This window comes from Aeromonas sp. FDAARGOS 1417, from assembly GCF_019046985.1.
Lineage (GTDB): Bacteria > Pseudomonadota > Gammaproteobacteria > Enterobacterales > Aeromonadaceae > Aeromonas > Aeromonas veronii.
On record NZ_CP077221.1, the window covers coordinates 4,601,736 to 4,659,406 of the forward strand.

Below are 57,671 nucleotides of genomic sequence, written 5' to 3' on the forward strand. Positions count from 1 at the left end.
GGGTGACCCGCAGCAGGCCATCATGCTTGATGCCGGCCCGGTTCATCGCCCAGCGGATGTTGTCCCAGCCCCAGGCTTCCACGTCGTGAATGGCGAAACGCAGCCCCTGCGGCTCCTTGTTCGGGGTGATACAGCCCTTGAGCTCGTAGAAGTTGCCCTTGGCCATGTCCACTTCCAGTGCGCAGAACTGGCGCGCCATGTCGCCATAGCTCATCACTTCCACGTTGTCGGCACCGATGCCGATGGGGACTCCGGTAGCTACATTGCCCACCGCCGGTTTGCCAATCTGGGTGGCAGTGATGGTGCCGTAGGCGCAGTTCTTGTCGATGATGACCGAGGAGACGGGCGCTGCGAAGCAGAGGGTCTGATCTCCCCATGACCAGCCGTTGCCGCGCTCGTAGCCGTTGTAGGCGCCGGTGTTGACGTAGACATTGCCCTTGATGCTGGTGACGCCGAGCTGCTTGAACAGGGCCAGCAGATCCATGCGGGAGAGGGTGGGGTCGCCGACGAAGTTAATCCAGATATCGCCGTTGATGGTGTCACCCTGTTTGGCACCGGGTTGGGCCTGAATGTCGGTGGCGAAGCGGAAATCGGCACCCAGCTCGAGGCGGGCCGCCAGCGCGGTGAGCACCTTCATGGTGGAAGCGGGGGCGATCATCTGATCGGCGTGGCGGGCGAACTCGACGCCGTTATTGCCCTGCACCATGATGGCGTACTGGCCACCCTGAGGGGGTGTCAGCGGGGCGGCATGAGCCGCCAGAGAAGAAAAGAGAGCACAAAAACCAATCAACAGCCGCTGCATAACATCCTCTAACGTGACGAAGGGCCCGGCAGTGGTGCCGACCCTGATAATTCAACCCGCCGATGCGGGATCGACGGGGGTAATGCAATTCATGCCATGTATGCTGGTCGCCATCATGCCATCGAGTTGGCGGTACGATAGCGACCCTCATAATCAAAAATTTTCTCTTTTATCTGCCAGAAGCGACCCGATTTGCGGGCGATGACAAAATCGGGATGACGGAACCGGCTTTGCGCGGCCAGCACGCTCGCCAAGGTGGCAAATTCGGGCTCCAGCCCCGGTGCGGGCCAATGATGACGCACAAAGTGCTGTTGAAACAAGCGCCGTGCGCCCGGGGAGTGAAATCCGAAGTATTCACTGAGGGTCAATCCATCCTCATCGTGGTAGGTCACCTCCAGCCGCTCCCCCTGTTTGCCGCGCCCTGCGGTGAAGGTGAGCCCGGCGCAGCGGATCACCATGCAATCCTTGAGGTTGAGCGCCTCTTTGAGCTTGTCGTCAGGGTCTACCAGCAGCTGATCGCAGCTCTGGCAGCGGCGGGCGGCGATGTCGTTCTCCGCACCGCAGCCGGGGCAGATCTTGGCGCGAAAGCGGAAATCACACTCCTCGCGGTTGCCCTCGTCATCTTCAAACAGCCCCTGACAGCGGCGGCCGTAGTGCTCGATCACCTTGCCATCCTCGTCGGTCTTGCCCCAGAAGGTGTTGGCAAAACCGCAGGCGGGGCAGGGTACCTGCACCGGCTCGGTACCGGCGTGGGGGCGGGGCTCCCCCACTTCGGGGGCGAACAGATTGAAGTTGTTGCCCGCATAGTCGAGTACCAGACAATCTGTCTTGCCCGGCGAGAGGCGCAGGCCCCGCCCCACAATCTGCTGATAGAGTGAGACCGACTCGGTGGGCCTGAGCATCACGATAAGATCGACATGGGGGGCATCGAAGCCGGTGGTGAGCACCGCCACGTTGACCAGAAACTTGAGTTCGCGCGCCTTGAAGGCGTTGATGAGGGCATCGCGCTCCGGCCCCGGGGTCTCGCCAGTGATAAGGGCCGCCTGCTCCCCTCTGGCGCCCAGCAGGCCGTGAATTTCGCGGGCATGTTCGACAGTGGCGGCGAAGATCATTACCCCCTGCCGGTCGGCAGCATACTCCAGCACCTGACTCAGGATATGGGGGGTGACCCGCTGCTGGCGCTTGAGCTCACCGTTGAGATCCGCCTCGCTAAAGAGGCCGTTCTCCCGAGCCACCAGCTTGCTGAAGTCGTAGTGGACGATGGGAGCATCCACCATGCGCGGTGGCGTCAGGTAGCCGTTTTTCACCATAAAACGCAAGGGCAGCTCGAACACGCAGTCGCCAAACAGCCGCTCGCCGTGGCTCTTGACCATGCCGTGGTAGTGGCGCCGGTAGATCCAGCCCAGCCCGAGCCGATAGGGGGTGGCGGTGAGGCCGAGGATCTTGAGGGCGGGATTGGCGGCCTTGAGGTGGTCGATCACCTGATGGTACTGGCTATCGTCATCGAGCGAGACCCGATGGCACTCATCGATGATGAGCAGCGAAAAGGCCCCGTCGAAGGCCGCCAGATTGCGGGCGACCGACTGCACCGAGCCGAACACCACCTGGGCGTTTGCCTCCTTGCGATCCAGGCCGGCAGCAAATATGTCGGCCTTGAGCCCCCACGCCTCGTACTTGGCGTGGTTCTGCTCCACCAGCTCCTTGACGTGGGCCAGCACCAGCACCCGACCGCGTGCCTTGCGGGCCAGTTCGGCGATCACCAGACTCTTGCCGGCACCGGTGGGCAGCACTACCACGGCGGGATCCGGGTGTTTGCGAAAGTGGCTGATCACGGCGTTGACGGCATCGGTCTGATAGGGTCTGAGAACGAACATACAGGCTTGGGTGTGTCGATGTGGGGTGGTGCAGGATGGCGCCATTATAGGGTGCTTGCCGTCACAAAAACAGCGGGCCGGCATGATGCCGGCCCGCAGGGTGCTTGGGTGCTGATCAATGGAACGGGAAGATGTAGTTCATCCAGCTTGCCATGCGCAGCAGTACTTTGCGCATCACAGATACATGGTGGAAGTAGTGGGTATAGATGGCAGCCTGCCCGCTGGAGCCTGCTATTACCTGATACTTGGCCCACTCGGGGTCGGTGATGGAGATAACCACCGGCAGACGACCCGGGCGCACCGCAGTGGTTTGATCCAGCAGACCGGCGTTGGCCTGCACGTTACCGGCGGCAATGGCCGGAACCACGGCGGTTACCTTGCCTTTGAAGATCTTGCCGGGTACGCCATCGATCACCACTTCGGCCTCATCGCCCACCGCCAGTCGCTGCATGCTGTTCTGCCAGAACCAGCCGACGTAGGCGGTGTCATCCTTGTGGATGAAGGTCATCACCGGACGATACATGAAGGGGGTGGCGATCATGCCGGGGCGCAGGGCCAACTGCACTACATGACCATCGCTCGGGGCATAGACCACGGTTTGGGACTGCTGGTACTTGGCTTCCATAAGCTGGGCTTGCAGATCGTTCAGGGTGGCTTTCTGCTGGTCAATCTGGGCCACGATGTCATCCACGTTGGCCTGGGTGACGTCGAGGTCGCGCTGCTTGCCCACGCCACGGCGCATCAGGTCGCTGGCGCGATCTCGATCCAGTCTGGCTGAGCGCAGTCTTGCCTCGATGGACTTGAGGTGCTCGCGGTTGGATTCGACCCGTGCGGTGAGGCTATCCACTTTCAGACGGAACGGCTCATCATCAAGGCGAAACAGCACGTCGCCTTTTTTCACCGGCTGGTTGGCTTGTACCGGCACCTCAACGACCCGGCCCTTGACCAGCGGCACTATGGGGGTGGAGACGTAGTAGTTGCGCGCCATCTCGGAGTAGGGATGGTTGTAGTTCATCAGCATGATGAGGGTGCCGATGAGCAGCACGCCACCCAGTGCTGCGGTGGGGACGGTCCACTTGTTGAGCGGGATGCGGAAGATTTTGAAGATGGCGACACACAGCGCCGTGTAGGTCAGGATCAGTAGCAGGTCCATGGTTTATCCCTGTTGCTCACTCTGTTCGATAGTGTTGATACGGCTCTTCAGATCCGCCAACTCCTGCTTGAGGGCCGCCAGCTCCTCTTCATCTTTTTGCAGCCGCTGGCTAAAGCCCCAGCCCCGATCGGGGCGATAGATGGTTGCCCAGATCCAGAGGAAGGGCCACAGCACATGCAAGGTAAACAGGCTGACCCAACCTGCCACGTGAATGGCATCCTGATGAGGGTGATTCCGATGTTTGGCAATCTCGTAAGGAATATCGTGGATAACGATGACTCCATAAAAAATGACCAGCCCGACAAAGACGAGCAGACCAAGTGCAAAATAATCAAGGGCCATTTATAACCTCCACTGGCATGACGCACAGCTTAATCATTGGTTCCAACAAGCACTAAAGCAATTAAGAATCACACATTTATCGTCAGTTCGCCCGGAATCTTAAAGCTATTCGCTGTATTGAAGCTGAAGCCGTTCAACAGTTGCATTATTAGTCTTTTTGTCATTAAAAAAGGCGCCATCAGGCGCCTTTTTTGTGCTGCTTTCGCTGCATTTTTTGCTGTTTTTACCCTTCGCTGGTACTGCTGACCAGCGGCTGGCGGAACTTCATCAGGAAGGCCACGGTAATGGCCGCCGTTGCAGTCAGGCCGATGATGGTGGAGGTCCCCATCTCCAGCCCGAACCCGATGGGGGCGTTGGCCAGATAGGTGATCACCACAGCAGTCATGAACATGGCGGGAATGGTGCAGATCCAGTGCAGCTTGCCCTCTTTAATGAGGTAGGCAGCCGCAGCCCACAGCATGATGACGGCGGTGGTCTGGTTGGCCCAGCCGAAGTAGCGCCAGATCACCCCGAATTCAGCTTTGGAGATGATGAAGCCAAGGATAAACATGGGGATGGCGATCAACAGACGCTTGGCCAGCGGCTTCTGGGTCATCTTCAGGAAGTCCGCCACGATCAGGCGAGCACTGCGAAACGCGGTGTCACCGGAGGTGATGGGCAGGATCACCACGCCGAGGATGGCCAGAATGCCGCCGACTGTGCCGAGCAGGCTGGTGGAGACTTCGTGTACCACGGCTGCCGGGCCGCCGTTGGCCATGGTAGCGTTGAGCGCTTCGGTGCTGTCGTAGAAGGAGAGACCCAGGGTGCACCAGATAAGGGCGATGATCCCTTCACCGATCATTGCACCGTAGAAGATGAAGCGGCCGGATTTTTCGTTCTGCATGCAGCGCGCCATCAGCGGTGACTGGGTGGCGTGGAAGCCGGATACCGCGCCACAGGCGATGGTGATGAAGAGAAGCGGCCACAGTGGTAGCTCGGTCGGGTGCAGGTTGGAGAAGTCCATCCCGGTGTTGTAGAAGCCTTTGCCGGAGGCGATCAGGCCAACGATGAGGCCGACCGACATGAAGACCAGCAGGGCGCCGAAGATGGGGTAGAAGCGGCCGATGATCTTGTCGATGGGGACTATGGTCGCGAGGATGTAGTAGGCAAAGATTGCCACAATCCAGTAGACCAGATCGGTGGAGGTGAGGTTGGCCAAGAGGCCCGCCGGGCTCAGCACAAATACCACGCCCACCAGCATCAGCAGCACCACAGCAAACAGGTTCATGAAGTGCTTGGCGGCGGTGCCCAGATGCTCACCGACCACGGTTGGCACCGAGGCCCCCTTGGCGCGTACCGACAGCATGCCGGAGAAGTAGTCATGTACCGCACCGGCGAAGATGCAGCCAAAGACGATCCACAGCATGGCGACCGGGCCATAGAGGGCACCCAGAATGGGGCCGAAGATGGGGCCGACGCCGGCGATGTTGAGCAGTTGAACCAGGTAGACTTTCTTGTCCGACATCGGGACATAGTCCACCCCGTCAGCCATGGTGATGGCGGGGGTTTTCAGCTCGGGTTTCGGGCTGAATATCCGTTCGATGAATTTGCCGTATATGAAGTAGCCGGCCACAAGTAAGCCGACACAGAGGAAGAACCAGATCATTGCTACGCTCCTGCATTGTTATTTTTTAGTGTGTAGAGCGAGTCTAAAACGGTTGCGCCTGACTGGCAGGTGAAACTCCCCGAGCGGCGCTTTGACGCGCCGAGCGGTCGGCGGCTGTGATCAGGCGCACACTCCGCGGCTCAGTCCAGCCCCAGCTGATCTTTGAGCTCCTTGAGATAGCGACGACTGACCGGCACCCGGGCGCCGCTCGGGGTGACAATCTCTGCCAGCTGGTTATCCAGCAGCCGGATCTCGAAGATGGCGTTGGGGGAGACCAGATACTGGCGGTGGCAGCGCAGCAGCGGGCTCTTCTCCTCCAGGGATTTGAGGGTGAGCTGGGTGTGGAACAGCTCGCCCTGGCAGGCCACATGGACCCCGCCCAGATCGGAGAAGGCATATTCCACCTGCGCGATGGGCAGCAACCTGACCCGATTGTGCAGATAGCCCGGAATATGTTCGATAGTCGGGGCCAGTCGCTCGATGGGCTGCGGGGAGATATCCTGCTTTAGGCGAGCGAGGGTCTTGGCGAGCCGGGCGGGCTCCACCGGTTTGAGCAGGTAGTCGAAGGCGTTCTCTTCAAAGGCCTGAATGGCATATTCGTCAAAGGCGGTGACAAAGACGATGCGGGGCAGGGGGTCGAGCATGGCGACCAGCTCCATGCCGCTCAGCTTGGGCATCTGGATATCGAGGAACACCACGTCGGGCTTGAGGCGCTGAATAAGCGGCAGCGCCTCGATGGCGTTGGTCGCTTCCCCCACGATCTCGATGGCAGGATCGCAGGCCAGCTGCTGCCTCAGCTCTTCGCGGGCGTAGTGTTCGTCATCGACAATCAGGGTGCGGATCATGGTTGCTCCTTGGGGATGGTGATCGAGACCCGGGTCCACTGCTCAGGCTCGCAGGCAATAGTCACGCCATAGCGCTCGCCAAAGGCGCTTTTCAGTCGCCGATCGACAATGGTCATGCCCAGACCGTCGCCAGCGGGGTGTGCTTGCCAAGTGCCTGCATTATCTTCCACATGGATGGTGACGCTGGTGGGATGCTCATCGGTATAGAGGCGAATGCGCCCTTGCTCCAGCAGGGTCGAGACGCCGTGCTTGATGGCATTCTCGATCAGCGGTTGCAGGGTGAAGCTGGGCAGTCGCAGTGTGGCCAGATGGGGCGGGATCTCGTTTATCACCGTCAGCCGATCGCCAAAGCGGGCCAGCTCGATCTCCAGATAGGATTGGCAGTGCTCCTGCTCCTCCTGCAGGGTCGCAAGGCCGCTCTGTCGCTTGAGGTTCTTGCGAAAGAACAGCGACAGGTGCAGCAGCAGATCCCGCGCCTTGTCCGGATCGCGCCGGGTGATGGCACTGATGGTGTTGAGGGTGTTGAACAGAAAGTGGGGGTTGATCTGGGCCTGGATAAGTTTCAACTCGGACTGCACCAGCAGCCGCTGATGTTGCTCCAGCCGACCGGCCAGCAACTGCTGTGACAGCAGGTTGGCAATCCCTTCCCCCAAGGTGTGGTTGATCTTGAGAAACAGCCGCTTCTTCGGTTCGTAGAGCTTGATGGTGCCGATCACTCCTTTGTCCCCCTGCAGCGGGATCACCAGCACCGAACCCAGCTGGCATGCGGGGGAGAGGCTGCAGCGATAGGGTTGGCTGTTGCCATCGGCAAACAGCACCTTGTTTTGGGCGATGGCCTGCATGGTGATGGCAGATGCAATGGGGGTGCCCGGCAGATGGTGGTCTTCCCCGGTGCCGATAAAGGCGAGGATCTGCTCGGTGTCCGTGATGGCGACAGCCCCCACGCCGGTCTCCTCCTGAATGATGCGGGCAATCTTGTTGCTCGCCTCCGGGGTAAAGCCCTGACTCATGATCCCCACTGTGCGGTTGGCGATATTGAGCGCCTTGGCGGAGAAGACCCGGGAGAACTTCTCATACATCCGCTGCTGGTCGCGGATCATGCTGATAAAGAGCGCCGCGCCGCAGGAGTTGGCCAGAATCATCGGGGTGGCGATGGTGCGTACCAGCAGCAGGGATTTGTCGAACGGGGTCGCCACCAGCAGGATGATGACCATCTGCATGATCTCTGCGTAGAGGGTGGTAAAGAAGGCGATACGCGGTTCAAACAGGGCATCCGTTCGTCCCGAGCGCATCAGTCGCCAGTGCACTATGCCTCCGAGCAACCCCTCGCAGGTGGTGGAGATGGCGCAGGCGAGATCGGTAAATCCCCCCAGCGTATAGCGGTGCAGGCCGCCGGTCAGCCCCACCAGAAAGCCCACCAGCGGCCCCCCCAATAATCCCCCCAAGACGGCGCCGACCGCCCGGGTGTTGGCGATGGCATCGTCGATATCGAGGCCTACATAGGTACCGAGGATACAAAAGCTGGAAAAGATGATGTATATCAGTATCTTGTGAGGTAATCTCACTGAATAGTTGGCAAGCGGGCGCAGCAGCGGGCTTTTCGAGAAGAGATAGGCGATCACCAAGCTGACGCTCATCTGTTGCAGCAAGGAGAGGACCAACTGCATAAAAAACGCTCCTCATAAGCCAGCTGAAAAAATAGCCAGCCCGTGAATAAGTGTGATCAGGATCTTGTTCTGTTGGCCCAACGGGGCGCAACGGGCCGCCAGTTTGCCAGAACAAGTGGATAAAACCATATCAAATCAGCATGTTAAATTGATATTTGTGTAAGCGGCAGCGGGTTGATATTGATGGATGGAGCATGAATGTATCCGCTGGATACGCCACACGGAGGTGGCATGCTCCGCCCGGCCCCTTGGCTGGGCGTTTTTTATACATGGTCAGTTGGCAACCTTCTGATGGGGGTTTGAGCAATTATTCCGGTTTGTCCAATGAGTTATCCCCAGCTTCTGGGGATAACTCAGAATGCAAAGTAGTAGCAGAAGCGGCGGGTCAGGTTGAAGAACTGCCGTTGTCCCTCATCGAGCTCTTCCTGTTTGATAAAAGCAGTGATGGTGCGTTCATCTTCCCGCAGATCGATCATGGCGACGGCTTCCGGCCGCTGGGCCTTGATATAGGGCAGGATCTTCGGTTTGAGGGGCATGGTGGGCTCGGTGGAGAGCACCAGCGCAATGCTCTCGTCGGAGAGTTTCACCAGTGAACCCGGCGGATAGACCCCCAGCACCTTGACCAGCAACTTGACCAGATTCTGGTCGAACTTCTTCTGGGATAACTTGTAGAGCTGGCTGATGGCCTGACTCGGCGCGGCCGGGTTGCCGCTGTTGCGGGGATGGAGCAGCTCGTCATAGAAGTCGACCAGCCCGATCAACCGCGCCAGCGGCGGGATCTCCCCGCCCTTGATCCCGAGCGGATACCCGCTGCCATCGAGCCGCTCGTGGTGCAGATGGGCGACCTGACGGATTTTCGGTTCAAAGGCGTTGAGCTGGGTCAGCATCTCCAGCCCGTACTGGGGATGCATATTGAGGAAGTTCTGCTCGGCCTTGTTGAGATCCCCCCGTTTTTGGGTGATCTGGCTCGGGATTTTCAGTTCGCCGATGTCGTGGATAAGTCCCGCAAGTCCCGTCTCCTCAATCTCGATGGGGTTCATGCCGAGTTCGCGTGCCATCAGCATGGCGATAAAGGCGACGTTGAGGCTGTGTTGCAGCAGGATATCGGTGTGGGGGCTGCGAATAAGGTGGAGCCCGAGAGGCCCTTCATGCTGACTGAGGGTGAAGGCGGCATTGCGGACGATCTGGGCGGTATTGGCCAGTCCCTCATCCGGTTTGAGGTTCAGCGCCCCGAGTGCATCGCGCAGCTCGCTCATGGATTGGCCAAAGGCTTTGTCGGCTGCGCGCATGGAGCGGCGAAAGGCCTTTTCGTCAAAGGGGGGCGGGCCCGAGGCAATCAGCTCTTCCAGCTCGTCAAGATCAGGCCCGGCATCCGGGATATCGCCGCGCAGCAGCGGCTCTATGGGCAGATCGCTCTTGTCGGGGTCGACCAACAGCAGGGTGAGATCAAGATGACGGAGAATGTCGAGTTGCTGCTGATCCTTGATCTTGAAGGTATTGAACATAAATGGGTGGTTAGTCCATCCCGTGGGGAGATGGATATAGTGGCCTACTCTCAACTGCTCTATCGAGGCTTGGATCAGTGCCATCGGTTAACCTGCATTTCATGAATGCCTACTCAACAAGCTAGCAAAATCCGATGGATAGACAACTAAAAATCCATTTCGGGGCCGTGGAGCGCCCCGTGCTGTGATGGGGCGCACGAGCGCCGTGCTTCTCCTCTTAATTCGCGCTTAAGTTTTACTTCCTACGCTGGCCCCGTCGTTTTTGTTGGCTTGGCCGGCCCGCTGCGCTGCAGGCCGATATGTAGGAGTTGTTTATGCGTGTAACCCTCGGTGTACTGCAGACCAATCTGTTGCTGGTGCTCTTTTTCGCCCTGGTACTGAACTGGCCAATCTTTTTGCATTTCTATACGGTGCTCAGCACCCTGACCCATGTCAAAGCCGGATTTGTCATCTCGATCCCGCTGGTGCTGATCGCGGCGCTCAATGCCGTGTTTATTCCCTTCACGTTCCGGTTTGTGCTCAAGCCCTTTTTTACCGTGCTCATTCTGACTGGCTCCATCGTCAGCTACGCCATGCTCAAATACGGCGTCATCTTTGATGCCGGCATGATCCAGAACATAGTGGAGACCAACAGTGGTGAGGCGGGGGCCTATTTGAATGGCTCGGTTGCGCTCTGGTTTCTGCTGACCGGGCTGCTGCCTGTTCTGGTGCTCTGGTCACTGCGGATTCGCTATCCTGCTCGCTGGTATCAGGGGGGGGCGTTGCGGGCTGGTGCACTGGCTATCTCTCTGCTGTTTATCGGGGGCGTCGCGTCACTTTATTATCAGGATTACGCCTCGGTCGGGCGCAACAACAAGTCGCTGGCCAAAGAGATTGTGCCTGCCAACTATGTGCACGGCCTCTACAAATATGGGCGGGATGTGCTGTTTGCCACGCCGATCCCTTACCAGCAGTTGGGGACAGATGCCAGGGTGGTGGCCCGGGGAAGCAAGCCGACTTTGATGTTCCTGGTGGTGGGGGAGACGGCGCGCAGCCAGAACTACTCCCTTAACGGGTATGGCAAGGCGACCAACAGCTTCACGGCCAAAGAGCAGGGGGTGGTGTCGTTCAAAGATGTGCGCTCCTGCGGTACTGCCACAGCGGTTTCGGTGCCCTGCATGTTCTCCAACCTCACGCGCCGTGGCTACGATGACCAGCTCGCCAGCTCCCGTGACGGCCTGCTCGATGTGCTGCAACATGCCGGAGTCTCGGTATTGTGGAAAGAGAACGATGGCGGTTGCAAAGGGGTGTGCCGCAATGTGCCGACCATCGAGATCCTTCCCAAATCCTATCCTGCGCTCTGTCAGGGGGAGTCTTGTTATGACGAGGTGTTGCTGGAGGGGCTGGATCAGCAGATTGCCGGCATGAAGGGCAACAAGCTGGTGGCCTTTCATCTGATGGGCAGCCATGGCCCGACCTATTTCCGTCGTTACCCTGCCAGCGAGCGCGCCTTTATGCCGGACTGCCCGCGTAGCGACATTGAAAACTGCAGCAACGAAGAGCTGGTCAACACCTATGACAACACCATCCGCTACACCGACAAGGTGGTGGGACTGCTGATAGACAAGCTCAAGTCGCTGGAGAGCCAGTATGATGTGGGACTGGTCTATCTCTCCGATCACGGCGAATCCCTCGGGGCCATGGGGCTCTATCTGCACGGCACGCCCTACAAGTTTGCGCCGGATGATCAGACCCGGGTGCCGCTGCTGACCTGGTTCTCGCCTCAGTTACAGGCCGATCGCCAGCTTGATATGGGTTGCCTGGCGGCGGAGGCGAGCAGCCAGCGTTTCTCCCACGACAACCTGTTTCACTCCATGCTGGGGATCATGGATGTGCAGACCAGTGTCTACGACAACAAGCTGGATCTGTTCAAGCCGTGTCGGGCGGGCTAAACCGCCAGCAATCACACAATAGAAAACGGCAGCCACTGGCTGCCGTTTTGTTATCTCGCAAGATCAGAGCCTTACTTCTGCTCCATGATGATCTGCAGCAGATCTCCCTCCAGCAGAGCGCGCTTGACCAGTGCAAAGCCGCCATAGGTCGGCTGGTTCTGGAAGCGGGCTTTCACGATGGGCAGGCCACGGTGGAAGCTCGGCAGGGATTGATGCTCGACACAGCGACGGATGGCCGGGAAGAGGATCTCTTCGGCGGCGGTGATTTCACCGGCGATCAGCACCTTCTGCGGGTTGAACAGGTTGACCGTGATGGCCACTGCCCGTCCCAGATGCTCACCCACGTTCTCGATCACGCTGCGGGCCAGTTCATCGCCCGCCAGCGCCGCCTTGCACACCTCCTGAATGGTGATGTGCTTCTCTTGCAGCGCGCTCTGGTGACCGCGGCTGATGAGCTCCTTCACCTTGTCGATGATCGCTTCGTTGGAGGCGATGGTTTCGAGGCAGCCGAAGTTGCCACAGTGGCAGCGCTTGCCGAGCGGCTCGACCTGAATATGGCCGATCTCGCCGACGTTGCGGTTCTGACCGAGGAACACCTGACCCTTGGTGATGATCCCCGAGCCCGTCCCCTGATGGACACTCACCAGAATGGAGTCCATGCAGTCGCGGGACTCGCCGAAGAAGTGTTCGGCCAGTGCCAGAGAGCGGGTGTCGTTGCCCACGTAGCAGGGGAGGTTGAAGTGGTTCTCAAGCAGCTTCGCCAACCCCAGATTGCGGATCTGGTACTTGGGGGTGTAGATGACCATACCGGATTCAGGGTTGACCAGACCCGGCATGGTCAGCGCGATGCTGATGAGGTTGCGACAACGTTCGCGGTTGGCATCTATAAAGGCGCCAATCTCTCGCAGCAGCATGTCGACCACGGGTTGCTGGTCGATCTCGGTCACCTGAATGACGTGCTGGTCGAGCTCCTTGCCATCGAGGTCATAGAGACTCAGTTGCAGGTAGCCGCGGCCCAGCTTGGCAGAGACAAACTGAAAGCGATGTTTGATGGTGGTCAGGGAGATGGCACGCCGCCCGCCGGTTGAGGCTTGCGGAGAGGTCTCCTTGATCAGGCCATGCTCGATCAGTTGCCGGGTTATTTTGGTCACGCTGGCCGGGGCCAGCTGACTCAACTCGGCAATCTTGACCCGGGAGATGGGGCCTTGCAGGTCGATGAGCCGATACACGGCTGCACTGTTGACCTGCTTGATAAGATCTACGTTTGCTATTTGTCCGCCAGTCATGATGTCACTGTTGTGTGTAGTGTCCGTTAACCACGGTCCCACGGACCGTGAAGTCCTGATCGAAGACAGTGAGGTTGGCAACTTTACCGACCTGGATACTACCGAGACGTGAGTCCCATCCAATGGCGCGAGCGGGGTAGAGGCTGGCCATTCTCAGTGCTTCATCGAGCGGTAATCCGACCTGCTTGACCAGATTTTCCACCCCCTCAATCATGGTGAGGGAGGAACCGCCGAGTGTACCATTCTCGTCGACACACTGACCATCGCGTAAAAAGACGGTGGTGCCACAAAAATCAAATTTCTCAAAGCCTTCCGGTGCACCGGCTGCCGCGGTGGCATCGGTGACCAGCACCAGTCGCTCCCCCAGTGCCTTGTGAGCCAGACGCACGTTGGCCCAGTGCACATGGTGCCCATCGACGATGATGCCCGCGTAGACATCCTTGCGATCATAGATGGCGCCCACGACGCCCGGCTCGCGACCGTTGAGGGTCGGGGTCATGGCGTTGTAGAGGTGGGTCGCAAAGCGAATACCGTTATCGAACCCGGCCATGGCCTGATCGTAACTGGCGGCAGTGTGACCGGCCGAGACCAGGATCCCAGCTTCCACCAGACGGCGGATATGGGCCGGCTCGTTGCGCTCCGGTGCCAGGGTGATTTTGGTGATGGCATCTGCGTTGGCGCAGAAGAAGTCGATCATCTCGTCCGCTGGCTGGCGAATTTGAGCGGCAGGGTGGATCCCCTTGCGCTTGAGGTTGGTGTAAGGCCCTTCCAGATGGACGCCCAGCACCTCGTTGGGGTTGGCAGCCATGTAGTCACGGGTCACCGCAACGGCCTGCTTCATATCCGCATCCGGACTGGTGATCAGGGTCGGCAGGAAGCTGGTGGTACCGGATTTGAGGTTGGCCGCCTGCATGGTTGCCAGGGTCTCGACCGTGATGTCTGTGTTGAACATCACCCCGCCACAGCCGTTGAGCTGCACATCGATAAAACCGGCGGTCAGGTTGGCGCCTTTGAGGTCAATCTGCTCGATGCCCGCAGGCAGTTCGGCCAGGTGAGAGATGGCGACAATCTTGTCGCCCTCGATAAGCACCCCGTAGCCGGTCAGCACGCAGCTGCCGGTGTAGAGGGTGCTGTTGGTCAATGCGTACATGGCGACTCCTTACAGACGGCCGATGTTGGCGGCTTCCAGTTGCTGGAAGTAGCGAACGGTCTTGACCTTGAGCTCCATGGTAGAGGGCTCGTCGCACACCATCATTCCCTTCGGATGCAGTTGCAGGGTGGAGATGGTCCACATGTGGTTGACGCTGCCTTCCACGGCGGCCTGCAGGGCCAGTGCCTTGCCGTGACCGGTGACCAGGATCATGATCTCTTCCGCATCCATCAGGGTGCCGACACCCACGGTCAGGGCCAGTTTGGGCACCTGCTCCATGTCGCCACCGAAGAAGCGGGAGTTGGCGATACGGGTGTCTTCGGTCAGGGTCTTGACCCGGGTGCGGGAGGAGAGGGAAGAAGCCGGCTCGTTGAATGCGATGTGGCCGTCGTTACCCACGCCACCCATGAACAGGTGGATCTTGCCGTAGGACTTGATTTTGTCTTCGTAGCGCTTGCACTCGGCCACCAGATCCTCGGCATTGCCGTTGAGGATGTTGATGTTCTCGGGACGAATGTCGATGTGGCTGAAGAAGTTGTTGTGCATGAAGCTGTGGTAGCTCTCCGGGTGATCTTCCGGCAAGCCGACGTACTCGTCCATGTTGAAGGTGACCACGTTCTGGAAGCTCACTTCACCGGCTTTGTGCAACTCGATCAGGCGCTTGTAGGTGTTGAGCGGGGTGCCACCGGTGGGCAGGCCCAGTACGAAAGGGCGATCGCTGGTCGGCTTGAACGCGTTGATGCGGTCAACGATGTAACGAGCAGACCACAGGCCTACTTGGCTGGCAGATTTCAACGGGATCAGGCGCATATGGGATACCTCTGTGTCGGGTTGCGACCGGTTTGGCGGTGGCAATTGGCTAAGACGGATTCAAGTTGTTTTATAGCGTAAATAAAGATTGCGAACTAAGCCACATCTATCCACCACCTTTATCTTGTTTGGGTGATAACGATCACGATTATCGGTTTATTAATTTGCGCAGCGAAATAAAAGCCCTAGACTGCCAATCAAGCCTTGATGGCTTATGCGTCAAACGTGATAAGCACTTAATTTCTAGAAAAACATTAACTAAGGAGAGGAACCGTGAACATTCTCGGTTATTTGCAAAAGATCGGCCGTGCCCTGATGGTGCCGGTAGCGGTATTGCCTGCCGCCGCGATCCTGATGGGGGTTGGCTACTGGATTGACCCGAATGGTTGGGGTGGTGACAGTGCGCTGGCTGCCTTCCTGATTAAAGCGGGCGCAGCCATTATCGATAACATGTCCGTACTGTTCGCAGTCGGTGTCGCTTACGGTATGTCCAAGGATAAAGACGGTTCTGCTGCGCTGGCAGGTCTGGTCGGCTTCCTGGTCGTTACCACCCTGCTGAGCCCGGGCGCTGTGGCCCAGATCAAGAGCATCCCGGTGGAGCAGGTTCCTGCCGCGTTTGCCAAGATCAGCAACCAGTTCGTGGGTATCCTGTGTGGTGTTATCGCCGCTGAGCTGTACAACCGCTTCAGCAGCGTCGAGCTGCACAAGGCACTCTCCTTCTTCTCCGGTCGCCGTCTGGTACCGATCGTAACCTCCGTGGTGATGATCGTCGTATCCTTCATCCTGATGGCCGTATGGCCGGCAATCTACGGTGGTCTGGTCTCCTTCGGTGAGTCCATCGTGAGCCTGGGCTCTACCGGCGCCGGTATCTACGCCTTCTTCAACCGTTTGCTGATCCCGATCGGTCTGCACCACGCCCTGAACTCCGTGTTCTGGTTCAACGTGGCCGGTATCAACGACATCCCGAACTTCCTGGGTGGTCAGGCTACCATCGATGCCGCTCTGGCCGCTGGCAAGAGCCTGGAGCAGGTGAAAGGCGTGGTTGGTATGTACCAGGCTGGCTTCTTCCCCATCATGATGTTCGGTCTGCCGGGTGCTGCGCTGGCCATCTACCACTCCGCCAAGAAAGAGAACAAAGAGAAAGTTGCCTCCATCATGATCGCAGCTGCCTTTGCCTCCTTCTTCACCGGTGTAACCGAGCCGCTCGAGTTCTCCTTCATGTTCGTGGCGCCGGTACTGTATGTCATCCACGCCGTACTGACCGGTATCTCCGTGTTCATCGCTGCCTCCATGCAGTGGATGGCCGGTTTCGGTTTCAGTGCCGGTCTGGTGGATATGGTGCTCTCCAGCCGTAACCCGCTGGCGACCAACTGGTACATGCTGATCCCTCAGGGTCTGGTCTTCTTCGGCCTCTACTACACCGTGTTCCGCGTAGTGATTGCCAAGCTGAACCTGAAAACCCCGGGTCGTGAAGATGACGAAGATACTGCTCCGGCTGCCGCTCAATCTACCAACCGTACCGAGCTGGCCAAGCAATACCTGGAAGTGCTGGGTGGTCAAGAGAACTTGGTCTCCATCGATGCCTGCATCACCCGTCTGCGTCTGACTCTGAAAGACCGCAGCATCGTCGATGAGCGCAAGCTGAAAGCCCTGGGTGCGGCCGGTGTGGTCAAACTCGGTGAGCAGAACCTGCAGGTGATTCTGGGCCCATTGGCCGAAATCATCGCCGGTGAGATGAAAGCCCTGCGTTAATCGAGCGACTCGCTCACCTCAAGTCTAAGTCCATTGTTGACATAACTAAGGGCCCCGCTCAGGGGCCCCATATAAAAAAGCCAAGAAAATCCAACCTTTACTTCAAATGAGAGCAGCAGTTATGAACTTGAAACATTCTCTGTTAGCCATTGCCATGTCTACCGTTTTTGTCAGCCAGGTCCAGGCAGCCGATGCCGCCAAGCAGGCCGTGGTCGACTCCCTCGCCAACAACCTGGTGGTCAAGTATGAAGTGGTCACCAACGACGGTGCCGGTGCCGGCCTCGATTGCCAGGCACTCGGTTCCGAGTGGGCGAGCTGTGGCGTTGCCAAGCTGCACCTGACCAATACCGGTGCGGACGTGACCTCCAAAGACTGGAGCATCTACGTCTCCTCCATCCGTCGTATCCAGCGTGTGGATAACGACCAGTTCACCATCACTCACCTGACCGGCGATCTCTATCGTTTGACGCCAACCGAGAAGTTCCAGGGCTTTGCCAAGGATGCCACGGTCGAAGTGCCGCTGGTGGTGGAATACTGGGTACTGTTCGAATCTGACATCATGCCGAACTGGTATGTTGCCAGCGAAGGTGCCGAGCCGAAAGTACTGGCCAGCATGAGCAACATCAATGATGCCAGCACCTACGAGAAGCCGATGCCGGCTGATGGCTGGAAGCGCACCAAGGATGACAAGAACATCCTGATGAACAGCGAGACCCGTTTCGCGGCCAACCAGACCAGCACCCTGCTGCCAGCTGGCAAGATTGACAACCAGATCCTGCCGACCCCGATGAAGCAGGTAGTCAAAGCTGGCCCGCAGGTTGACTTCTCTACCATCAAACTCAATGCCCTGGATCTGCCGAGCGATCGCGCCGAGGCCCTGAAGGCTCAACTGACCAAGCTGGGTGTTACCCTCTCCGACACCGGCTACCCGGTGACCATCAAGCTCGGCAGCAAGCTCAAGCAGGCTGAAGGCTATGACATGACCATCGGTCAGAAGGGCACCGTGATCCAGGGGCGCGACATCGACGGGGCATTCTGGGGTGCACAATCCCTGATCTCCCTGCTGGGTGTTGATGACAAGCTGGTGAGCCCGATGACCGTCGAGGATGCGCCGCGCTTTGAATACCGTGGCATGCAGACCGACGTGGCCCGCCACTTCCGCAGTCTGGATACCATGAAGAAGCTGGTTGACCAGATGTCTGCCATGAAGCTCAACGTGCTGCACCTTGGCCTGACCAACGATGAAGGCTGGCGTCTGGAGATCCCGGGTCTGCCGGAGCTGACCCAGGTCGGTAGCCAGCGTTGCCACGACGAGTCCGAAACCAAGTGCCTGATGCCGCAACTGGGTTCCGGCCCGACCAGCGACAACCAGGGTTCCGGTTTCTACAGCAAGTCTGACTACGTGGATCTGGTGCGTTATGCCAAGGCCCGCGGGGTGACCGTGATCCCCGAGATCAACATGCCGGCCCACGCTCGTGCTGCCGTGGTCTCCATGGAAGCGCGCTACAAGCGTCTGATGGCGGAAGGCAAAGAAGCGGAAGCCAACCAGTTCCGTCTGACTGATCCGGCTGACACCTCCAACGTCACCTCGGTCCAGTTCTACGACAAGATGTCCTTCATCAACCCTTGCCAGCCGGGTGCTGCCACCTTCGTGGCCAAGGTAATGGATGAAGTAGCCCAGATGCACCAGGCCGCCGGTCAGCCGCTGACCGCATGGCACTACGGTGGTGATGAGGCGAAGAACATCATGCAGGGCGGTGGCTATCAGGATCCGGCCGTCACCAAGAAAGAAGAGCTGGTCGCCTGGAAAGGCAACGTCGACTCCAGCAAGCAGGACAAGCCGTTTGGCAAGTCCCCGATGTGCCAGAAGATGATCGACGAAGGCAAGATCAAGGAAGTGGGCGAGCTGCCGGTTTACTTCGCCAAGGAAGTGGGCCAGATGGTCAAAGATCGCGGCTTCTCTACCCTGCAGGCGTGGGAAGATGGTCTGAAGTACGCCAGCGGTGCCAAGGACTTCGCCACCGACAACACCCGTGTCAACTTCTGGGAAACCCTCTACTGGGGTGGCTTCAACGAAGCGATGAAGTGGGCGCACAAGGGTTACCAAGTAGTGCTGTCCAACCCGGATTACCTCTACTTCGACTTCCCGAACGAAGTACACCCGGCCGAACGTGGCTACTACTGGGCAACCCGTTTCAACGACACACGCAAGGTGTTCGCCTTCGCCCCGGAAAACCTGCCGCAGAACGCCGAGACTTCGGTTGACCGCGACGGCAATGCCTTCGTGGCCAAGGGTGACCAAGATCCGGTCAAGTTCAAGGGGATCTCCGGTCAGCAGTGGAGTGAAACCGTGCGTACCGATGCTCAGTATGAGTACATGGTCTACCCGCGTATCTTCTCCGTGGCCGAGCGTGCCTGGCACAAAGGTGGCTTCGAGCTGAACTATGTGAAGGGTCGCGAGTTCTCCGGCGAGACCAAGTTCGTCAACAAGGCCACCCTCAACAAAGAGTGGAACCAGTTTGCCAACGTACTGGGTCAGCGCGTGCTGCCGAAACTGGATCAGGCCGGTGTTGAATACCGCCTCTCCGTACCGGGTGCCAAAGTGGTGAACGGTGTGCTGGAAGCGAACGTGGATCTGCCGGGTCTGCCCATCCAGTACAGCTTGGACGGTACCAACTGGAGTGCCTATGACGCCGCGGCCAAGCCGAGCGTGAATGGCAAGGTCTACCTGCGTACCACCAGCTTCGATGGCAAGCGCACCAGCCGCGTCACCGAACTGAACTGATAGCAGTCAACCGTTAACATGAGGTGGGTCGCAAGACCCACCTTTCCCAAGGACGATGCGCATCTGCTTTGGGAAAGGTTGACTGTGCGTGTGAGCCTTTGTTGTGTGTAATTGTCTGTTTTGTGTTTTTCATCACTTTCAGCCCCGCCTCGTGCGGGGCTTTTTTATGCATTTGGTGTGCAATGTGCCAAGCCACGCCGTTTTTAGCGGTGCAATGGCCGGGAAATGGCCCGGAAGTGCCAAATTCAGGTTGAGACAGCGCCCGTAATAAGGGATCATACCCGGCTTGACGGCGGGGGGATGAGGGTGCCAGCCGGCACAACTTCCGCCAGTGACGCTTTTTTGAGGTGAGCCATGAGTCAGGCGAACAGCCCAACTAACTTTATTCGTCAGATCATTGATGAAGATCTGGCCAGCGGTAAGCACAGCAGCGTGCATACCCGTTTTCCGCCCGAGCCGAACGGTTATCTCCATATCGGCCACGCCAAGTCCATCTGCCTGAACTTCGGCATCGCCCGCGACTATCAGGGCCAGTGCAACCTGCGTTTCGATGACACCAACCCGGTGAAGGAAGATATCGAGTACGTAGAGTCCATCAAGCAGGACGTACAGTGGCTCGGCTTCCAGTGGAACGGCGAGATCTGCTACTCCTCCGACTATTTCGACAAGCTGCACGGCTACGCCATCGAGCTGATTGAAAAGGGTCTGGCCTATGTGGACGAGCTGACGCCCGAGCAGATGCGCGAGTACCGTGGCACCCTGACTGAAGCTGGCAAGAACAGCCCGTTCCGCGATCGCAGTGTGGAAGAGAACCTGGCGCTGTTTGCCAAGATGAAGAATGGCGAGTTCGCCGAAGGCACCGCCTGCCTGCGCGCCAAGATCGACATGGCATCTCCCTTCATGGTGATGCGTGATCCGGTTATCTACCGCATCAAGTTTGCCCACCACCACCAGACCGGTGACAAGTGGTGCATCTACCCGATGTATGACTTCACCCACTGCATCTCGGACGCGCTGGAAGGGATCACCCACTCTATCTGTACCCTGGAGTTCCAGGACAACCGTCGTCTGTACGACTGGGTGCTGGATAACATCACCATCGACTGCCACCCCCGTCAGTACGAATTCTCTCGTCTGAACCTCGAATACACCGTCATGTCCAAGCGCAAGCTGAACCTGCTGGTGACCGAGAAGCATGTCGATGGTTGGGATGACCCGCGCATGCTGACCGTCTCCGGTCTGCGTCGTCGTGGTTACACCCCGGCCTCCATCCGCGAGTTCTGCAAGCGCATCGGCGTCACCAAGCAGGACAACATCGTCGAGATGAGCATGCTGGAAGCCTGCATCCGTGAAGACCTCAACGAGAATGCGCCGCGCGCCATGGCCGTGCTGCATCCGGTGAAAGTGGTCATCGAGAATCTGGCTGCCGACGAAGTGCTGACTGCCCCGGCCCACCCGAGCAATGCCGAGATGGGGACCCGCGAGCTGAACTTCACCCGCGAGATCTTCATCGACGAAGCGGACTTCAAAGAAGAGGCGAACAAGCAGTTCAAGCGTCTGGTGCTGGGCAAGGAAGTGCGTCTGCGCAATGCCTATGTGATCAAGGCCGAGCGCATCGAGAAAGATGCCGATGGCAAAGTCACCTGCATCTACTGCTCCTACGACCCCGAGACCCTGGGCAAGGATCCGGCCGATGGCCGCAAGGTGAAAGGGGTGATCCACTGGGTCAGTGCCACTCACTCCCTGCCAGCGGAAGTGCGTCTCTACGATCGTCTGTTCAAGGTACCGAACCCGGGCGCCGAGGATGACTTCGAAGCTGCGCTGAACCCGGAATCCCTGGTGATCATCGAGGGTGCCCGTGTCGAGGCTTCCCTGAAGAACGCCAAGCCGGAGCAGGCTTATCAGTTCGAGCGTGAAGGTTACTTCTGCGCCGACAACAAGCTCTCCAGCCCGGAGCATCTGGTGTTTAACCGCACCGTTGCCCTGCGTGACTCCTGGGGCAAGGTAGAAGGCTAACTCAGTAGGGCAGGGGAAACCCTGCCCTGTGTGCTGCCAGCGGCCTGCGCCGGACAATAAAAAAGCCAGCATCAGCTGGCTTTTTTATTGTCCGTTATCTGCAAGTCGCGGCCGACTTATTCGTCGTGCTTGCATTCACCGGTAGCACAGTGACCGTAGAGGTAGAGGCTGTGGTTGGTGAGACGGATATTGAATTTCTTGGCGATCTCGCGCTGACGCTGTTCGATCACTTCGTCGGAGAACTCGATCACCTTGCCGCAGTCGAGGCAAACCAGGTGGTCGTGGTGCTCCTGAGTGGCCAGCTCGAATACCGACTTGCCACCTTCGAAGTGGTGACGGGTAACGATACCGGCATCATCAAACTGGTTGAGAACGCGATAGACGGTAGCGAGACCAATCTCTTCACCCAGGTCGATCAGTCGTTTATAGAGATCTTCGGCGCTGGTGTGCTGGCAGTCCGGCTGTTGCAGGATTTCCAGGATTTTGACCCGGGGCAAGGTGATCTTGAGCCCGGCCTTTTTTAACGCTTGGTTGTTGTCTGCCATATTCTACTTATTCGCATTCTCGAAGGTGGGGTTATTCTGATGGACTGCCGCAGGAATGGCAACCTTGAACTCGCTTGGCCTGTCATTATAGGTCGTAGCCTCCCTAAAAATAAACCCAGCAATTCAAGGGGTTTAGCCATAAATGGCCGGTTGGATTGAAATAATCAATCGTGTCGTCCGACTTGCTGGCATGGCAGATGTTGATAAGATGTAACTTTCATATTCTGGTCGGATGAGATCCATGGATTGGCTTTTTGACAATGCGGCCTGGGTGCGCCGCGCACTCAACGCCTGGCCCCCTTTCTGGGGCGCCGGTATCAAGATAGAGACCCTGAGCGATGACTTTCGCTACTGCCGGGTTACCCTGAAATCCCGCTGGTGGAACAAGAATGCCAACCGCACCCAGTTTGGCGGCAGCATGTTTGCCATGACAGACCCCATCTATCCACTGATGCTGATGGGCTACTTCAAGAATCGCTACTACGTCTGGGACAAGGCGGGCAGCATCAACTACATCAAGCCGGGCAAGGGCAAGCTGGTGGCCGAGTTTAACCTGACCGAGGGCAAGCTGGCCGAAATCATGGCGGCGACTGAAGGTGGCAACAAACACTTCCCAGAATTCGAGGTCTCGGTGCAGGACAAGAGCGGCGAGCTGGTGGCGCAGGTCAAGCGCACCCTCTATGTGCGGGCCAAACCGGAGCACAGAGGTGAATAACAGGGGAGAATAAAGGCAGGCATCGCAACAAGCAGATACAACAAGGGCCCCGTCGGGGCCCTTGTTGTCAGAGAGAAGAGGGGAGGCGGATTACTCCAGCTCGCCCAGGCACATCTCTTCGTGCAGCTGCTTGCACCAGCCCTTGACGCGCTCGGCGGTCAGCTCCGGCTGGCGATCTTCATCGATACCCAGACCGACAAAGTGCTTGTCATCGACCAGTGCCTTGGAGGCTTCGAACTCGTAGCCGGCAGTCGGCCAGTGACCGATGATGATGGCGCCTTTGGTTTCGACGATGTCACGCAGGGTGCCCATGGCGTCGAGGAAGTACTCGGAATAGTCTTCCTGATCACCGCAACCGAAGATGGCGACCAGCTTGTTGGTGAAGTCGATTTCGCCCAGATCGGGGAAGAAGTCGTCCCAGTCGGCCTGGGCTTCGCCGTAGTACCAAGTCGGGATGCCGAACATCAGCAGATCAAAGCTCTCGATGTCGGCCTTGCTGCTCTTGGCGATGTCACGGACTTCAATCAGGTTTTTGCCCAGCTCTTTCTGGATCATCTTGGCGACAGCTTCGGTGTTACCGGTATCGCTGCCAAAAAACAGACCTACACTTGCCATAGTGTTTAGTTACCCGTATTTGGTGTTAATGCTCAACGCTCAGACTGCAATGTCCACCGCAAAGGCGGACTCAATCTGTTGTTTCAGGATAGATTGGATCAGCTCGGCTCGGCTGATGTTCTGTTGTAACGCAAGTTGGTTCAGGCGCTCCAGCAACTCGGCCTCCACCTTTAACTCTACCCGCTTCAGCCCATTTTCCCGATCGCGCTTAAGCTGGTTACGCTTGTTGATCTTGAGCTGGGTCTCGCGGGGGAGTGGATTGGTCTTTGGCCTGCCGGGGCGCTTCTCATTTGCGAACAGATCCAGTGTTGTTCGATCAGTTTGCTGTTTGGCCATACATCACAGATGAAAATAAGTTAGCCGAGTCCTGAGCCTTCCCAGCCCAGTTCGATCAGCCCCTTGGCGACAAAACCCGCACAACCCAGAAACAGTACCAACCAGACGATAAAACGACCGAAACGGGGCACGTTGCCGCGCTTGAGCACGTCCTGAATGGCCAGGCCAATCAATATGAAAATGGCCACAAAGAATAACTTGAGGCCCAAACTTTCGATCAGGTCGATATGTTCACTTAGCATGGATTGCGCACACTCCTTATGACCGGCGCACTATATCACAAAGGATTTGAAACTGTTAACCGCCTGTCGACAGGAAATCCACAACCAATTTGTTGAACAGAGCCGGTTTTTCCGCATGCAGCCAGTGGCCGGTACCCGCGATGACACGCACCTTTGCTGCCGGGAATTGGGCCAGTGCCGTCTCGCTGTATTGGGGCTGCATATAGTCAGAATCCCCCCCCTTGATAAAGAGCACCGGCCCCTCGAAGCGGCGTTCATCGTCTGGCCAGCCCATGATGTTGGCGTAGTTTTGCTCAAGGGCGGGCGCATTGAAGCGCCAACCCCAGCCATGCTCGCCTCTGGCGAACGATTTGAGCAGGAACTGGCGCACCCCGGCGAGCTCGATATGCTGCGCCAGCATGGCTTCCGCTTCACTACGGCTTTGCGGCGGCGTATGCAGGGTGGCGTTGAGTCCGGCGAACACATTCTGGTGGCGGGAATGGGGATAGGCGACTGGCGCCATGTCGGCCACTACCAGCTTGGTCACCCGCTCAGGCGCCAGCTTGGCGACCTGCATCGCCACCTTGCCGCCCATCGAGTGGCCAATCAGGGTCGCTTCGGCAATATTCAGCCGATCCATCAGGGTCAGGATATCGGCTGCCTGGGCCGGATAGCTCATCTCGCTGCTATGAAAGGAGGCACCGTGGTTGCGCAGATCGACGCTGATGACCCGGTACTGTTCACAGAGAGCACGGGCCAGCAGGCCGAGGTTGTCGAGGCTGCCAAACAGGCCGTGGATCAGAATGACCGCCGGGCCCTGACCCAGCTCCTTGAAGTTCAATATGCTGTTTTGTTGCAAAATGACACCTTGTCGGTCGTGGGTGCGTATCGCTGTTTTATTTAACGCACTGGAAAGAAAAGGATTTCGTCCAACGGATGGGGAATAAATGTGGTTTTTTTTCTAAAAAATCCCGTCCGGATCGGCTATCAGTGCGGCTGATCACACACTTGGCCCGCTATTATGCCGTATTCTCGATGAGATTCATGTACATCTGCCAGCCCCTTGCTTGGGCTGTCGGGTTTGCCTATGTATAATCGCCGCATCCGAATTTCGACGAGTCCAGCGCATCCCTATGAAAACCATCGAGCTTGATGACGATCTCTACTTCTATATCGCCAGCCAGACCCGGCACATTGGTGAGAGTGCCTCCGATATCCTGCGCCGTCTGCTGGAACAGCCTGCTCACCAACGTGTGCCGGTTGTCGAGCCCGTTGCTGTCGCGCAGCCCAGTACGGTAGCCACCCAACAAGGGCTGCAAGCCTTGCTCGATTCTGGTGAGCTGCAAAAAGAAGAGAAGTCCATCAACCGCTTCATGCTGGTGCTGAGTACCCTCTACCGGGATAACCCGGAAGGCTTTACCCAGGCCACCGAAATCAAGGGGCGCAAGCGCGTCTATTTCTCGCAGGATCCCGAGGCTCTGCGCGCCAGTGGCAGCACCACCAAGCCCAAGCCGGTACCGGAGACCCCGTTCTGGGTGATCACCAACACCAACACCAGCCGCAAGCAGAACATGGTTGCCCAGCTGATGGCCAGCATGGGCTATGGCGAAGAGGTGATCGTGCAAGTGTGTGGCGCCATTTAACGATTCTTCAAGACTCAGGCCTTGCCCGCAAGGCCGCCATTACGCAAGGAAAACGCCATGGCTCAGCATTCCCACGCCGGTCAACCGGCCCGTTTAAGCGACCTGACCAACATCCCCCGTCTGGTCAGCGCCTACTACCTCAACAAGCCGGACATGAGCCGCCCCGAGCAGCGGGTGGCCTTTGGTACCTCCGGCCACCGTGGCAGTGCCCTGCACAATGCCTTTACCGAATCCCATATTCTGGCGGTGACCCAGGCACTGGTGGAGTATCGCCAGCAGGCCGGTATCACTGGCCCGCTATTTGTCGGTATGGATACCCACGCCCTGTCCGAATCCGCCTTTGCCAGCGCTGTCGAAGTGCTGGCCGCCAACGGCGTTGAAACCCGCATTCAGGCTGGCCTCGGCTTTACTCCGACCCCGGTCATCTCTCACGCCATCCTGCGCCATAACGCGGGCAAGCCTGCCGCGCGCGCCGACGGCGTGGTGATCACTCCGTCCCACAACCCGCCGGAAGATGGTGGCTTCAAGTACAACCCGCCCCACGGTGGCCCCGCCGAAGGGGAGATCACCAAGTGGGTGGAGGACCGTGCCAACGCCATTCTGGAAGCGGGTCTGGCCGGTGTGAAGCGGATGCCGTTCGCCGATGCGCTCAAGAGCCCGTTCGTGGTCGAGCACGACTATGTCACCCCTTATGTGGATGATCTGAAGAACGTGCTGGATATGGATGCCATCAAGAACGCGGGCATCAAGATCGGTGTCGATCCGCTGGGTGGCTCCGGCGTTGCCTACTGGGACGTCATCGCCAAGACCTATGGCCTGAACATCGAGGTGGTGAACTACAAGGTCGACCCGACCTTCTCCTTCATGACCCTGGATAAAGACGGCAAGATCCGGATGGATTGCTCCAGCCCGTTCGCCATGGCGAGCCTGATTGCCCTCAAAGACAAGTTCGACATCGCCCTTGGCAACGACCCTGACTACGATCGTCACGGTATCGTTACCAAGTCTGGCCTGATGAACCCGAACCACTATCTGGCGGTGGCAATCCAGTATCTGTTTACCCATCGCACCGGCTGGTCTGCCGATGCGGCTGTCGGCAAGACGCTGGTCTCCTCTTCCATGATTGACCGGGTGGCCGGCGAGATTGGCCGCACCCTCAAAGAGGTGCCGGTCGGCTTTAAATGGTTCGTGGATGGCCTCTACAGCGGCGAGTTCGGCTTTGGCGGCGAGGAGAGCGCGGGCGCCTCCTTCCTGCGCAAAGATGGCACAGTCTGGACCACCGACAAGGATGGCTTCATTCTGGCGCTGCTAGCGGCGGAAATTCTGGCGGTGACCGGCAAGGATCCGCAGGCCCACTACGACGCACTGGAAGCCAAGTTTGGCCGCTCCAGCTATCGCCGTATCGACGCACCGGCCAACAGTGTCCAGAAAGCGGTGCTCTCCAAACTGGATCCGGCGCTGGTGGAAGCCTCCACTCTGGCGGGTGAGCCCATCATCGCCAAGCTGACCAAGGCGCCGGGCAACGATGCCGCCATCGGCGGCCTCAAGGTGGTGACCGAAAACGGCTGGTTCGCGGCGCGTCCCTCCGGCACCGAGTCCATCTACAAGATCTACATGGAGAGCTTCAAGGGCGACGCGCACCTCGACCTCATCCAGCAGGAGGCCCAGCAGATCGTCTCCGCGGCACTGGCCAAGGCTGGTGTATAAGCCATCTTCAAGTCACTGACCGCTGACTAAAAAGAGGAGCCGAAATGGCTCCTCTTGTTTATGCGTGGGTTGAGGTGGTCTGGTGTTTACGCCTCGTTACAGATCCCTGTACTCGCTCGGCGAGCTTGCCAACGTTTGAAGAAGGGGCGTGCTGGCAGCTTCATCAGGAACAGTGAGAGCAGGATCACCCCGATGCCGATCCACTGGCTGACATCCAGGGTTTCACCCACCATCAATACCCCAAGCGACACAGCCATCATGGGATTGGTGAGGGCCAGCATGCCCATCACCTCTGGGCCGTGGTGCTTTAATCCCCACAACCAGGCCCAGTAGCCCAGCGCGGTATTGAGCAGGATCAACCAGAGCAATCCCGGCGCACTAGCCGGATCCGGTAACGGCATTGGGCCAGCTAGCCACCAGGCGAGCGGGATCAGCATCAAGCCCCCAAGCAGCAATTGCCAGGCGGTCAGCGCCAGCAGATCGTTTACCGGCCAGTGGCGCATCCAGCGGCTGGATTGGCCGATCAGCACTGTGGCCAGCATGGCGCATGCAACTCCGACAGGATCCAGATTGGCAGAGGGGTTGAGCAACAGTAATACCCCAGCCAACCCCATCAATCCCTGCAGTAGCCATTTCAGGCTCGGTCGTGTGCCATCTTGCAACCAGGCCAGTAGCATCAGCACCAGCGGCAGGGTGGCACCAAGTGTACCTGCTACTGCCCCCGGCAGCCGGAAGGCCGCCACAAACAGCAAAGCGAAGAAGGCGGTAATGTTGCAAAACGCCAACAGGAACTGCTTGCCCCAGGGCAGAGGCGGCATGCGCGGATGCAACAGTAACAAGAGCAGCCCAGCAGGCAGTGCCCGCCATACGGCAACCCAGTAGGGTGAGTAGTCAGTCAGGTAGAGGCTGACGACAGCATAGGTGCTGCCCCACAGCAGTGGAGCCAGCAAGGCGATCAGCATTGGCATTATTTATCTCATCATAAAGTATCTTTAAATAAAGATAAATTAGCGCCAAATTGATTTATCATCAAGTATCTCGATATAAAGATAAGTAGTTGGCGATGGAATCAGATCATGTAGACCTGCTGCTGGCTCAGTGGGCCCGGCAGCGACCGGATCTCGACTGTTCTCCTATGGGGGTGCTGGGTCGGGTAGCCCGGATGGCGGCAATTGCCGGTCGTGAGGTGAGTGAAGAGCTCAAGGAGTGCGGCTTGCTTGGCACGGACTTCGACATTTTGGCGACCCTGCGTCGGTCGGGTGAGCCACTGACGCCGACAGTGCTCTACCAATCGGCCATGTTGAGTTCGGGTGCCATGACGGCCCGGCTCGACAAGCTGGCCGAGCGGGGACTGATAGAGCGGCAAGCGGCGCCCAGCGATCGGCGCAGTCTGCTGGTCTGCCTCACCGAATCGGGCAAAGCGCTTATCGACCGGGCGGTTGAGCTGCACGTGGCCAACGAGCGTCGCCTGCTGGCGCCACTGACCGAGGCGGAGCAGGCTCAGTTAGCGGCACTGCTCAAACGCTGGTTGCTGGAAAACGAATAACAAAAACGGGCCAGTAGGCCCGTTTTTGTTGGCAAATCAGTGCTTTACTCAGTAACCGCCTTTGGCCTCTTTCACCGCCAGACCCAGCTGCCACACCGCCATGGCGTAGTGGGTGCTGTGGTTGTAGCGGGTGATGGTGTAGAAGTTGGGCAGGCCGTACCAGTATTGGTAGCCGGTGCCGACATCGAGGCGCAGCAGGCTCGACTCGCTGTGGTTGCCCAGGCTACTGGTTGGCGTCAGCCCAGCACGGCGCAGGGTGGCGACCGGGTAGCGGGTCTGAAAGCCATGCTCATAGCCGGGCAGTTGGCCCTGACCGCGCACCGCAACCGGTTGGCCTTTCTCCCAGCCGTGGGCCTTGAAGTAGTTGGCGACGCTGCCGATGGCATCCACCGGATCCCACAGGTTGGTGTGGCCGTTGCCGTCAAAGTCCACCGCATAGCGCTGGAAGCTGGAGGGCATAAACTGGCCGTAGCCCATGGCGCCTGCATAGGAGCCCTTGGGTTCGGTGGGATCCATCCCCTCGTCGCGGGTCATCACCAGGAAGGCTTCCAGCTCGCTGGTGAAGAACTCGGCACGACGCGGATAATCAAACGCCAGGGTGGCCAGCGCATCCAGAATGCGGGTCTTGCCCATCACTCGGCCCCAGCGGGTCTCGACCCCGATAATGCCGACGATGATCTCAGGCGGCACCCCGTAGACCTGCTCCGCCCGGTTCAGCTCGCTTGCGTATTCACGCCAGAAGTTGACGCCGTTCTGTACGTTGTCGGGGGTGATGAACTTGGCGCGATAGCGGTTCCAGGCACCGGTCGGGCCGGTGGGCTTGGCGGTGGTCGGCGCCTGGGCATCCATCAGGCGGATGATCCAGTCGTAACGCTCTGCCTGTGCCAGCACCTGATGCAGCTGGGCGTTGTCAAAACCGTGCTTCTCGACCATCTTCTGGACGAATCTGTCCACGTTTGGGCGATTGGCGAAGTCCCCCTTGCTAACCCCTTGTGTATAAACGGGTTTGCTCGATGGCGCCTGATTGATAAAGGCGCTCTTGGGCTGGGGGACGACCACGGGCTTTGGCGCTGGGGAGCTGCTGCAGCCACCGAGCAGGGGGAATAACGACAGAGTGAGAAGAGAGGCAAGGCGACGCATAGGGTTCTCAAAGAGACTGATAAAAGTGCCGTCATGGTAAAACATTGTCATCCCCGTGCAAGTGTTCCGTGTGCCTTGTTTGCCGCCAATTCATCGTGCGATGGATTAGCCCTTCTGTGAGGGCTGTGCTGTTTCGCGCTGGGGGTGACGCAGGGTGTGGTAACCGCTCCAGAGCCGGGTCAGGGTGGTGATGGCGCAGAGCATTGCAAAGCCGTAGGCGAACGGGGCGAAGGCGGTGGGCCACAGGCACATCAGCACAAAGAGGGCGATGGTTTCGCTCCCCTCGGTGAGGCCGCCCAGATAGTAGAGGGATTTGTGGTGGTAGACCGGATTGTCGATCCCCCGCTTGCCCGCCATGATGGCAAACGCCAGAAAGCTCGACCCTGTGCCCATAAAGGCAAACAGCAGGGTGGCGGCGGGTAGCGCATTGGCGGGGGCGGCGAGGGCAAAGCCCAGCACCACGGCGGCGTAGAAAATAAAGTCGAGCGTGATGTCGAGAAAGCCGCCGCAATCGGTGATGCCGGTTTCCCGCGCCACGGCGCCATCGAGCCCGTCCAGCAAGCGGTTGAGCAGGATCGCCCCGAGCGCCCATTGATAGCAGCCAAAGGCCAGCAGCGGCAGCGCCAGCATGCCGATGGCAAAGCCGCTGAGGCTCACCTGATTGGCACTGATCCCGGCACGGCAGAGCGGTTTGGCAAGCTGGGTGAGAGGGCTGCGGATCACGGGGATCAGATGGCGATCAAACAAGGTGAACACTCCTCGGTTAACAGTGGCATTCGGTGAGGTTGAGTATGGTGCCCGGCGCATCTTCTTCGTCGTGGGTCACCAGAATAGCGGGGATGGCCAGCGCCTTGATCTGCGCGAACACCAGTTCGCGAAAGGCGGCCCGCAGCGGCTTGTCGAGGCGGGAGAAGGGCTCGTCCAGTAGCAGGGCGTCGGGTTCGGCCAACAGCGCTCGCAGCAGACTGACCCGCGCACGCTGACCCCCTGACAGCAGCTGTGGCAGCTTGTCAGCCTGATCTGCCAGTGCGACCTGCGCCAATGCGGCCAACGCCTTTTCCCGCCGCGCACGTTTTCCCTTGATGATCGCAGGCATGCCGAACATCAGGTTCTCCGCCACCGTCAAATGGTCGAACAGAAGGTCATCCTGAAACAGCATGCCGATGCGCCTCGCTTGCGCGGGCAAGGCGTTGAGTGGCCGCTCGCCGAGCCTTATCTCTCCCTCCAGCCGGATCGGGCCATTTCCTGTCAGCGCGCTGGGCAGTACCCCCGCCAGCCCTGCCAGCAGGGAGCTTTTACCGCAACCGCTCGGCCCCATCAGGGTCAATACCTCGCCGGGGGCCACCTGCAGGGCAGGGAGCGAGAGCAGCGGATTTTCATCAAGGTAAAGTCGAAGAGGTGTGGTGCTCAGCATATGGCTGTTTCCATCATCAGAGTTCATCGTGAGCCGCCCCCCTTGAGCGCCGGATTGATCCGTGCCGGCAGCCAGAGCGCCAGCAGATAGATAACGAGCGGCAGCAGCAGTTGCAGCAGGCCGTAGAGCCCCGCCAGCCGCCGGTTGAGGCCGCTGCCGATGGCCACCGCTTCGGTTGTGATGGTGACCACTCTGCCCGCGCCAAAGAGCAGGGTCGGCAGATACTGGGCCAAACTCACGGCTGCCCCGACGCCGAAGGCAAACAGCAGCGGGCGCGCCAGCAGTGGCGCTTTCACCTGCCACCAGGCTCGCCACGGCGTGGCCCCCAGCAGCAGAGCGCTTTGGGTGATCCGTGGATCGAACTGGCGATAGGGGCCGTGCAGGCACAAATAGACATAGGGAAAGACAAACAGCAGCTGGCTCCAGAGCACCCAGCCCCAGCCAATACCGCTGCTTATCGAGTCATGTGCAAGCCAGTCCAGCCCGAGCCGGATACCAAACAGCAGGCTCGCTTGCGGCAGCAACAGCGGCAGGCAGATAAGCCAGAGCGGCCAGGGGCTGCGGCCGGCTTGTGCCTCCAGACTACACACCGCCATCATCAGTGCCAGCAAGCCGCTCACCAGCGCCAGCAGTGTGCTGGTTGTCAGCAGCGGCAGCAGGGTTGGCAGCAGATCCAGCCAGTAGTGACTGCTCCACTGGCTGGGCCGGAGGGCGGGAAAGGGCCAGCGGCGCGCCAGTGACCAGAGCAGCAGCGCCGCCAGCACCGCCAGATTGAGGGTGATCAGGGTGAAGGCAAAGCCCGCTGCGAGCCGGTTGGCAAAGAAGTGGGGCGCCGCCCGTTTGCCATCGAGCCAGCAGCCTTTGCCCATCTCTTTATGAAGCCACTCCAGTAATCTGAACAGGGCGATGAGCAGTGCCGTTATGGCGAGCAGCAGCAGGGCGCCGCTGGCGGTGGCGCCGCGCCAGAGCAGGTCCGGATCCTGATACCAGAGCCACAACCGTACCGCTAGCGGGGCGGGGGCGCCGGGCCCGAGCAACTGGGCGAGATCCACCACCGCCACTCCGTAGGCCGCCACCGCATAGATGGGCAGGCGCAGGGCGGGCCAGAGGGCGGGCAGCAGCAGGCGCCACCAGATCTGTGGGGCGCTAAAGCCAAGGCTCGCCCCCAGCCACTGCTGGCGTGCCAGCTGGATAGGTTGCTGTGCGGCCATCGCCATCAGCAGCAAAAAGGGGGTCTCTTTGAGAACGAGCAGTGCAATCAGCCCGAGCCCCCAAGGGTCGCGAATGGTCTGCCAATCGGGAGGCAGTTCAAACCCGGTCAGAGCTGGCGAGACGAGCCGCAGCAGCCAGCCGGAGGGGGCGAGCAGAAAGGCAAAACCGATGGCAAAGGCGACGTGGGGCATGGCCAGCATGGGCGAGAGCAGACGACGGAGCAGCCCGAAAGCCCGGCTGTTGCTGTGGGCCAGCAGCAGGGCGGTCAACAGCAGACTACCGAGGGTCGAGGCGGCGCCAATCCACAGACTCAGCGCAGCGGAGTGCCAAAGACCGGGTTGGGCGAGCAGCAAGGCGAAATGAGAGGCGGTCATCCCCTCCGCCAGCAGTTGCCATAGCCCTGCCAGCAGAGGGATGACGAAGAGCGCCAGATAAATGACCGCCATCCCCGTACTCATACTGGGGGGGCGTGTCAACCGGCGCCACGGTCGGGAGCGGGAAAGCGGGTGACCAGCGGCACTCATCAGTGACCGTAACGCTCGGCCCAGGCGGCTTCGAGTCTCAGTTGCCAGCTGGGGTGAGGCTCGGCCACCGCTTTGAAGCGCAGTGCCGGTTGCTCTTTGGCGGAGTCAGGCAGGGCATCGGCCCGCAGCACGCTGGGATCACCCCAGAAGGCCGGATTGGCCTTGCGCGCCTGCGCCGCCGGGCTCAGCAGGAAGTTGGCCACCACCTTGGCACCCGCACGGGCACTGGCGTTGAAGGGGATGGCGAGAAAATGGCTGTTGGTGAGCGCGCCTTTGCTCATGGCGACCGCCTCTACGCTGGGGGGCAGGGCGCCAATCTGGGCGGCGCTCTGCGCCTCCTGCGGGTTGAAGCTGATGGCCATGGCCAGCTCGCCATCATCGAGCAGCTGGCGGGTTTCGGCGGCGCTGGTGGGGAACAGTTTGCCCTTGCGCCAGAGTGCCGGATGCAGCTCATCGAGCCAGGCCCAGAGCGGGGCGGTGAGCTGGGCAAAATCGCTCTCGGTCGCCTCCCGATAGAGGGGGGCGGGGTTTGGCGTCAACTCCAGCAGGATCTGCTTGAGAAAACTGGAGCCATGGAACTGGGGCGGCTTGGGATAGGTGAAGCGGCCGGGATGGGCCTTGGCCCACGCCAGCAGGGCTGCAGCCGAGGTGGGCGCTCTGGCGACCTCTTCGGTATCGACCATCAGATTGAGCTGGCCGATGCCCCAGGGGGCTTCCAGTCCTTCCACCGGCAGGGTGAAGTCCTCACTCACCGGCAGGGTGCTGTCGACCAGTGCCATGTTGGGTAGCTCGGCGGTAAAGGGAGCACCGAGCAGCCCCTGCTCCTTGAGCGCCTTGAAGTTCTCGCCGTTGACCCAGAGCAGGTCGATGGGCCCGCCAACTTGCTTGCCCGTATGCTTGTTGGCCAGCAGCTGGCTGACGCTCTGGGCGATGTCATCCACCTTCACCTGCACCAGCTTGACCTGATAGTCGCGCGCCAGCTCCTGCCCGGCCCACACCAGATAGGCGTTGATCTCCGGGCTGCCGCCCCAGGCGTTGAAGTAGACGGTCTGCCCCTTCGCCTCCTCAAGGGTCTGTTGCCAGTTGTCATCAGGGCTGGCTAACAGCGGGCCGCTGGCCAGCAGTGGCAGGGCGCACAGCAGGGCGTTTAGCCGCTGTTTGAGCTGTGAGTTGAGTTGTGAGAATGGCTTGAGCATAAACGTTTCCCTGATTGTCAGGCGCCACGGCGCCAGCGGTGATAACGGGCCAGCAACGCCAGCACCCGGGTGGGCTGGTGGGCCCGTTTCCATTCACCCGCCACATATTTGTTTCCCTCCATCAGGGTGGGATAGGCGTGAATGGTGCCGAGGATCTTGCCAAGGCCGAGGCGGTGACGCATGGCGAGCACAAATTCGGCGATCCGTTCACCGGCGTGAGTGCCCACTATGGTGGCGCCAAGGATAGTATCCTTGCCCGGCACGGTCAGCACCTCGACAAAGCCGTGGCGTTCCCCATCGGCAATGGCACGATCCAGCTCGGCCAGCTCGAAGCGGGTCGCCTCGAAGGGAATCCCCTGCGCCTCGGCTTCCTTGCGATTGAGGCCAACCCGGGCAATCTCCGGCGTGGTGTAGGTGGCCGCCGGAATGACCCGATAGTCGGCCCGAAAGCGCTTGAACTGGCCAAACAGGGCATTTACTGCCGCATACCAGGCCTGATGGGCGGCAAAGTGGGTGAACTGGTAAGGGCCCGCTACGTCTCCCACCGCCAGTATGCTGGGGAAGTTGGTGGCAAGAAAACCATCGACCGCTATGGTGCCGCGGGGGGCCAGCTCGACCCCTAATGCTTCGAGCCCGAAGCCGCTGACGTTGGCGACCCGACCCAGTGCCAGCAGCAGTTGATCCCCTTCCACCACCTGTGTCTCATCGCCTCGGCGCAGTTGCAGCCGGATGGGGAGATCCCCCTCGGCTGCGGGCAGATAGTCGGCTCGTTCTGCGCGCCAGCCGGTGAGTAGCTGCACGCCATCTCGGCTCATCTGCCCGGCCAGGGCGTCGGCTACCTCTCTCTCTTCGCGGGGCAGCAGTTGCTCCGAGAGTTCCACCAAGGTCACGGGAATGCCGAGCAGGGCGAAGCTCTGGGCCAGCTCGCAGCCGATGGGGCCACCGCCCAGCACCAGCAGGCGGCGCGGCGGGGTGCGCAGTTGCCAGAGGCTATCCGAGGTGAGGTAAGGCACCTGATCCAGCCCCGGCAGCTTGGGCACCAGCGGCCGGGCGCCGGTGGCGATAACGATATGGCGGCTGGCAAGGCGCTGGCCGTTCACTTCTACCTCCCAGGGGGAGACCAGCCGCGCCTCTCCTTCGATGCACTCCACTCCAAGCCCCTGATAGCGTTCGATGGAGTCGTGGGGCTCGACCTCCTTGATAACCTCAGCCACCCGCTCCATCACGGCGGCAAAATCGGCGCGGGACTGGCTTGGGCTAAAGCCCAGCTGGTCGGCTTTACGCTGCTCTGCGGCAAAGCGGGCGCTTCGGATCAATGCCTTGGAGGGGACGCAGCCGCTGTTGAGGCAATCGCCCCCCATCTTGTGTTTCTCGATGAGCGCCACCTTGGCCTTCACCGCTGCCGCGATATAGCTGGTAACCAGCCCACCTGCACCCGCACCGATCACCAGCAGGTTGTAGTCATAGCGAGCGGGTTTGCGGTAAGGGGCGAGCAGGCGCCGCTGGGCGAGGTGTGTGGTCAATTTCTTGACCAGCCAGGGCATCAGGCCGAGCAGGGTCAACGCGACCATCAGGCCGGGGGAGAGGATATTGCCGGTGCTGGTTAACTGGCCAAGCTCGCTACCCGCCAGCACATAGACGAAGGTGCCGGGCAGCATGCCAAGCTGGCTCACCCAGTAGTAGGTGCTGACTCTGATGGGGGTGAGCCCCATCAGCAGATTGACCAAAAAGAAGGGGAAGATGGGGATGAGGCGCAGGCTGAGCAGATAGAAGGCCCCCTCCTTTGCCATGCCGGACTGAAAGGTGGCCAGCTTGTCGCCAAAGCGGGCGGTGACCCAGTCGCGCAGCAGAAAGCGGGCGCTGAGAAAAGCCAGGGTTGCGCCTATGGTGCTGGCGAAGGAGACCAGCAGCAGCCCCCAGGCGACGCCGAACACAGCGCTGCCACCCAGGGTGAGCAGGCTGGCACCGGGCAGGGAGAGGGCGGTGCTCAGTACATAGATAAGCACGAACAGCAGGCTGGCCGAGACAAAGTGGCTGTCGACCCATTGCGCCACTGCCGCCTGCTGGGCCTGCAAGGCGTCCAGAGTGAGGTAACGACCGAGATCGAGGGCAAAAAAGGCGCCGATAAGGCTCCCCATCACCAGTGCAAGCAGCAGGCGGGTCCGGTTCATCAGGCGTCCTTGCTGTCTGGCTGGGCGGGGCGTTCCGGCTGCACCGGCAGCTGACAGAAGCCCTGCGGCGCGATATCGAGGGCGGCGTTGAACTTGGCCGACATGTTCTGGAATGCGATAAGGCCGGTCAGCTCCACCATGGCATCGTCGTCGAACCAGGGCTTGAGGCGGGCCGCCTGTTCATCGCTCACCCCATCGAGGCCAGTCATCGCTTCGGTATAGTCGAGCACTGCTTTTTCCCGCTCGTCAAACAAGGGGCTTTCGCGCCAGTTGGCCAGCGCCTCCACCTTCTCGCTTGAACCAGCTCTCTTTACCAGGGTCATGGCGTTGATGTCGACGCAAAAACGACACCAGTTGAGCTGGGAGACCCGCACCGTCACCAGCGAGCGCAGCACGGGATCGATGGGGGAGCGCTTGCGGTTGATGACACCGTAGAGGGTGGCGACGGCGGCAAAGAGACGCGGCGAGCGGCCCCAGCACTTGCCCGGAATAAGTACCTGACCATAGTTGCGCTTTTGCAGCCAGAAAAAGGGGCGGATAAACCAGGCATATTCCCGGTCGGGTTTGACCTCAACGCGCATCAGTTACCTTCTTGTTGTTTCACACTTATGGTTTCAAATTGGGTTTGTAGGCTTGGCCGAGGCGCTCGTTCAGGCGGATCAGGAAATCCTCGATCCGCGCCCGGTTGGTGCCCAAGTCGCTTTGCCCCTGACGGGAGGCTGATCGCATATCAATGCGGGTCTCTTTGGGGCCGGCAAAGACCCGCAGCGCTACATCATCTTGAAAGCCGAACCAGCCGGTGGTGACCACGGCATCCAGGCCATCGGGGCTGGGTCGCACCTGCCAGCCCAGCTCCTGCATCAGTTCGTTGGCTTCAATCACCACTTCGGCAGGAGAGGCCCTGGTAAAGAGAGGACCGGGTTTTGCCTCAACTGCTTTCAGCGGAGCGCTATTTATTGGCAGATCCTGCGCCGTTCTGAGCTCTGCCGCCCAGCGTAGCTGGGGGGGATTGTAGGGATCTGTGCTCACATCGTTGATCAGCGGCATGCGCAGCGCCTGTGCCACAAATGTCAGGGGCAGCAGTAGCGGTAAGGCGCCAAGGCCGCTGGCATAGCGGTTACGGCTCCAGGGCAGGCGCACCAGCAAGATCAGGGAGACAAGGGCTCCGATGAGACAGATCGCAAAACCTATCCACCAGGGCCAGAGATGAAAGCGGCTGCCGAGGGCGCCAGCGAGCGGGAGTAACCAGGCCAGCAGGGGCCACAAGCAAGAGCGGGGCATAGCACGGGATCCATCGTCGAATGTGGACAATGCCGAGAAGGATAAACTTAATTGCCTGATAACGTTAGTAAATTGATGAGAGTTTGGCGTGGTTTTGGCCAGTTTTGCGAGGAAGATGCAGAGGTCGGTGAAGCCCGCCTGACGGGAGCTTCACCGAGAAGATGGTCAGTTGCGATGACTTAGTTGCGATAGAGCACTTTGATCAGGTGAAAGCCGAACTTGGTGCGCACCGGCCCCAGCACCTTGAGCAGTTCGCCCTTGAAGACGGCATCGTCGAAGGGCTTGACCATATCCCCTTTATTGAACTCCCCCAGATCGCCGCTGCGTTTTGCAGAAGCGCAGGTAGAGAAGCGCTTGGCCATCTGGCCGAAGTCGGCTCCCTTCTCGATCTTCTCCTTGATCTCCAGACACTGTTTTTCGGTCTTGACCAGAATGTGCTGGGCACAGGCTTTTTTCATCGGGGCGCTCCTGGGAGTGATGGCGAAGGTTGTTAACGCCAAGGGTGGTGGCAAATCGGGGCGCAAGAGTACCCCAATTTGCCACCGGCGTCAGCCATCACTGCCCGCCCTTTATCGGTCGTATTATTGGCGAGCGCGGGTGGCCTGCATGGCGCGGGGACGCGCTTGCCAGATGATCTCCAGCCCGAGCAGGGCGTAGAGGCTCCAGATGGCCAGCGGATTGAGCCACTCACCCCCCAGTTGCAGGGTCATCAGGGCGCAACCTGCCAGCAGCAAGGTGATGCCCGGCAGCCGCCAGTGAACGGGCAGGGGGGCCAGCAGCGCCATCGCCAGCAGAATGCCGAGGCCAAACGGCAGGTTCAGGGCGGTAAAGGCCAGCGCCTGCTGGCCACTCATGCCGGTCAGCAGGGCCAGCAGGGCGCTGCAACAGGCGAGAAAGGTGATGAACTCGAGACGATCGGCAATATAGTCAGCCATCTGTTCGCTACGTGCATGCATGATGTGTCTCCTTCAGTTGATGGTTCAAGTGTGAGGGAGGGACGTTCGCAAAGGCAGCGGGATAATTCGATTGCGCTGAACGAGCAATTCTTAATCACCCGCTACGGCGGGCTTTAGGGTGTGCCGGGCCTGTTAAACGGTGAGGGTGGGGCTATGCCGACAAACTCTGTCGTGGTGGGTTTCTGGTGGTAAAGAGAGGGGGAGAGGTGACAAATGGTGCCTGATGGTGGGGTGAGCCTTATTCAGGGCAGGTCAATTCGCTTCCATCGGGAAAGCGGGCGGCGTCATTGTCAGCAAAATGTGTGATTTGTGGTCAACCTCTTAAAAGATATGGCGAATTTGCCAATGGCACCGCGCTGTCGCTGGCCGATGCCTATGTTAGGATAAGGTTCGCCATTTTTCTGGCGCGCATTATTGTGTCACGGCCATGCACGGCATGGCGTGCTGCGCCGCATTCGGGGTTGGCCCGAAAGGGCGCTGGTTTCCTTCACCACAGATTCAGGAATATTGACCTTTGACAGGATGCATTTCATCCCTGCTGGCAGGGCGTTCACTGTCCGGCCCTGCGTTTCGCCGCGGCCTGCGGGTGCTGGGGGTGGGCCTGTTGCTGTCGCTGCTGGCTTCGCCCGCGTTTGCCGCCAAGCTCACCTATCAGGTCAAGGGGTTGAAAGGGGAGAACAAGGATAACGTTGAAGCCTATCTCAATGCCCTGCCGGTCTATCAGGAGCGGCAATACCGCCCGGCCCGCGCCAAAATCACCGAGAGCGTGCAAAAGGCGCTGCAGGTTTATGGCTATTACCAGCCGAAGATCACCCTGAGTCGCGACAAGAAGACTCCGTCCAAAGTGGTGATTGAGGTAGACAAAGGGGTGCCGGTCATCGTCTCCCGCCTCGATATTCTGCTGGAGGGGGATGCGAGCAGCGACGAGCTTTACAGCGCCCTGCTGGACAAGTTGCCCCTCAAAGAAGGCGAGCCCCTCAATCACGCCAAATATGAATCCATCAAGGCGGATCTGGGCAGCCTCGGGCTGGCCCGCGGTTACTTTGATGCCAAGCTGAGCAAGAGTCAGGTCAAGGTGTTCCCGGACAAGGGGACGGCGGAGATCTTTATTCTGTTCGAATCGGGCCATCGCTACCGTTTTGGCGAGATCCGCTACGATGCCACTCCCGAAGCGCTTCACCTTATTCGCCCGCTTATCAACATCAAGAGTGGCGATCCCTATCTCGCCATCCGTCTGGCCGAGATGTCGCAGGATGTCTCCTCCACCAAGCTGTTCCGTCAGGTCGATATCAAGCCGGTATTGAGCGAGGCGAGCAACTATCGGGTACCCATCGCGGTGACGCTGGATAACCGGGTCGATCACGAAATCGAGACAGGTATCGGTTACGCCACCGACGTGGGGCCGCGGATGAGTGCCACCTGGGAGAAACCCTGGGTCAACCGCTATGGCCACCGTCTGTTTGCCACCGCCAAGGTGTCGGCGCCGGAGGCAGAGCTCAGCTTCGACTACCAGATCCCGGTGGGTAACCCGCTGCGGGACTACTACTCCATCCAGACCGGCTACCAGTACAAAGATAACAACGATACCCGCTCCGATCTCACCACTATCGGTGTACACCGCTGGACGCGGAGGCCGGAGAGCTGGGATCGGGACGTCTTTATCCGGCTGGAGAACGAGATCTATACCCAGGGCGCTGACGAGGGGAACAGCTTGCTGCTGATCCCAGGGGTCTCCTGGTCCCGGCTGCGGGTGCGCGGCACTCTGGTGCCCGATTGGGGGGATCGCCAGCAGCTGACGCTGGAGTTCTCCGATCCCAGATGGGGCTCCGACATCAGCTTTATGCGGGTGTGGGGACGCAGCAAGTGGCTGCGAACTCTTGGCGATAACCACAGATTCCTGATGCGGGCCGAGCAGGGGGCCATCATAGGTGACAGCTTCTCGTTGGTGCCGCCGTCTTTGCGCTTCTTTACCGGTGGCGATCAGACGGTGCGCGGCTTTGGTTACGAGAGCATCTCCCCCACCGGGCCGGATGGCAAGCTGACCGGTGGCCGCTACACCAGCGTGGCCAGTCTGGAATACAACTACCGCTTCAGCGAGAAGTGGCTGGGGGCCATGTTTGTGGATGGCGGTACCTCCACCACCGATTACAGCGAGCCCTGGAAAATAGGTACCGGCGTCGGTGTGCGCTGGGTCACCCCCATCGGTCAGGTCAGGCTGGATCTGGCGGTCGGGGTATCGGAGGAGGACAAGCCCTTGCGGCTGCATTTCGCATTGGGGCCTGAATTATGATGTTGTCTAAACGCTTTTTTCTTTGGCCGCTGCGGCTGTATCTTGCGCGGGGGTCTGCATTGTGATCTGGCTAAAACGCATCTTTCTCTGGCTGATGGGGCTGGTGTTCCTGCTGCTCATCGGCGTCAGCCTGTTGGGATTCACCCATCAGGGCAACAAGTGGTTGTGGCAACAGGCCAAAGGGGCGCTTCCTTCCCTCAAGGGGGAGCTGGTGGCCGGTCAGCTTGGCTATGGCTGGACTCTGGAAGGGGCCGGCTGGCAGGATGAGCTGGTGGATGTCACGGTTGATCGCGCCGTGCTCGACTGGGATCTCGGCAAGTTGCTGCAGGGCAAGCTCTGGATAAAATCCCTGGCGGTGACCCATCCGGTGGTCAAGGTAGCCGACTCCGAACCTGCGCCGGAAGAGCCTGCCGAACCCTTTGTCTGGCGCCCGCTGCCACTCAAGATCCAGGTCGATAGCCTCAAGGTCGCGGATCTCGATCTGGCGGTGCCCGGCGTGGCTGTGACCCTGGGGTCCCTGGATATCGGCGCCACCCTCAATCGCAAGGGGCTGATTGTACGTGGCCCGGTGCTCGATAACCTGACGGTGATGCTGGATGACGCGGCACCCGCCAGCGCAGCCAAATCTGCCAAGCAGCCAGCCGCTAACGAGAAGCAAGCCGGTGCTGCGGTGGCGCGCAACGATAAGGCCAGCGCCAAGACCGTCAAACAGGGCAAAGGGACGCCAGCTGCGAAGACGGCAAAGGCAGCCCCCATTCTCCTGCCCGCCATTCATCTTCCTTTCCCCATCCAGCTGGAAGGGATCAGTGCGACCCGGGTGCAATATAAGCAGGGCGAGCTGATTGAAGGGCTCGACAAGCTGCTGCTCTCTGCCACTGCTGCCGACGATCGCATCGAGGTGCGTGAGCTCTCGCTGCGCCACGCCATGGCCGATCTGGCGCTCAAGGGACACATCCAGCTCAGTGACGACTACCCGCTGGCGGTGACGCTGGATGCCAAGGCCCGCAAGGGGCTGCTGGATGGCGAGCTGCAGGGTGAGCAGGCCACGCTGGCGCTGAGCGGTTCGGTCGGCAAGCTGGGGCTGGTGTTGTCGGCCAAGGGGCCGGTCGCCGCCAATCTCAAGGGCTCGCTGGCCGCCCTCGACCCGGATCTCCCTTTTGATGTGGCCCTCGACTGGAAGAGCCTCGGCTGGCCGTTGCACAAGCCTGCCAAAGATGAGCCGAGCTATCGGCTGGACAAGGGGAGCCTGACTGCCAAGGGCAAGCTCTCCGGCTATCAGTTTGCCCTCAATACCTCCGGCAAGGGAACCGATGTCCCCCCCTTCAAGCTTGCGCTGGACGGCAAGGGGGATCTGGAGCGGCTCAGCAAGATCGCTTTGCAGCTCAATGCCCTCAAGGGGGAGCTGAAGCTTGATGGCAAGCTCGCCTGGAACAAGGGGATCGAGTGGCAGGGGACCACACTGTTCAAGGGGATCAATCCGGCCGAGCTGCTGCCCGAGCTGAAAGGGACGCTGGCCGGTGAGCTGGAGAGCCGTTTCGTGATGAACGAAGCGGGCCACTGGGAGCTGAAACTGCCCAAGCTCAAGGTGGATGGCAAGCTCAACCAGTACCCGCTGGCCCTCAAGGGGGAGCTCAGCGGCAACGACAAGATGGAGTGGCAGATCCCGGCGCTCTCGCTGCAAAGTGGCCCGAACCAGTTGCAGGCCAAGGGCAGTATCAGCAGCGCCCAGTGGAAGCTCGATGCCAACCTGCAGGCTCCCCAGCTGGGGGGCATCTATCCCGGCCTGAAAGGGGATATCAAGGGGCAGGTGAAGGTCAGTGGCAATCAGCAGACGCCAAAAATCGATGCGGATCTGGCCTCCGACCGGCTCTACTATGCCGGCACCGACCTGAAGGGCATTAGCCTCAAGGGCAATGCGGTGATCGGCGCCAAACCGGCCGGTGAGCTCTCGCTGTTGGTGGCGCAGCTGAAACAGGGCGAAACCAAGCTCAGCCAGCTGGCCCTGAACCTCAGCGGCGACCTCAATCAGCACCTGTTGACCCTGACCATGAAGGGTGACCCTGTTGCCGCTAACCTCAAACTGGGTGGCGGCGTGCGGGGGGATCACTGGCGCGGGGCGCTTTCCGAGTTGCAGCTGAAAACCCCGCTTCGCCGTTGGGACTTGAACTCCCCCTGGGCACTGGATCTCGATCTGCCGCGTCAGCGGCTGGCGATGGGGGATCTCTGCCTCGGTTCCCAGGGGGCCAGCCTCTGCGTCAAGGGGAGTCAGGTCTCCGCTGCCCAGGGTACCCTGGAGTTTGCCCTGAGCGAGTTTGATCTCAAGCGGCTACGCCCCTGGTTGCCGGACAACTTCCGCTGGCAGGCGATGCTCTCGGCCGATGGGCGTGCCAGCTGGCGTGGCAATCAGCCTACCTTGCATGCGGTGGTGCGTACCACGCCGGGCACTTTTGTGGCCGATGGCCTCAAGACCGACTATCAGCAGCTGGCTCTGGCCCTTGATTTCGAGCGGCAGCAGGCGGCCATTCGCCTCGATTTTGCCTCCAAGCAGATCGGCAATATCGATACCGACCTGCTGATCAAGGAGCCCGCCGGTCGCGGTCTGCTCGGTGGTCAGCTCAAGTTTGACGATCTCAAGCTCAATACCTTTGCGCCGCTCATCCCTGAGGTGCGCTCCCTGCAAGGGATCATCTCCGCCGATGCCCGTTTCGACGGTACCCTGGCGGCGCCCCTGCTGTTTGGCCAGCTCAACCTGCGTGACGGTGAAGTGCAGACCCACTCTGACATGGTGACCCTGACCAAGCTGGTGACCCGCCTCAAGATCGAGGGCAACCGCGCCGAGCTCGATGGCTCCATGCTGGTGGGCAAGGGACCGCTGGCGTTGGGCGGCTGGCTCAGCTGGGCCAAGATGCCGGTCAGCGGCAGCCTCACCATTCAGGGCAAGGATCTGGAGGCGCAATATCCGGGCATGGGCCGGGTCAGAGTCTCGCCCGATATCGCGGTGTCGCTGGGGGAGGAGACCCGCATTACCGGTCAGGTGGATATTCCCTGGGCGCGCATTCTGGTCAAGAGTCTGCCGGATTCGGCGGTGGCGGTCTCAGATGATGTGACTGTGGTCTATGACGATCTGCCCCCTGCTCCCAAGCAGGCCAGCCTGCCGCTGGCGATGAAGGTGGCGATCCGCCTTGGCAATGATGTGAAGCTTGATGCCATGGGGCTGAAGACCGATGTCTCCGGTGGCCTCAATATCCGTCAGGATCCCGAGAAACCACTGGCAGGCAACGGCCAGCTGGTGCTGACCAACGGCCGCTTCAAGGCCTATGGTCAGAACCTCATCATCAAGGAGGGGCGTATCCTCTTCTCCGGTCCGCTGGATCGGCCCTTCCTCAACATCGAGGCCAACCGGGATCCCGATACCATCGAGGGTCAGGTGACGGTCGGGGTGCGGGTGACTGGCCCTGCCAGCAAGCCTGAAATCACTGTCTACTCCGAGCCGCAGATGGCGCAGTCGGAACAGCTCTCCTATCTGCTGCGTGGCAAAGGGTTGCAGACTGGCGGTGAGGATGGCGGTTTCAACGGTCTGCTGGTGGCCGGAGCGGTCAATCAGGCCAATGGCGTGGTGTCGAGTATCGGCGAGTCGCTGGGGATGAGCGATGTCTCCCTCGATACGGCGGGCAGTGGTGACAACACCCAGGTGACGCTGTCGGCCTATCTGCTGCCTGGCTTGCAGTTCCAGTACGGGGTCGGGGTTTTCAGCCCAATCGCCGAATTCAAGCTGCGCTACGAGGTATTGCCACGGCTCTATCTGCAGGCGATGAGCGGGGTGGCTCAGGCGGTCGATATCTTCTATCGCTTTACTCTGTAACGCTTCATCCCGTAACAGGGCTGATATGAACGTAAACGGGAGGCGCAGGCCTGCCGTTTTTTTATTGCGCGATCGGCTGCAGGCAAACAGCGATAAGGGGCTGGAGGGCAGAGAAATAACGGATTGGGCAGACCAGAAATGCGAAAACCCGGCGCTAGGCCGGGTTTTCTGAATGATGGTGGAGGGAGAAGGATTCGAACCTTCGAAGGCAGAGCCGTCAGATTTACAGTCTGATCCCTTTGGCCGCTCGGGAACCCCTCCACGGGGTATTGCTTTCAACTTGTCGCACTTGAAATGGTGGAGGGAGAAGGATTCGAACCTTCGAAGGCAGAGCCGTCAGATTTACAGTCTGATCCCTTTGGCCGCTCGGGAACCCCTCCACAAGTGCGAGGCGCATACTAACAGATCTTCCGGTTTTGTGAACCCCCAAGCAGGATTTTTCCATTAAAAGAATTGGATTTGTGGCCGATAACCAGTGAAATCGCCATTTTCGAGAGTTATCTCATGCTGCCCAGTTCAATCCGTAATCACCTGCTCGTCGATGAGGGCCAGTTGGGGCAGCGCCTCAACCGTGACCTGCAGCATGGCGATCGCGCTGATTTCCGGTTGCATCTGGCCCTGCTGACCGACGCGGTGGAGGAGCAGCCCTGGTTTGATGCCAAACCGGCGGCTACTCCCCAGAGCCGTGACTGGCGTCTGCACTTTGCGCTGAGACCGGCAGAGGTGCTGGTGGCTGAAGGGGCGGGGAGTGATTGCAGTGCCATCAATGAGCGGTTGCAGCAAGGGGGAAGCATGGTGGATGTGCGGCTCTGGCTGGCGCTGCAAACACCGCCGCTGGCGGTCAAACAGCCGCTGATGGATGAGGCTGTCTACGACAACCTGTCACCGCTGGCGCGGGAGCGGTTGCAAGGAAAGCTGGCCGATATGCCACGCCAGGAGGATCCGCTGGTATTGCTGCCGATCCTCGATCGTTTGCAAGAGGGGGTGGATACCCGGTTGCACTGGCTCAGTTGATGGTGCCTGTTCACTGACGTAACGCGATGCTTGTCGGCAAATCACAGGCAACAAAAAGGCGGGTAACCCCGCCTTTATGCTCTTTAGAATTTTTAGCCTTGCGGCATGCTATCAAGCGTCAGCTTCATCCGGTTGCGGCTGCTCTTTGAGCGCTGCATTGGCACGACGGGCGATCGGCTTTTCGGTGTGACGGTTGAGTTGGCGCTCCAGTTTTTGCCCCAGTTCGTTGATAGCGGCGTAGAGATCCTCATGCTCTGCCTGGGCAAACAGTTTGCCGTTGGGGATGCCAGCACTGGCTTCGACAGTGAACATCAGACGCTCTTTGGAAACAATCACATGGGGTGTGATGAGAGGCACCTGAAGACGTTCGAGCTTTTCAAAACGGGATTCGATGCGCTCGCGGATAGCCGGGGTGATGTCGATGATTTTGCTGGTAATTTCGATTTTCATATTGGCCCCCTTCGGGTCGTCTTGCTTGTGTCTTCACCTTCAGATTACTCATTGGTAAAGATTGAAATGTGATCCATGTCACATAACCTTCCCTTGGCTATTCAGCAACTTATAAATTGTGATCTTTTCCGGTTTCGTGCCAAAAACAGCTTGAGCTCCATGAAACTGGCAGGCAGTATGACGGGAATAGGATCGTTTCTGTCCCTTCTTGGCAGCACTTCGTGTCGACCTCATGTCCGGTTTCCACTGCTTGATATCGCATGTTTGTACTCTTCCCTCGCAACCTCTGATCTGATGAGCGGATGCAGGGGGCGTTGCTATGCCTGATTGGACATCAAACGTGGTTGGTTGTTGTGTTGGAGTGGTAAATGAAGCAGCAGGCCACGCAAGTCATGTGGTTTTTCGATCGGCAACATGATCAGTGGAGTCTCTCTGATCAGGGGGCCTACCAGCAGTGGCAAGGGGAGGGCAATCATCCCTGGGCCGCTCGCCTGTTACCGGAAGATGAGGCAGGCTTTGCCGACTTTCTCGTCCGGCTTCATGAATCACATCTGCCTGAACAGTTCATCGGTCATCTGAAAGATGATCAGGGGCAGCTCAACCATGTGCTCTGGAGTGGCCAGTTTGTGCCCACCCAGCAGATCTGCTGTGGCTGGCTGGCCCCTCTTGATACCGCCAACAGTGCTGTCTCCTACCTCAATCTCTCTTTGCCATTGCTGCAAACCACCCTGCTCACCCAGTTGGCGCAGGCGCTCTCTGCCCGCACCGGACTCGATTTCTTCAATACCCTGGTCAGCCAGCTGGCACATATCCTCAAGGTGGATGCGGTCTGGGTGGGTGAGTTGTGCGGTGCCGACCGGGTCAAAGTGCTGGCCGCCGACGGGCTGGCGCAGAAGGACTATCCGCTGGCGGGCTCCCCCTGTCAGGAGCTCTATAAGCAGGGGGCCATCTGTTTCGAGGTGATCGACGAGTCGCAGGAGTATCAACCCTGGCTGGCGGCCGGGCAGACTTATTATGGTCAGCCGCTGTTTGATGCCAGAGGCCAACTTCTGGGCCATCTGGCGCTGCTCTATTCGGCTCCGGCAGATACCAGCAACCTCACCTCGGTGCTCAATACCTTCTCGGTACGGATGGTGGCCGAGCTGGAGCGCCTGCAATCCGATGCACAAATGCGCCTCTCTGCCGTCGCATTCGAGACCCACGAAGGGATCATCATCACGGATCCTGGGTTCAAGATCCTGCGGGTCAACAACGCCTTCAGCCAGATCACCGGCTTTGACAGCCAATCGGTGCTGGGCCTGCATCTGGAAGAGGATCTCTGGCCCAATCTGGGGGGGCTCGGTTACGAGCTCAATACCCTCAGCCGCTGGCAGGGGGAGACCCAGCGTCGCCATGTCGATGGTCACACCTATCCCCAGTGGGAGATAGTGACGCCGGTGCAGGACGAGAAGGGGGTGATCAGCCACTTTGTCATCTGCTTCGAGGATATCTCCGAGCGCAAGGCGGCCGAGCGACGCATTCAGGATCTCGCCTATTACGACGAGCTGACCGGATTGCCCAATCGCCGTCAGCTCCACGAGACTCTGGTGCAGACCTTCAACGAGGCGACCCGCGATGGCTTGATTGGCGCGCTGCTCTTTATCGATCTCGACCACTTCAAGACCATCAACGACTCCCTCGGCCACGCCACCGGTGACTGGCTGCTCAAGGAGGTCGCCGCCCGTCTCAAACGGTTGGTGCGACAGGGGGATTGTCTGGCCCGCCTCGGTGGTGACGAGTTTGTTCTGTTGCTGCCATCGCTCTCGGCCAGCCCGCCCCAGGCGGAGATGCAGGCCGATATCATTGCCGAGCGGCTCATCACCGAGATTGCCGCTCCTTATACCTATGTGGGGCAGGTGCTGCACATCGGAGCCAGCGTCGGCATTACCCTGTTTCCGGATCGGGAGCAGGGGGTCGATGATCTGCTCAAGCAGGCGGATACCGCCATGTATCAGGCCAAGTCCGCTGGCCGCAAGACCCGTCGCTTCTTCGATGCCTCGATGCAGCAGCAGGCGGATCGCCGTCTGCTCATTCACAACGAATTGCGCAACGCCCTCAGCCAGCAAGAGCTGACCCTCTACTATCAGCCCCAGCATATGGTCGATGGCGGCGATATCATTGGTGTCGAGGCGCTCATTCGCTGGCAGCCGGCCGGTCGCTCGCTGGTCTCACCGGCCGAGTTTATTCCCATCGCCGAGGAGACGGACCTGATTGTCGATATCGGCAACTGGGTGCTGCACGAGGCATGCGCCCAGTATGTGCTGTGGGAGGAGAACGGCATCCACATTCCGCAGATCTCGGTCAACGTCAGCGCCAAGCAGTTCCATGCCACCGATTTTGTCGAGCGGATCCACGATGTGTTGGCGCAAACCGGCATGGATCCGGCCTGCCTCAATCTGGAGATCACCGAGTCCGTGGTGCTGGGCCATGCCGAGGACACCATCAGCAAGATGACCGAGCTCAAGGTGCTCGGCATCAGCTTTGCCATCGACGATTTTGGCGCCGGTTACTCCTCCCTGAGCTACCTCAAGCGGTTGCCTGCCGATGAGCTCAAGATCGACCGTTCATTCATTCAGGACATCCCGAAAGATGGCGACAACATGGCCATCGTCGAGGCGGTGATCGCCATGGCGCGACATATGGGGTTCAACGTCACGGCGGAAGGAGTGGAGTCCCGTCAGCAACTGGAGTTTCTCAAGGCGCAGGGGTGTAGTTTCTATCAGGGCTATCTCGCCTCCAAGCCGCTGCCGGTGCCCTATCTGGAGAAATATGTACAGCGGCTGACCAGACCGGAACAACTGCGTGAAATGCAGCTGAGCGAGTCAGAAAAATAGTCCCTGCTCCCCGCTGTAGCGCTGCCCGGCAACGGGTAGAATGAGAGGCAGTAGACCCACCGCCACCGGGCGGTGTATTGCCCTCAATGGAGATGTTCAGTGAAAGCTGTATGGGGAATTGTTTTGTCGGCGCTGTTCGTGCCGACCCTGATGGCGCAGACTGCCGACCAGACGCTCTACCGTCAGGCGTATGACGCCGTACGGGCCAATGATCAGGTCCGTTTCCAGCAAATTCGTGCCCGTTTGACCCATTACCCCCTGCTCCCTTACCTCGATTACTATCAGCTCGCCTTTCGTCCGGGGGCGGCCGATTACAACGATGTGACCCGCTTTATCCGCCAGCATGGGGATACCCCCCAGTCCAACCGGCTGGAGCGCAGCTATCTGACCTATCTGGCCCAGAGCCAGCAGTGGTCGCAGTTCCTGCGCTTCTATCCGGCCAAGCCGAGCTCCACCGATCTGCTCTGCATGCACTATCAGGCGCTCTATTACACCGGTAAGCCGAAAGAGGCGTTGCAGGGGGCGGGCAAGATCTGGATGAGCGGTCAATCGCGCCCCGATGCCTGCTCACCGCTGTTCCAGCTGTGGCAGGCATCCGGTCAGCGAACTCAGGAGAAGATCTGGCAGCGGATGACGCTGGCGTTCGAGGCGGAAAACCCCAATCTGATCCGCCACCTTGGCGCGACCCTAGGTAGCGGCTTGCAGAGCTATGGCGATCAGATGGTGACCCTGTTCGAGCAGCCAGCCAAGGCGATGAACCCGGCCTATTTCAGCAGCAATCCCTATTCCCGCAAGCTGCTTTCCCTCGGCTTGACCCGCTATGCCAATCAGGAGCCGGAGTCGGTGCTGCGCCAGCTTGCGCTGTTTCGCAGCCGTTTCGGCCTGACCCAGGCCGAGGTGAAACCGGTAGAGCGTGCCATTGCCCGCCGCCTGCTGCTGGATCGCTCTATTGCCCAGCGTAGCTGGGTCGACAGCACGGTGAAAAAGCTGGCGGATCCCGACATTACCGAGCTGCGGGCGCGACTGGCCATCTGGGAGCAGGATTGGCGTAGCCTCTCCGGCTGGGTGAAGATGATGCCGATGGCCCGTCAGAAAGAGGATCGCTGGCGCTACTGGATGGCGCGCTCCCTTGAGGTGCAGGGGCAGCAAAAACCGGCGCGGGATCTCTATCTGGAGACTGCCAACCTGCGCGGTTTCTACGGGTTTATGGCGGCCCAGCGCACCGGTGTGCCTTATCGCATCAAGAACCAGAGCGTCAAGCATGTACCGGACTGGCGCACGGCCAGTCAGCGCTGGCCCTTCCTGTTGCGGGTGCGTGAGCTGCTGTCGATGAACGAGATTGCGGCGGCCCGCTCGGAGTGGATCCACAACATGGATCGCAATCCGGTGGCCCAGCGCATCGAGTTTGGTCATATCGCCCTCAATCAGGGCTGGCACGAGCTGGCCATTCTCGCCAGCATTCGCGCCGAAGCGTGGGATGCCCTCGACCTGCGCTTCCCGCTGCCGCTCAAACGCACCTTCTCCCAGATGGCGCAAGAGCGCACCATGAACACCAGTTTGCTCTATGCCATCTCCCGTCAGGAGAGTGCCCTCTATCCGCTGGCCCAGTCGCCGGTGGGGGCGCGCGGTCTGATGCAGCTGATGCCTGCTACTGCCAAAGAGACTGCCGGCAAGCTGGGGGTGCCCTATCGCAACGAGCAGCAACTGTTTGATCCGACGATGAATATTCGTCTGGGGAGCGCCTATCTCAAGCGCTTGCTGGATGTCTATGACGGCAACCGGATCCTGGCGGCGGCCGCCTACAACGCCGGGCCGGGACGGGTAAAACGCTGGCGAGAGCAGAGTGACAACAAGCCGATGGACGTGTGGGTCGAGAGCATCCCCTACAAGGAGACCCGCAACTACGTGCAAAACGTGTTGTCGTTCGATCTCATCTATCAGCACAAGCTGCAGCAGCCGCTGCGCTTCATGTCGGAGCGGGAGCTCAATCACGCCTATTGAGTCGGGGGCCGCCAGCCGGCCCCTGTTTTCAAATTTCCCTGCTGCCGGGTATCATCGGGTAAGGTTTTGTTACCAAAGGAAACATGCCTGGTGACCTGGCTCCGGGAATTGCATCAGGCCGCAGGGTATACTCGGGCGTCGGCACCGACAGGTTCCCCCACAATAAAGGAATGGATAGTGGCAACGATTAAAGACGTTTCTCAGCTGGCAAATGTGTCTATCTCCACCGTGTCGCGGGTTATCAACAACACGGCACAGGTAGCACCGGAAAAGCGTGAGGCCGTACTGGCGGCCATGAAGGAACTGAATTTTCGACCCAACAGTTTTGCCCAGGCACTGGTCAGCAAGCGTTCCAACTGCATTGGCGTGCTGGTTGGCGACCTCTGCGGCGGCCCCTTCTTTGCCCAGATGATGCGTGGCATCGAAACCATGGTCGATCAGGCCAACAAGTTCACCATCGTCATGTCTGGCAACCACGATATCGCGCGCGAGCGTCACGCCATTCAGGCGCTGCTGCAGCGCCAGTGCGATGCGCTGATCCTCCACAGCAAGGCGCTTCCGGACGAGGAGCTGAGCGAGCTGGCGGCAGGCTCTACCCCCATCGTGTTCATCAACCGTCAGGTGCCGGGCGCTGAAGATCGCTGCGTCTGGCTCGATAACCAGGCGGGGATCACTACCGCGTGCCAGCACTTGCTGGATGCCGGTCATCGCAACATCGCCTTTATCACCTCCGATGATGAAGAGTTTGTCGATGGTCAGCAGCGGATGGCCGGTTACACCCAGACCCTGGCCAGAGCCGGGATCGCCTTTGATCCTGCACTCGTCAGCCGCGCCTATGCCGACGAAAATGGCGGCTATGTGGCGATGAGTGAACTGCTGGCCCGTGGTGTCGAGTTCACTGCCGTGCTCGGTTTCAACGACGGTATGGTGGCGGGGGCGATCTCTTGCCTGCTGGAGCGGGGTTACAAGATCCCGCAGCAGGTATCGGTGGTGGGGTTCGACGATATCCCCTACGCCCGCTACATCTATCCCAAGCTCACCACGGTGCGCTACCCCATCGAGGAGATGGGCAGCCGCGCAGCCGAGCTGGCGCTGCGTCTGCTCGATCACAAGCCGGTGGACGGCCTGGCGCTCAAGTTTGAAGCCCAGCTGGTGGAGCGTGAGTCAGTCGCCTGACGTGCGTCAGACAGTGAACAACAAGGTGGCCCCATCGGGGCCACACTCTTTTCTGCGTTATCTCTCTAATCCGCTATTTATCCTGCCAGGGCGATCCGCTGCTGGCGGCGTGCCTCCACCCCTTCTGCCACCATATCGAGCAGCCGCCTTGTCTGTTCCCAGCCGATACAACTATCGGTGATCGACTGGCCGTAGCGCAGCGGTTTGCTGCCAATCTCCTGACGCCCTTCGCAGATAAAACTTTCCACCATGATGGCGGCGATGGCATGGCTACCAGCACCCAGCTGGTCGGCAATGTCACGGGCAACCAGTAGTTGGCGGGCATGCTGCTTCTGGCTGTTGCCGTGGCTGCAATCGATCATCAGCCGGGGTGACAGATGATGCTGGCGCAGCAGCTCGCCAGCCTCTGCCACATGACAGCTCTGATAGTTGGGCAGGCGGCCACCGCGCAGGATCAGGTGGCAGTCGGGGTTGCCATGGCTGCGCACCAGTGCCAGCTGGCCATCACCGGAAGGCTGGGTATAGAGGTGGGCTGCCCGGCTGGCGAGGATCGCCTCTACCGCGATCCGGATATTGCCGTCGGTGCCGTTTTTAAAACCGATGGGGCAGGGGAGAGCGGAGGCTAGCTGGCGGTGGAGCTGGGATTCGGTGGTGCGGGCACCGATAGCGCCCCAGCTGATGAGATCCCCCAGATAGAGCATGCTGGTGAGATCGAGAAATTCGGTGGCACAGGCGAGCCCTTCCTGTCCAAGGGCCAGAAGTAACTCCCGGGCCTGGGATAGGCCCTTTTCCAGTTGATCGCTGCCATCGAGGTCGGGATCGAAGATAAATCCTTTCCAGCCGAGCGTCGTGCGCGGTTTTTCGAAATAGGTGCGCATCACCAGTTGCAGTTGCTCCCCGTATTGGCCCTGCAGTTCAGCGAGCCGGCCACCATAGTCGCGGGCGGCTGCCGGATCGTGAATGGAGCAGGGACCGATCACCAGCAGCAGGCGATCATCCTCTCCCTGCAGAATATGGCGGGCTTGCTGTCGGCTGCGTGCGATCTGGCGAGCGAGCCGTGCCGGACAGGGTCTGGCCTTTAACATCTCGTCAGGGGTGGGCAGGGTGGCAAGGGGTGAAGCATTCAGAAGTGAGGTGAACATGAGCGATCCTGATGAAAATGGAAATCTGCATGCTCTTTGCTGTCCAGTGGGGATCTTCCCCTTATTCTCTTGGTTAACAGAGCGCGGGCATGGGCCCGCGCTCTGTTATATCGGTCTTGGCTACCTTAGAAGCGGGCTGAGCCGCTGACGTAGTAGCTGCGACCCGGTTCGACGTTCTGGAAGACGGTGTCTTTCTCTTGCAGGCGCACGTCGGTCAGGTTGTTGATCCCCAGTCGCAGGTCAAAGTTCTCGGTGACCTTGAAGCCGGTGCCGAGATCGAAGGTCTGATAGCTGGGCAGCTTGTGCAGTACGACAACCTTGTTGACGGTCTGCTCGGCAAACTGGGTGCCGGTGTAGGTGGTGCCGACAAAGGCATTGACCCGTTCGGTGGCCTGCCAGGTGATCTTGGCGTTGGCCTTGTGCTCAGGCCGCTCGGGCAGAGCCTGGCCCTGATCGCCTTCCGCCTTGAGGTAGGTGTAGTTGGCGCCAAGGTTGATATTGTCGGTCAGATCGAGCTTGCCGGTCAGCTCCAACCCCTTGGTGGTGGCTTTCTCCAGGTTGTACCAAGTGCGGTCAGTGGAGTTCGGCAACTGCTTGAAGGTGAGCATGTCGTCGATGTCGGAGTAGAAGAGGGTGGCGCTGGTCTCCCAGATCCCTTCTCCTGCGATGACACCCAGCTCGTAGTTGGTGCTGGTTTCCGGCTTGACCTTGTCGCTGCCATAGATGCGGCAGTTGCCGCCGCAGCTCTCGATGCTGTAACCGCTGGAGTACTGGTGCGGCGCCGGTGCCTTGAAGGCCTGGCTGACACCGCCTTTCACTGTCACCACATCGTTCATCTCATAGACCAGATAGCCGCGCGGGGTGAAGTGGCTGCCGTAGATCTCGTGGTGATCGTAACGGCCGCCCAGCGTGAAGGTCAGGCTGTCGGTCAGGCCAATTTCGTCCTGAGCAAACAGCGCCTCCTGAGAGTGACTCTCTTTGCCGCCGATATCCTTGTAACTCACCGCATCCACCAGCTCCCGATCCAGATATTCACCACCCAGGGTCAGGTAGTGGTTGGCCAGCGCCAGGTTGGTGTAGCCCTTGAGGGTCAAGGTGTTCTCTTCCAGTTTGCGCTGCTGCGGGGCCGAGTAGCTGGTGTTGAAGTCATCGATCTGGGAGGTCTCGTAGTTGGCCATGACGGTGGTGTCACCCCAGCTCCAGTTCCCCTTGTGGGTCAGACCAAACAGGTTGCGATCGTTTTGCTGCTGGCGGCTGTGCACCTTGTTGCCGGTTTTGCGGAAGATATCGAGAGGCCGCTCATCCTGGTTGTAGAGGTAATCCAGCTCGAAGCGTTGCTGCTCATCCACCAGCCAGCTGAGGGTGGAGGCGAAGTTGCGGGTCTGCTTGGCTTCGATAAGGGGGATGCCGTCAGCGGCTTCGGTGGGAGTCCAGGCTTGACGGTCATACACCTCGCCGTTCATCCGGATCAGCAGGTTGTCGGTCAGCGGGCCGGTAAAGCCCAGGTTGGTTCTGTGCTGATCGCCGCCATCCTTGCCCTCGATGGCCTTGAAGTCGGCATCGGCCGCCCCTTGCCAGGTTTTGCCCGGCTGCTTGGTGATGATGTTGATGACACCACCGATGGCATCGGAGCCGTAAAGTGCCGACATGGGGCCACGGATCACCTCGACCCGCTGGATCATGCCAAGGGGCACGGGAGTGTTGTCGAAGTTGCCGCCGCGCCACAGGGCATTGGAGGAGGAGAGGCGTTTGCCATCTACCAGTACCAGGGTGTATTTGCCGGACATGCCGCGAATACCGATATCGCTGCGGCCATTGGTGTCAGCTTCAGCCTGAATGCCCACTTCGTGGCGCAGCAGGTCGGCAAGATCATTGACGGGCGCGGCGGCGATCTGTTCGGCCGTGATGACAGAGATAGAGGCCGGTGCCGAGCGGGTATTGTGCGCCGTGGTGGTGACGGTGATCACCTCATCGGCTTGAGGGGTGTTGCTGGCGGCGATCGCTTGCTGGGTCAGCAGAGTGACGATGGTGGTGGCCAGCAGGCTGGGAGCAATAAAACGGGAGGTTGAGGATTTCATTATTTACATCTTCCATAATATACAAATGATAAGCGTTATCATTATCAAATTGAATTTGCTCCGATCGCAACTCTTTTTTATCGGCGAAGTTCAGTTTCGTTCGTCACCTTCTTTTGACTAAAAAGAAGTTAGTGAGATTGATTCTCATTTGTATTGATCGTTATTTCGCTCCTTGTTAGGATGCCGTTCACCCTGATATCTGGTGAGTCAAATGACTCACTTTTAGTCGTGTCAGGCAGTGATTCATTCCAAGGAGTAGCACCGTCATGTGTGACCATGCACTGGAAGGAGAGTGGCCCGCCACAGCGGTCGGGTTGGATAAAGTGTGCTGTTTTGCCAGCGGTGACAGGGTACTTGTCGCCTCCGGTATCCACGACAGTTTTACCGGCATCCAGCCGGAGAAGCTGCTTGCCCATCTGCGTCAGTTGCGCCAGCAGGGGATGGTCAATCCCATCGCCATCGGCGCCATTCCGTTTGATACCCAATCCCCCTGGCATCTGGTGATCCCGGCGCAATCGCAGTGGGTCGCAAGGGATGCGATGTTGCCCGCCCGCTGTTGCCAGCTCCATGGCGAGGTGAGCGAAGTGACCGGCTCTGCCCACTATCAGGGGGCGGTACGGGCGGCATTGCAGCAGTTCAGCGAGGGGCAACTCGAGAAAGTGGTGTTGTCGCGCGCCATTGATGTGCAGAGTGCAGAGCAGACCTCCCCCGCACATGCCTATGGCTCTCTGCTGGCCCAGAATCCGGGCGCCTATGTGTTCCAGATCCCGCTGCCGAAGGGGGAGACCCTGCTTGGCGCTAGCCCCGAGCTGCTGGTATCGCGCAGCGAGATGGCGGTGGTGAGCAATCCGCTGGCGGGCTCCCGTCCGCGCCACGCTTTTTCCGATCAACAGGCAGCCAGTGCCGACCTGCTGGGGGCGCAGAAGGATCGCTATGAACATGCGCTGGTGGCCGATGCGGTCGCCGCCGCCCTCGCGCCTTTCTGCCGTGAGCTGGACGTCCCTCTGGAGCCGCAGGTGATCGCCACTCCTACCATGTGGCACCTCTCGACCCGCATCGCCGGACGGCTCCATGAGCCATCTCCCGTGCTGGCACTGGCGCTGGCGCTGCACCCGACACCAGCGGTATGCGGCACACCGCTCTCGGCAGCACGTCAGGCCATCGCCCGGCTCGAGGGGTACGATCGCCGCTTCTACTGTGGCGCCGTCGGCTGGATGGATGCGGACGGCAATGGCGAGTGGGTAGTCACCATTCGCTGTGGCGTACTGGCTGGCAAGCAGCTGCGGCTCTATGCCGGCGCCGGGGTGGTGGTGGGCTCCTCGCCGGAAGCGGAGTGGCAGGAGACCGCCGCCAAGCTCGGCACCATGCTGCGGGCGTTTGGCCTCGAAAGCCGGGAGCCGGAGGTAACCGCATGAAGCCGTTGGTGCCCTTTACCCCCTGGCCCGCCGAGCTGGCAGCCCACTACCGGGCACAAGGGTGGTGGCGCGGACAACCGCTCACCGCCCTGCTCGATGAATCTGCCGAATGTTATCCCGAGCGCACGGCCCTGATCTGCGGCGAGCGAACCCTCAGTTATGGCCAGTTAAAGCGTGAGGTCGATGCGCTGGCGGCGCGGCTGGCCGCGCGCGGGCTGGGCCACGGCGATACCGCGCTGGTGCAGTTGCCCAACTGCGCAGAGTTCTATATCTGCTGGTTTGCCCTGATCCGCTGCGGCGTAGTGGCGGTGCATGCCCTCTACAGCCATCAGCGGCGCGAGCTGGTGGCCTTTGCCCGCCAGATTGAGCCCGCCTCGCTGGTACTCAGCCCCTCCCATCCCGGCTTTGCCGGTGAAGCGGGGAGCCTCGCGGCCCTTGATGAGCTGGTATCGCCTTCTTGCCAGACACTGCTGTTCGAGCAGGCAGAAGGCTCCGATCTTCAGTCAGGATTTGCATGGTGTCAGCCTGACCCCATAGCCCGTGCTGATGGTTCGCCGCTGACGGCCATCGCGCCAACTCCTACCC

46 protein-coding genes and 2 tRNA genes (2 of these 48 cut by a window edge) are annotated in these 57,671 nt (G+C 59.8%); 16 read left to right on the forward strand and 32 right to left on the reverse strand.

The genetic code is table 11. From position 1 onward, the window contains the following. The 8 genes from dacB to I6L47_RS21430 form a co-directional block, all read right to left on the reverse strand. A protein-coding gene (gene dacB / locus I6L47_RS21395; protein ID WP_005350510.1) for a D-alanyl-D-alanine carboxypeptidase/D-alanyl-D-alanine-endopeptidase crosses the window boundary here: on the reverse strand, positions 1–802 show its 5' portion. Its footprint begins 638 nt before the window's first position; the window shows 802 of its 1,440 coding nt (coding positions 1–802); the start codon lies at positions 800–802; its stop codon lies off the left edge, out of view. Between the two features lie 113 nt (positions 803–915). Then, a complete protein-coding gene (locus tag I6L47_RS21400) occupies positions 916–2,676 on the reverse strand; it encodes a DEAD/DEAH box helicase (protein WP_216948318.1) in 1,761 nt (586 codons plus the stop codon). Between the two features lie 115 nt (positions 2,677–2,791). After that, positions 2,792–3,829, reverse strand: a complete 1,038-nt coding sequence (locus I6L47_RS21405) for an HlyD family secretion protein (protein ID WP_064336863.1) — start codon at positions 3,827–3,829, stop codon at positions 2,792–2,794. Between the two features lie 3 nt (positions 3,830–3,832). Continuing rightward, positions 3,833–4,171, reverse strand: a complete 339-nt coding sequence (locus I6L47_RS21410; protein ID WP_005337862.1) for a DUF3302 domain-containing protein — start codon at positions 4,169–4,171, stop codon at positions 3,833–3,835. A 223-nt stretch (positions 4,172–4,394) separates the two neighbouring features. Further along, positions 4,395–5,816 (reverse strand): carbon starvation protein A, encoded by a 1,422-nt coding sequence (locus I6L47_RS21415; RefSeq protein WP_005350521.1) that lies wholly within the window; start codon positions 5,814–5,816, stop codon positions 4,395–4,397. A gap of 140 nt (positions 5,817–5,956) precedes the next feature. After that, complete coding sequence (gene btsR, locus I6L47_RS21420) at positions 5,957–6,661, reverse strand: two-component system response regulator BtsR (protein WP_206874279.1); 705 nt, start codon at positions 6,659–6,661, stop codon at positions 5,957–5,959. Continuing rightward, positions 6,658–8,328: a sensor histidine kinase gene (locus tag I6L47_RS21425; protein ID WP_216948319.1), complete on the reverse strand. Its 1,671-nt coding sequence runs from the start codon at positions 8,326–8,328 to the stop codon at positions 6,658–6,660. Before I6L47_RS21425 ends, btsR begins: the two co-directional genes overlap by 4 nt. A 353-nt stretch (positions 8,329–8,681) precedes the next feature. Further along, positions 8,682–9,917, reverse strand: coding sequence for an HD-GYP domain-containing protein (locus I6L47_RS21430; RefSeq protein WP_216948320.1), 1,236 nt, complete (start codon positions 9,915–9,917; stop codon positions 8,682–8,684). Between the two features lie 230 nt (positions 9,918–10,147). On the opposite strand from I6L47_RS21430, the gene I6L47_RS21435 reads away from it, so the two are divergent. Further along, positions 10,148–11,764 carry a phosphoethanolamine transferase gene (locus tag I6L47_RS21435; RefSeq protein ID WP_216948321.1) on the forward strand — a complete coding sequence of 539 codons (1,617 nt, stop codon included), beginning with the start codon at positions 10,148–10,150 and terminating at the stop codon, positions 11,762–11,764. 71 nt (positions 11,765–11,835) lie between these two features. Here the strand turns inward: I6L47_RS21435 and I6L47_RS21440 are convergent, their stop codons facing one another. Genes I6L47_RS21440 through nagB form a run of 3 tightly spaced genes read right to left on the reverse strand, consistent with a single transcriptional unit; the run spans position 11,836 to position 15,010 of the window. Then, positions 11,836–13,050 (reverse strand): ROK family protein, encoded by a 1,215-nt coding sequence (locus I6L47_RS21440; RefSeq protein ID WP_005334312.1) that lies wholly within the window; start codon positions 13,048–13,050, stop codon positions 11,836–11,838. A 4-nt stretch (positions 13,051–13,054) separates the two neighbouring features. Then, the gene (gene nagA, locus I6L47_RS21445; RefSeq protein ID WP_216948322.1) at positions 13,055–14,200 is read right to left on the reverse strand and encodes an N-acetylglucosamine-6-phosphate deacetylase; all 1,146 of its coding nucleotides are present in this window, start codon (positions 14,198–14,200) and stop codon (positions 13,055–13,057) included. 9 nt (positions 14,201–14,209) lie between these two features. Further along, a complete protein-coding gene (gene nagB / locus I6L47_RS21450) occupies positions 14,210–15,010 on the reverse strand; it encodes a glucosamine-6-phosphate deaminase (RefSeq protein WP_005334308.1) in 801 nt (266 codons plus the stop codon). Positions 15,011–15,283: 273 nt separating this feature from the next. On the opposite strand from nagB, the gene nagE reads away from it, so the two are divergent. From nagE to glnS, 3 genes are all read left to right on the forward strand, one after another. After that, positions 15,284–16,762: an N-acetylglucosamine-specific PTS transporter subunit IIBC gene (gene nagE, locus I6L47_RS21455; protein WP_021231106.1), complete on the forward strand. Its 1,479-nt coding sequence runs from the start codon at positions 15,284–15,286 to the stop codon at positions 16,760–16,762. 121 nt (positions 16,763–16,883) lie between these two features. Next, positions 16,884–19,547, forward strand: a complete 2,664-nt coding sequence (locus I6L47_RS21460) for a beta-N-acetylhexosaminidase (protein ID WP_005334304.1) — start codon at positions 16,884–16,886, stop codon at positions 19,545–19,547. Positions 19,548–19,901: 354 nt separating this feature from the next. Then, on the forward strand, positions 19,902–21,563 hold the full coding sequence (glnS, locus tag I6L47_RS21465) for a glutamine--tRNA ligase (protein ID WP_005350535.1): 1,662 nt from the start codon (positions 19,902–19,904) through the stop codon (positions 21,561–21,563). A 116-nt stretch (positions 21,564–21,679) separates the two neighbouring features. Here the strand turns inward: glnS and fur are convergent, their stop codons facing one another. Next, entirely contained in the window at positions 21,680–22,108 is a 429-nt protein-coding gene (gene fur, locus I6L47_RS21470) for a ferric iron uptake transcriptional regulator (protein ID WP_005334301.1), read from the reverse strand. Between the two features lie 241 nt (positions 22,109–22,349). Here fur and I6L47_RS21475 point away from each other — a divergent pair, with 241 nt between their 5' ends. Beyond that, on the forward strand, positions 22,350–22,823 hold the full coding sequence (locus tag I6L47_RS21475; RefSeq protein ID WP_021231104.1) for a DUF4442 domain-containing protein: 474 nt from the start codon (positions 22,350–22,352) through the stop codon (positions 22,821–22,823). A gap of 90 nt (positions 22,824–22,913) precedes the next feature. Here I6L47_RS21475 and fldA read toward each other — a convergent pair whose 3' ends face one another. The 4 genes from fldA to I6L47_RS21495 are packed head-to-tail and all read right to left on the reverse strand — an operon-like array spanning position 22,914 to position 24,854. Beyond that, positions 22,914–23,438, reverse strand: a complete 525-nt coding sequence (gene fldA, locus I6L47_RS21480; RefSeq protein ID WP_216948323.1) for a flavodoxin FldA — start codon at positions 23,436–23,438, stop codon at positions 22,914–22,916. A 39-nt stretch (positions 23,439–23,477) separates the two neighbouring features. Beyond that, positions 23,478–23,774, reverse strand: coding sequence for a LexA regulated protein (gene ybfE, locus I6L47_RS21485; RefSeq protein ID WP_005334297.1), 297 nt, complete (start codon positions 23,772–23,774; stop codon positions 23,478–23,480). Between the two features lie 20 nt (positions 23,775–23,794). Continuing rightward, positions 23,795–24,016 carry a DUF2788 domain-containing protein gene (locus I6L47_RS21490; RefSeq protein ID WP_005334296.1) on the reverse strand — a complete coding sequence of 74 codons (222 nt, stop codon included), beginning with the start codon at positions 24,014–24,016 and terminating at the stop codon, positions 23,795–23,797. 55 nt (positions 24,017–24,071) lie between these two features. After that, positions 24,072–24,854 (reverse strand): alpha/beta fold hydrolase, encoded by a 783-nt coding sequence (locus tag I6L47_RS21495; RefSeq protein ID WP_254204784.1) that lies wholly within the window; start codon positions 24,852–24,854, stop codon positions 24,072–24,074. A 274-nt stretch (positions 24,855–25,128) separates the two neighbouring features. Between I6L47_RS21495 and seqA the strand changes: the two genes are divergently transcribed. Together seqA and pgm are read left to right on the forward strand one after the other, a co-directional pair. After that, positions 25,129–25,638 carry a replication initiation negative regulator SeqA gene (gene seqA, locus I6L47_RS21500; protein WP_216948324.1) on the forward strand — a complete coding sequence of 170 codons (510 nt, stop codon included), beginning with the start codon at positions 25,129–25,131 and terminating at the stop codon, positions 25,636–25,638. Between the two features lie 57 nt (positions 25,639–25,695). Then, positions 25,696–27,345, forward strand: a complete 1,650-nt coding sequence (gene pgm / locus I6L47_RS21505; RefSeq protein ID WP_216948325.1) for a phosphoglucomutase (alpha-D-glucose-1,6-bisphosphate-dependent) — start codon at positions 25,696–25,698, stop codon at positions 27,343–27,345. 86 nt (positions 27,346–27,431) lie between these two features. Here the strand turns inward: pgm and I6L47_RS21510 are convergent, their stop codons facing one another. Next, positions 27,432–28,313, reverse strand: coding sequence for a DMT family transporter (locus tag I6L47_RS21510; protein ID WP_216948326.1), 882 nt, complete (start codon positions 28,311–28,313; stop codon positions 27,432–27,434). Positions 28,314–28,408: 95 nt separating this feature from the next. Here I6L47_RS21510 and I6L47_RS21515 point away from each other — a divergent pair, with 95 nt between their 5' ends. Next, positions 28,409–28,891, forward strand: coding sequence for a MarR family winged helix-turn-helix transcriptional regulator (locus I6L47_RS21515; protein WP_005334289.1), 483 nt, complete (start codon positions 28,409–28,411; stop codon positions 28,889–28,891). Positions 28,892–28,939: 48 nt separating this feature from the next. On the opposite strand, the gene mltB is transcribed toward I6L47_RS21515, so the two are convergent. The 10 genes from mltB to I6L47_RS21565 form a co-directional block, all read right to left on the reverse strand. Then, complete coding sequence (gene mltB, locus I6L47_RS21520; protein WP_216948327.1) at positions 28,940–30,031, reverse strand: lytic murein transglycosylase B; 1,092 nt, start codon at positions 30,029–30,031, stop codon at positions 28,940–28,942. 105 nt (positions 30,032–30,136) lie between these two features. Continuing rightward, the gene (locus I6L47_RS21525) at positions 30,137–30,778 is read right to left on the reverse strand and encodes a CDP-alcohol phosphatidyltransferase family protein (protein WP_216948328.1); all 642 of its coding nucleotides are present in this window, start codon (positions 30,776–30,778) and stop codon (positions 30,137–30,139) included. Positions 30,779–30,794: 16 nt separating this feature from the next. Further along, positions 30,795–31,445, reverse strand: coding sequence for an ATP-binding cassette domain-containing protein (locus I6L47_RS21530; RefSeq protein ID WP_216948329.1), 651 nt, complete (start codon positions 31,443–31,445; stop codon positions 30,795–30,797). Positions 31,446–31,468: 23 nt separating this feature from the next. Beyond that, a complete protein-coding gene (locus I6L47_RS21535; RefSeq protein WP_216948330.1) occupies positions 31,469–33,103 on the reverse strand; it encodes an ABC transporter permease in 1,635 nt (544 codons plus the stop codon). Between the two features lie 77 nt (positions 33,104–33,180). Continuing rightward, positions 33,181–34,377, reverse strand: coding sequence for an ABC transporter substrate-binding protein (locus I6L47_RS21540; RefSeq protein WP_216948331.1), 1,197 nt, complete (start codon positions 34,375–34,377; stop codon positions 33,181–33,183). Between the two features lie 17 nt (positions 34,378–34,394). Beyond that, positions 34,395–36,548 carry an FAD-dependent oxidoreductase gene (locus I6L47_RS21545; protein ID WP_216948332.1) on the reverse strand — a complete coding sequence of 718 codons (2,154 nt, stop codon included), beginning with the start codon at positions 36,546–36,548 and terminating at the stop codon, positions 34,395–34,397. Further along, positions 36,548–37,129: a carboxymuconolactone decarboxylase family protein gene (locus I6L47_RS21550; RefSeq protein WP_021231092.1), complete on the reverse strand. Its 582-nt coding sequence runs from the start codon at positions 37,127–37,129 to the stop codon at positions 36,548–36,550. The genes I6L47_RS21545 and I6L47_RS21550 overlap by 1 nt, the downstream gene beginning before the upstream one ends. Before the next feature lie 25 nt (positions 37,130–37,154). Then, positions 37,155–37,829 carry a DUF1499 domain-containing protein gene (locus I6L47_RS21555; protein ID WP_216948333.1) on the reverse strand — a complete coding sequence of 225 codons (675 nt, stop codon included), beginning with the start codon at positions 37,827–37,829 and terminating at the stop codon, positions 37,155–37,157. A gap of 179 nt (positions 37,830–38,008) precedes the next feature. Further along, positions 38,009–38,287, reverse strand: a complete 279-nt coding sequence (locus I6L47_RS21560; RefSeq protein WP_005334269.1) for a peptidylprolyl isomerase — start codon at positions 38,285–38,287, stop codon at positions 38,009–38,011. Between the two features lie 123 nt (positions 38,288–38,410). Next, the gene (locus I6L47_RS21565) at positions 38,411–38,785 is read right to left on the reverse strand and encodes a hypothetical protein (RefSeq protein ID WP_216948334.1); all 375 of its coding nucleotides are present in this window, start codon (positions 38,783–38,785) and stop codon (positions 38,411–38,413) included. Between the two features lie 514 nt (positions 38,786–39,299). On the opposite strand from I6L47_RS21565, the gene I6L47_RS21570 reads away from it, so the two are divergent. Together I6L47_RS21570 and I6L47_RS21575 are read left to right on the forward strand one after the other, a co-directional pair. Beyond that, positions 39,300–41,075: an autotransporter assembly complex family protein gene (locus tag I6L47_RS21570; RefSeq protein WP_216948335.1), complete on the forward strand. Its 1,776-nt coding sequence runs from the start codon at positions 39,300–39,302 to the stop codon at positions 41,073–41,075. 61 nt (positions 41,076–41,136) lie between these two features. Beyond that, a complete protein-coding gene (locus I6L47_RS21575; RefSeq protein ID WP_216948336.1) occupies positions 41,137–44,937 on the forward strand; it encodes a translocation/assembly module TamB domain-containing protein in 3,801 nt (1,266 codons plus the stop codon). 176 nt (positions 44,938–45,113) lie between these two features. Here the strand turns inward: I6L47_RS21575 and I6L47_RS21580 are convergent. Together I6L47_RS21580 and I6L47_RS21585 are read right to left on the reverse strand one after the other, a co-directional pair. Beyond that, a tRNA-Tyr gene (locus I6L47_RS21580) sits at positions 45,114–45,198 on the reverse strand. 34 nt (positions 45,199–45,232) lie between these two features. Continuing rightward, positions 45,233–45,317, reverse strand: a tRNA-Tyr gene (locus I6L47_RS21585). A 124-nt stretch (positions 45,318–45,441) separates the two neighbouring features. On the opposite strand from I6L47_RS21585, the gene I6L47_RS21590 reads away from it, so the two are divergent. Continuing rightward, entirely contained in the window at positions 45,442–45,951 is a 510-nt protein-coding gene (locus tag I6L47_RS21590) for a VC2046/SO_2500 family protein (RefSeq protein ID WP_047437707.1), read from the forward strand. 111 nt (positions 45,952–46,062) lie between these two features. On the opposite strand, the gene raiA is transcribed toward I6L47_RS21590, so the two are convergent. After that, a complete protein-coding gene (raiA, locus tag I6L47_RS21595) occupies positions 46,063–46,401 on the reverse strand; it encodes a ribosome-associated translation inhibitor RaiA (RefSeq protein WP_005334257.1) in 339 nt (112 codons plus the stop codon). Between the two features lie 368 nt (positions 46,402–46,769). On the opposite strand from raiA, the gene I6L47_RS21600 reads away from it, so the two are divergent. The 3 genes from I6L47_RS21600 to I6L47_RS21610 all read left to right on the forward strand — a co-directional run bounded on the left by I6L47_RS21600 (position 46,770) and on the right by I6L47_RS21610 (position 52,451). Then, on the forward strand, positions 46,770–49,274 hold the full coding sequence (locus tag I6L47_RS21600; protein ID WP_216948337.1) for a bifunctional diguanylate cyclase/phosphodiesterase: 2,505 nt from the start codon (positions 46,770–46,772) through the stop codon (positions 49,272–49,274). Between the two features lie 99 nt (positions 49,275–49,373). Next, positions 49,374–51,275, forward strand: coding sequence for a transglycosylase SLT domain-containing protein (locus I6L47_RS21605; protein WP_216948338.1), 1,902 nt, complete (start codon positions 49,374–49,376; stop codon positions 51,273–51,275). A gap of 177 nt (positions 51,276–51,452) precedes the next feature. Then, positions 51,453–52,451: a LacI family DNA-binding transcriptional regulator gene (locus I6L47_RS21610; RefSeq protein WP_005350588.1), complete on the forward strand. Its 999-nt coding sequence runs from the start codon at positions 51,453–51,455 to the stop codon at positions 52,449–52,451. 77 nt (positions 52,452–52,528) lie between these two features. Here I6L47_RS21610 and I6L47_RS21615 read toward each other — a convergent pair whose 3' ends face one another. Then, entirely contained in the window at positions 52,529–53,593 is a 1,065-nt protein-coding gene (locus I6L47_RS21615) for a 3-deoxy-7-phosphoheptulonate synthase (RefSeq protein WP_216948339.1), read from the reverse strand. A gap of 125 nt (positions 53,594–53,718) precedes the next feature. Beyond that, the gene (locus tag I6L47_RS21620) at positions 53,719–55,671 is read right to left on the reverse strand and encodes a TonB-dependent receptor (RefSeq protein ID WP_216948340.1); all 1,953 of its coding nucleotides are present in this window, start codon (positions 55,669–55,671) and stop codon (positions 53,719–53,721) included. Positions 55,672–55,937: 266 nt separating this feature from the next. On the opposite strand from I6L47_RS21620, the gene I6L47_RS21625 reads away from it, so the two are divergent. Then, positions 55,938–57,086, forward strand: coding sequence for an isochorismate synthase MenF (locus tag I6L47_RS21625; protein ID WP_216948341.1), 1,149 nt, complete (start codon positions 55,938–55,940; stop codon positions 57,084–57,086). Beyond that, positions 57,083–57,671, forward strand: partial view of a (2,3-dihydroxybenzoyl)adenylate synthase gene (locus tag I6L47_RS21630; RefSeq protein ID WP_216948342.1) — the 5' portion only. The gene runs 1,058 nt beyond the window's last position; 589 of the gene's 1,647 nt are visible here — the first part of the coding sequence; it begins with the start codon at positions 57,083–57,085; the stop codon falls past the right edge of the window. Before I6L47_RS21625 ends, I6L47_RS21630 begins: the two co-directional genes overlap by 4 nt.

Coding starts and splice junctions, on each gene's coding strand:
- I6L47_RS21400 (WP_216948318.1), bottom strand. CDS start 2,676: ATGTTCGTTCTCAGACCCTATCAGACCGATGCCGTCAACGCCGTGATC.
- I6L47_RS21405 (WP_064336863.1), bottom strand. CDS start 3,829: ATGGACCTGCTACTGATCCTGACCTACACGGCGCTGTGTGTCGCCATC.
- I6L47_RS21410 (WP_005337862.1), bottom strand. CDS start 4,171: ATGGCCCTTGATTATTTTGCACTTGGTCTGCTCGTCTTTGTCGGGCTG.
- I6L47_RS21415 (WP_005350521.1), bottom strand. CDS start 5,816: ATGATCTGGTTCTTCCTCTGTGTCGGCTTACTTGTGGCCGGCTACTTC.
- btsR (WP_206874279.1), bottom strand. CDS start 6,661: ATGATCCGCACCCTGATTGTCGATGACGAACACTACGCCCGCGAAGAG.
- I6L47_RS21425 (WP_216948319.1), bottom strand. CDS start 8,328: ATGCAGTTGGTCCTCTCCTTGCTGCAACAGATGAGCGTCAGCTTGGTG.
- I6L47_RS21430 (WP_216948320.1), bottom strand. CDS start 9,917: ATGGCACTGATCCAAGCCTCGATAGAGCAGTTGAGAGTAGGCCACTAT.
- I6L47_RS21435 (WP_216948321.1), top strand. CDS start 10,148: ATGCGTGTAACCCTCGGTGTACTGCAGACCAATCTGTTGCTGGTGCTC.
- I6L47_RS21440 (WP_005334312.1), bottom strand. CDS start 13,050: ATGACTGGCGGACAAATAGCAAACGTAGATCTTATCAAGCAGGTCAAC.
- nagA (WP_216948322.1), bottom strand. CDS start 14,200: ATGTACGCATTGACCAACAGCACCCTCTACACCGGCAGCTGCGTGCTG.
- nagB (WP_005334308.1), bottom strand. CDS start 15,010: ATGCGCCTGATCCCGTTGAAATCTGCCAGCCAAGTAGGCCTGTGGTCT.
- I6L47_RS21460 (WP_005334304.1), top strand. CDS start 16,884: ATGAACTTGAAACATTCTCTGTTAGCCATTGCCATGTCTACCGTTTTT.
- glnS (WP_005350535.1), top strand. CDS start 19,902: ATGAGTCAGGCGAACAGCCCAACTAACTTTATTCGTCAGATCATTGAT.
- fur (WP_005334301.1), bottom strand. CDS start 22,108: ATGGCAGACAACAACCAAGCGTTAAAAAAGGCCGGGCTCAAGATCACC.
- I6L47_RS21475 (WP_021231104.1), top strand. CDS start 22,350: ATGGATTGGCTTTTTGACAATGCGGCCTGGGTGCGCCGCGCACTCAAC.
- fldA (WP_216948323.1), bottom strand. CDS start 23,438: ATGGCAAGTGTAGGTCTGTTTTTTGGCAGCGATACCGGTAACACCGAA.
- ybfE (WP_005334297.1), bottom strand. CDS start 23,774: ATGGCCAAACAGCAAACTGATCGAACAACACTGGATCTGTTCGCAAAT.
- I6L47_RS21490 (WP_005334296.1), bottom strand. CDS start 24,016: ATGCTAAGTGAACATATCGACCTGATCGAAAGTTTGGGCCTCAAGTTA.
- seqA (WP_216948324.1), top strand. CDS start 25,129: ATGAAAACCATCGAGCTTGATGACGATCTCTACTTCTATATCGCCAGC.
- pgm (WP_216948325.1), top strand. CDS start 25,696: ATGGCTCAGCATTCCCACGCCGGTCAACCGGCCCGTTTAAGCGACCTG.
- I6L47_RS21510 (WP_216948326.1), bottom strand. CDS start 28,313: ATGCCAATGCTGATCGCCTTGCTGGCTCCACTGCTGTGGGGCAGCACC.
- I6L47_RS21515 (WP_005334289.1), top strand. CDS start 28,409: ATGGAATCAGATCATGTAGACCTGCTGCTGGCTCAGTGGGCCCGGCAG.
- mltB (WP_216948327.1), bottom strand. CDS start 30,031: ATGCGTCGCCTTGCCTCTCTTCTCACTCTGTCGTTATTCCCCCTGCTC.
- I6L47_RS21530 (WP_216948329.1), bottom strand. CDS start 31,445: ATGCTGAGCACCACACCTCTTCGACTTTACCTTGATGAAAATCCGCTG.
- I6L47_RS21535 (WP_216948330.1), bottom strand. CDS start 33,103: ATGGCGGTCATTTATCTGGCGCTCTTCGTCATCCCTCTGCTGGCAGGG.
- I6L47_RS21540 (WP_216948331.1), bottom strand. CDS start 34,377: ATGCTCAAGCCATTCTCACAACTCAACTCACAGCTCAAACAGCGGCTA.
- I6L47_RS21545 (WP_216948332.1), bottom strand. CDS start 36,548: ATGAACCGGACCCGCCTGCTGCTTGCACTGGTGATGGGGAGCCTTATC.
- I6L47_RS21550 (WP_021231092.1), bottom strand. CDS start 37,129: ATGCGCGTTGAGGTCAAACCCGACCGGGAATATGCCTGGTTTATCCGC.
- I6L47_RS21555 (WP_216948333.1), bottom strand. CDS start 37,829: ATGCCCCGCTCTTGCTTGTGGCCCCTGCTGGCCTGGTTACTCCCGCTC.
- I6L47_RS21560 (WP_005334269.1), bottom strand. CDS start 38,287: ATGAAAAAAGCCTGTGCCCAGCACATTCTGGTCAAGACCGAAAAACAG.
- I6L47_RS21565 (WP_216948334.1), bottom strand. CDS start 38,785: ATGCATGCACGTAGCGAACAGATGGCTGACTATATTGCCGATCGTCTC.
- I6L47_RS21590 (WP_047437707.1), top strand. CDS start 45,442: ATGCTGCCCAGTTCAATCCGTAATCACCTGCTCGTCGATGAGGGCCAG.
- raiA (WP_005334257.1), bottom strand. CDS start 46,401: ATGAAAATCGAAATTACCAGCAAAATCATCGACATCACCCCGGCTATC.
- I6L47_RS21600 (WP_216948337.1), top strand. CDS start 46,770: ATGAAGCAGCAGGCCACGCAAGTCATGTGGTTTTTCGATCGGCAACAT.
- I6L47_RS21615 (WP_216948339.1), bottom strand. CDS start 53,593: ATGTTCACCTCACTTCTGAATGCTTCACCCCTTGCCACCCTGCCCACC.
- I6L47_RS21620 (WP_216948340.1), bottom strand. CDS start 55,671: ATGAAATCCTCAACCTCCCGTTTTATTGCTCCCAGCCTGCTGGCCACC.
- I6L47_RS21625 (WP_216948341.1), top strand. CDS start 55,938: ATGTGTGACCATGCACTGGAAGGAGAGTGGCCCGCCACAGCGGTCGGG.